A 55778-nucleotide genomic window follows, 5' to 3' on the forward strand; every position below is an offset into this window, starting at 1 on the left:
GTGGCGCGCGCCGTGCCGGGCACCGGCGGCGCCGCCACCGCCCGGGTCGCCGGAGGCGTCTGCTGCGCCGCCGGATCCACCGCCGTCGCCGACGCCACCACCGGCACCGCCGCCACCCCCGCGAGCCGCGCCGCCGCCTGCTCCGCGGTCAGCCGGCGCATCGGGTCCTTCGCCAGCAGCCCCAGCACCAGCGGGCCCAGCTCACCCGAACGCACCGGCGGCGCGGGCTCCTCGAAGAGCACCGCGGTCAGCACCCCGGCCGGGTTGCCGCGGCCGAACGGCGGGGTGCCCTCCAGCGCGCAGTAGAGGGTGGCGCCCAGCGAGAAGAGGTCCCCGGCGGGGCCGGCCGCCTCGCCGCGGGCGCGTTCGGGGGCGATGAACTCGACCGAGCCGATGAACGTCCCGGTGGCGGTCAGGGTGGTGTCCCGCTCCTGCACCGCGATGCCGAAGTCGGTCAGCACCACCCGCCCGGTGTCGGTGATCAGCACGTTGGCGGGCTTGACGTCGCGGTGGGTGATCCCGGCGGCGTGCGCCGCGCGCAGCGCGTCCAGCAGGGCGGCGGCCAGCTCGGCCACCCGGGGCACCGGCAGCGGTCCGTGCACCGCGATGATCTGGGCCAGGTCGCGGACCTTGAGCAGCTCCATCACGATCCACGGGGCATCGCCGTGGGTGACGATGTCGTGGATGGTGATGATGTTCGGGTGCTCGCGCAGCCGGGCCGCGTTGCGCGCCTCGCGCTGGGCCCGGACGATCCGCTCGGCCCGTTCGGCGGCCGGCAGCCGCGGCGGCAGCACCACCTCCTTGACGGCCACCTCGCAGTCCAGCGACTCGTCGTGGGCCCGCCAGACCCGGCCCATGCCGCCCTCGCCGAGCGCGGAGACCAGCCGGTACCGCCCGGCGATCACCTGCCCGACCTGCCCGCCACCGTCCACCCGCGGTGCCCCCGTCCCCTGCCGTCCCGGTAGATCGACTGCCGGTCAATCTACCGGGACGTCACCGCCGCGGGCTCAGTGCGCCGCCGCCTCCCAGTTCGCCCCGACGCCGACCGAGACGTCCAGCGGCGCCCGCAGGTCGTAGGCGCCGGCCATCTGCTCGCGCACGACCGCCTCCACCGGCTCCCGCTCGCCCGGGGCCAGCTCCAGCACGATTTCGTCGTGCACCTGGAGCAGCATCCTCGAGCGCAGCCCGGCCCGGGTCAGCGCGTCGTCCACCCGCAGCATGGCGATCTTGACGATGTCGGCGGCCGAGCCCTGCACCGGGGCGTTCAGCGCCATCCGCTCGGCCATCTCGCGGCGCTGGCGGTTGTCGCTGGTCAGGTCCGGCAGGTAACGGCGACGGCCGAGCAGGGTCTCGGTGTACCCGGTGGCGCGGGCCTCCTCGACCACCCGGTGCAGGTAGTCGCGCACCCCACCGAAGCGCTCGAAGTAGGTGTCCATCAGGCCCTGCGCCTCGGCCGGCTTGATGCCCAGCTGCTGGGAGAGCCCGTAGGCCGACAGGCCGTAGGCCAGGCCGTAGGACATCGCCTTGATCTTGCGCCGCATCTCCGCGTCCACCTGGTCCGGCGCCACGCCGAAGACCGAGGAGGCGACCGTGGTGTGCAGGTCCTCGCCGCTGGCGAAGGCCTCGATCAGCGCCTCGTCCGCGGACAGGTGGGCCATGATCCGCAGCTCGATCTGCGAGTAGTCGGCGGTCAGCAGCGACTCGTACCCCTCGCCGACCACGAAGGCGCGGCGGATCAGCCGGCCCTCCTCGGTGCGCACCGGGATGTTCTGCAGGTTCGGGTCCTGCGAGGAGAGCCGGCCGGTGGCGGCGACCATCTGGTTGAAGGTGGTGTGGATCCGGCCCTGCGGCGAGACCGTCTTGAGCAGGCCCTCCACGGTGGTGCGCAGCTTGGCCTGGTCCCGGTGGCGCAGCAGGACGACCGGCAGCTCGTTGTCCGTCTGGCCGGCCAGCCAGGTCAGCGCGTCGGCGTCGGTGGTGTAACCGGTCTTGATCTTCTTGGTCTTGGGCAGGCCCAGCTCGTTGAAGAGGATCTCCTGCAGCTGCTTGGGCGAGCCCAGGTTGAACTCGTGCCCGGCGGCCCGGTGCGCCTCCTCCACCACCCGCTGGATCTCGGTGGCGAACTGGTTCTCCAGCGACTGCAGCCAGGCCCGGTCGGCGGCGATCCCGGTGCGCTCCATCCGGGCCAGCAGCGCGGCGATCGGCAGCTCCATGTCGCGCAGCAGCTCGACCTGGCCGACCTCGGCCAGCCGGCCCTCGAACAGCTCGGCCAGGTCCAGCACCGTGCGGGCCTGCACCATCAGCGCCTGGGCGCCGGCGGTCGGGTCCTCCTCCGGGGCGTCGAAGGCGAGCTGGCCGCTCTCGGCCGCCTCCACAGGGGCCAGCGAACGGGCCAGGTACTCCTCGGCCAGCACCTCCAGGGTGAAGGTGCGCCGACCCGGCTTCTCCAGGTAGGCGGCCAGCGCGGTGTCGGCGGCCACCCCCGCCACCGTCCAGCCGTGCTCGGCGAAGGCACGGATCACCTGCTTGGCGATGTGCAGCGCCTTGGGACGGGCCGGATCGGCCAACCACCCGGCGAACGCCCGCTCGTCCGCCTCGGCCAGCTGGGCCGGGTCGAACCAGGCGGCCGCCTCGCCGGTGGCCAACGCCACCTCCTGCACCGAACCGCTGCCCAGCGCCCACTGGTAGGCGGCGGCCAGCGCCACCGGGGCTCCACCCGCGGCGGGCCCGTAGGCATGCTGAGCCAGCCAGCCGGCCAAGGCCCCCTGCTCGGTCAGCAGCTCGCCGGCCACCTCGACACCGGGCGCCACCTCGGCCGCCGGCTCCGCGCCGCCCGCGACGTCCAGCGCGTACACCCGCTCGCGGAAGTTGGGGTTGCGGAACTCCAGCGCCTCCATGATCCGCCCGACCGCCTCCCGGTCGAACGGCTCGCGGACCAGCTCCGGCACGCCCAGCGGCAGCTCCACGTCGCGCACCAGCTCGGTGAGCACCCGGTTGCGCTTGACCGAGTCCAGGTTCTCGCGCAGCTTCTCGCCGATCTTGCCCTTCACCTCGTCGGCCCGGGCGACCAGCTCGTCGAACGAACCGAACTGGTTGACCCACTTCGCGGCCGTCTTCTCGCCGACCCCGGGGATGCCGGGCAGGTTGTCCGACGGGTCACCGCGCAGCGCCGCCAGGTCGGGGTACTGGCGCGGGGTGACGCCGTACTTCTCGGCGACCTTCTCCGGGGTGTAGCGGGTCAGCTCGGAGACACCCTTGGTGGGGTAGAGCACCGTGGTGCGCTCGGTGACCAGCTGCAGCGAGTCCCGGTCACCGGTGACGATCAGCACCTCGAAGCCGGCCGCCTCGGCGGCGGTGGCCAGGGTCGCGATGATGTCGTCCGCCTCGAAGCCCTCCAGCGACAGCCGCGGCACCTTCATCGCGTCCAACAGCTCGCCGATCAGGCCGATCTGGCTGCGGAACTCGTCGGGGGTGGCGGACCGGTTGGCCTTGTAGTCGGGGAACTCGGCCGAACGGAAGGTCTTGCGCGAGACGTCGAAGGCCACCGCGAGGTGGGTGGGGGCCTCGTCCCGCACGGTGTTGGCGACCATCGAGGCGAAGCCGTAGACCGCGTTGGTCGGCTGCCCGGTGGAGGTGTTGAAGTTCTCCACCGGCAGGGCGTAGAACGCCCGGTACGCCAGCGAATGGCCGTCGAGCAGCATCAGTCGGGGGCGCGCCCCGGCCGCCTGGCCCGTACTGCCGCCGCTCTGCTCCGCACTCCGCTGCGCCACGTCAACGTCCGTTCCTCGCCGTTCCAGCAACTACCGCCCCCGATCCTAGGCGGCAGGGCCGACATCCCGGACCAGCCACGGCCGGGCCCGACAGCGCGGCCCGACACGCCGGTCGTACGATCACGAAAGGCGATCACGACCGGAGACCGCCGCCCTCACCAGGAGATGCAGACCGATGACCGAGCAAGCCCCCACCGACTCCGCAGGCCGCGCCCCGCTGGTGCTGGACGTGCCGCAGGACGTGCTGGACCACTTCGCCAAGCTCGGGGTCGAGCCCAGCACCTTCTCCGGGGGCACCCTCGGCGACAAGATGGACATCCGGATCGTGGAGGCCTCCGGCGACCGGGTGGTGGGCACCATGCCGGTGGAAGGCAACCAGCAGCCCTACGGCCTGCTGCACGGCGGCGCCTCGGCCGCGCTGGCCGAGACCCTCGGCTCGATCGCCGCGATGATCCACGCCGGCCCCGGCCGCTACGCGGTGGGCGTCGACCTCAACGTCACCCACCACCGCTCGGCTACCTCCGGCCTGGTCACCGGTGTGGCCACCGCCGTCTTCAAGGGCCGCACCGCCGCGACCTACGAGATCGCGATCACCGACGACACCGGCCGCCGGCTCACCAGCTGCCGCCTCACCTGCGCGCTGCGCGACCTCTGACCGACCCCACTCGCCGGGCGGCGCGGATCGCACCACCGATCCACGCTGCCCCGTCAGCCCCATGCGCCCCCTTTGTTTGGCCGCCGCCCCCACTGGGCAGGTCCCTGGCCGACGAGGGGGCGCAGTCGTTCACCGCCACGGCCTGCCGTGACGCTGCGTTACATTCACGTGAACCCCGGCCCGTCCATTCACCCCCGCCACACCCCCGGAACCACCCGGCAGCCACTCCGCATCCCCTCATGAGTCCGCATTCCGGACGCCCGCGCCCGAGCCCCGGCCCCTCGGACACCCTGCCCCGCAGAGCGGACATCAGGCCCACCACCACTCGGTTTTCAGCCAGTTGAGTGATCGACAAGAAAGATCGCCAGCTCAGGGCGACGCCGAACCATTTCCCTCGCTCGCATTCCGAGACACCGGCATGCGGTGCTCATAACAAGAGAATCACAGCACGCGCACACCCCTGCCACCCACGGTCATCGCGCTCTAGAGTCACGGCCAGTCACCGCACCACCGGAACGGGCCATCCAGTTCGGGCTGCCACGGCGCGCGAACCGGCCGCCGGCCGACCCCGGCCCGCTGCCTCTCGACCAAAGGGGACCCACGTGCGCCACCGTTCATTCCTCGTCCTGAGCATCGCCCTCGCCGGCGCCCTCACCGTCTCCGCCTGCGGCTCCCGCGGCAGCAGCAAGTCCAGCGACAACTCCGCCGGCGGCATCACCGTCACCATCGGCGTCGACGCCCCGCTCTCCGGCGAGAACTCGGCCACCGGCCTCGGCATCCAGTACGGCACCACCATCGCCGTGGCCGACGCCAACGCCAACCACTGGGTCCCCGGCGTCACCTTCAAGGTCGCCGCCAAGGACGACCAGGCGCAGCCCGCCACCGGCCAGCAGAACGCCACCGCACTGGTCGCCGACAACACCGTGCTCGGCGTCGTCGGCCCGCTCAACTCCGGTGTCGCACAGTCGATGCAGCAGGTCTTCGCGGCCGCCAACCTGGTCGAGATCTCCCCCTCCAACACCAACGTCGCACTCACCCAGGGCCCCAACTGGGCCGGCGGCCAGAAGAGCCGCCAGTTCAAGACCTACTTCCGCACCGCCACCACCGACGCCCTGCAGGGCGCCTTCGCCGCCCAGTACGCGACCAGCATCGGCAAGAAGAACGCCTTCGTGGTCGACGACAAGCAGGCCTACGGCTCCGGCCTGGCCGGCATCTTCAAGGACTCCTTCACCAAGGACGGCGGCGCCATCGCCGGCACCGACCACGTCACCACCGGGGACAAGGACTTCTCCACCCTGGTCACCAAGATCAAGGCCTCCGGCGCCGACCTGCTCTACTACGGCGGCCAGTACGACGAAGCCTCGCTGCTCTCCAAGCAGCTCAAGGCGGCCGGCGACAACATCCCGCTGTTCGGCGGCGACGGCATCTACTCCACCGCCTACATCTCCACCGCCGGCGCCGGCGCCGAGGGCGACCTCGCCACCTCGGTCGGCGTCCCGGTCGACTCGCTGGCCACCGCCAAGGACTTCATCGCCAAGTACAAGTCCGCCGGCTACCCCGGCGACTACGGCACCTACGGCGGCTACTCCTACGACGCCGCCACCGCCATCATCAAGGCCGTCGGCACCGTGGTCAGCGCCAACCAGGGCAAGCTGCCCGGCGACGCCCGCCAGCAGGTCGTCGCAGCCGTGCAGAACATCAACTTCGCCGGCATCACCGGTCAGATCTCCTTCGACCAGTACGGCGACACCAACAACAAGCAGCTGACCGTCTACCAGGTCAAGAACGGCGCCTGGGCCTCGGTCAAGACCGACACCTACAACGGCTGACGCACCGCCCGGCCCCGCCCGCGCAACCCGACTCCCCCGACCTGGAGGCTGCGGTGCACACCCTGCCGCAACAACTCGCCAACGGCCTGTTCCTAGGCTCCACCTACGGGCTGATCGCCATCGGATACACGATGGTCTACGGCATCGTGCAGCTCATCAACTTCGCCCACGGCGAGATCTTCATGACCGGGGGCTTCGGCGCCCTCACCGTCTGGCTCGCCCTGCCGCACGGCACCAGCCTCTGGCTCGCCCTGCCGCTGATGCTGCTCGGCGGCGCCCTCACCTCGGTCCTGATCGCCCTCGGCGCCGAACGCTTCGCCTACCGCCCGCTGCGCAGCGCCCCGCGACTGGCCCCGCTGATCGCCGCGATCGGCCTCTCGCTCACCCTCCAGCAGGCCGTGCACAACCTCTACCCCAAGGCCACCAGCCCCCGCGCCTTCCCCCAACTCGCCGCCGGCCCCTGGCACCTGGGCAGCATCCAGATCCAGTCCGGCGACCTGTTCACGGTGATCGCCGCACCGATCTGCATGGTCATCCTCGGCGTCTTCGTCCAACGCTCGCGCACCGGACGCGCCATGCAGGCCACCGCCCAGGACCCCGACACCGCCCAACTGATGGGCATCGACACCAACCGGATCATCGCCGCCGCGTTCGGCATCGGCGCGCTCTTCGCCGCCGTCGCCGCCGTCTGCTACGGCCTGCGCTACGGCGAAGTCGACTACAGCATGGGCTTCCAGGCCGGCCTCAAGGCCTTCACCGCCGCCGTCCTCGGCGGCATCGGCAACATCTACGGCGCCATGCTCGGCGGCCTGGTCCTCGGCCTCGCCGAAGCCCTCGCCACCGCCTACATCTCCAACATCCCCGGCATGCAACAACTCGGCGGCGGCAGCTGGGCCGACGTCTGGGCATTCGTCCTGCTCATCCTGGTCCTGCTGCTACGGCCCCAGGGCCTGCTCGGCGAACGCGTCGCGGACCGGGCCTGAGGCGAAGGAGCAGCAGAGATGACCACCAGCCCCACCGCCCTCGCCCTGCGCCGCGCCGCCGGCCGCACCCTGGCCCGCCTCGAAGGCACCCTGCCGGCCCCCGCCGCCCGCGCCCTGATCGCCACCGGCGCCGTACTCACCACCGCCTCCGCCTTCCTCTCCTGGACCTGGACCGACCGCTTCCCCGGCGACCTCACCGTCACCGGCTACCCCGGCGGCCTGCAGTGGCTCACCGTCACCAGCGGCCTCCTGCTGCTGCTCCAGACACTGGCCGCCACCGGCCTGCGCGGCCTCGGCGGCCTGGCCCCCACCGGCCACACCGCCGCCCTGCGCTTCCTCGCCCTCGGCGCCTTCGCCACCACCTGGTTCACCCTCGGCGCCATCACCATCGAACTCGGCGGCCTGGCCAACCTCACCACCGGCGGCGTGCTCGCCAGCCTCGCCGTACTGCCCGCGCTCTACGGCGCCCTCGCCCTACCCGGCGACCGCCGACCGGCCCCCGCCCCCGCACCCCGACCCGCCTGGCTGGAACACCTGCAGATCGTCGCGATCGCCGCCGCCGGCCTGCTCGTCTTCACCTACGGCATCGACACCGAGTACGGCGAACTCTTCGAAGGCTTCCTGATCACCCTCGGCTGCACCGCCGCCGCCCACCACACCAGCGGCCTGCTGGAACGCCTCACCTCCCTGCTCCAACGCCGCCGCGGCGCCGCCACCGCAGCCGCCTTCACCGCCGCCGCCCTCTTCCCGCTCACCCAGAACAACGACCACGACGCCAACGTCGGCGTCAACATCCTGATCTTCGCCACCGTCGCCCTCGGCCTCAACATCGTCGTCGGCCTCACCGGCCTGCTCGACCTCGGCTACGTCGCCTTCCTCGGCGTCGGCGCCTACACCGCCGCCCTGGTCTCCGGCTCCCCCTACTCCCCCTTCCACCACGCCCAGGTCCCGTTCTGGGCCGCCGCCCTGCTCGGCGCCGCCGTCTCCCTGGTCTTCGGCGTCCTGATCGGCGCCCCCACCCTGCGACTGCGCGGCGACTACCTGGCCATCGTCACCATCGGCTTCGGAGAGATCTTCCACATCGCCGTGCAGAACCTCGACGGCACCTCCGGACCGAAGATCACCAACGGCCCCAACGGCATCCCGCAGATCCCCGACATCAGCGTCTTCGGCCTCGACCTCGGCAACCCCCACCAACTCGGCTCGATCACCATCGGCCGGTTCGCCAACTACTTCTACCTGATGCTGATCGTCACCCTGATCGTCATCGCCGTCTTCAGCCGCGCCGGCAACTCCCGCATCGGCCGCGCCTGGATCGCCATCCGCGAGGACGAGACCGCCGCCGAAGCCATGGGCATCAACGGCTTCCGGACCAAACTCGTCGCCTTCGCCCTCGGCGCCTCACTCGCCGGCCTGGCCGGCACCGTCAGCGCCCACGTCACCTACAACGTGGTCCCCGACCCCTACGTCTTCGCCGGCTCCACCCCACCCAACTCCGCCTTCCTGCTCGCCGCCGTCGTCCTCGGCGGCATGGGCACCGTCAGCGGCCCCCTGCTCGGCGCCGCCCTGCTCTACCTCATCCCCGAGAAACTCTCCTTCCTGCAGAACTACCAACTCCTCGCCTTCGGCGTCGCCCTCATCCTGCTCATGCGCTTCCGCCCCGAGGGCATCATCGCCAACCGGCGCCGCAAGCTCGAGTTCCACGCCGCCGACCTGCCCGCCCAGGCCGGCAGCACCGAGGACGCCGACCTCAGCAAGGCAGGGGCCTGACCCACATGACCACCACCACCGACACCCCCGCCCCCGACACCACCCCCGACCCCACCCCGCTGCTCCACGCCAGCGGCGTCACCATGCGCTTCGGCGGCCTGACCGCCGTCAACGCCGTCGACCTCACCGTCCGCGAAGGCGAGATCATCGGCCTGATCGGCCCCAACGGCGCCGGCAAGACCACCTTCTTCAACTGCCTCACCGGCCTCTACGTCCCCACCGAGGGCAAGGTCAGCTACCGCGGCCGGATCCTCCCGCCCAAACCCCACCTGGTCACCCAGGCCGGCATCGCCCGCACCTTCCAGAACATCCGGCTCTTCGCCAACATGACCGTGCTGGAGAACGTCCTGGTCGGCCGACACAGCCGCACCAAGGAAGGCCTGCTCTCCGCCCTGGTCCGCGGCCCCGGCTACCGCCGCGCCGAAGCCGACAGCCGGGAGAAGGCCATGGCCCTGCTCGACTTCACCGGCCTCGCCGACAAAGCCGACGACCTGGCCCGCAACCTCCCCTACGGCGAACAACGCAAACTCGAGATCGCCCGCGCCCTGGCCAGCGAACCCGGCCTGCTGCTGCTCGACGAACCCACCGCCGGCATGAACCCCCAGGAGACCCGCGCCGCCGAGGAACTCGTCTTCGCCATCCGCGACCGCGGCGTGGCCATCCTCGTCATCGAGCACGACATGCGCTTCATCTTCAACCTCTGCGACCGCACCGCCGTCCTGGTCCAGGGCCAGAAGATCGTCGAAGGCGACCGCGAGACCGTGCAGAACGACGAACGGGTGATCACCGCCTACCTGGGCGAACCACTGCAGACCGAGCCCGCCACCCCCGAACCCGCCACGGCCGACAGCGAGAGCGACACCGAGCACGACACCGAGAGCGAGACGGACGCATGAGCACCCCCCTGCTGGACGTCCAGGACCTCCGGGTCGCCTACGGCAAGATCGAAGCCGTCAAAGGCATCAGCTTCACCGTCCACACCGGCGAAGTCACCACCCTCATCGGCACCAACGGCGCCGGCAAGACCACCACCCTGCGCACCCTCTCCGGCCTGCTGCGCCCCACCGCCGGCAGCATCACCTTCGACGGACAACGCCTGGAACAGGTCCCCGCCCACCGGATCGTCGCCCTGGGCCTGGCCCACTCCCCCGAGGGCCGGCACATCTTCCCCCGGATGACCATCGAGGAGAACCTGCTCCTCGGCGCCTTCCTGCGCAAGGACCAACCCGGCATCACCGAGGACGTCGAACACGCCTACGCACTCTTCCCGATCCTCGGCGAACGCCGCCGCCAGGCCGCCGGCACCCTCTCCGGCGGCGAACAGCAGATGCTCGCCATGGGCCGCGCCCTGATGTCCCGTCCCAAACTGCTGATGCTCGACGAACCCAGCATGGGCCTCTCGCCGATCATGATGCAGAAGATCATGGCCACCATCGTCGAACTCAAGCGCGGCGGCACCACCATCCTGCTCGTCGAACAGAACGCCCAGGCCGCCCTCTCCCTCAGCGACCGCGGCTACGTGATGCAGACCGGCCGGATCGTGCTCAGCGGCACCGGCGCCGAACTGCTCCGCGACGAGTCCGTCCGCAAGTCCTACCTCGGGGAGGACTGAACCCTCCCCGCCACGACCGGGCCCCGGCGGCGGCGCTCAGCTCGCCCCGCCGGCCTCGGCCTGCTTGCGGTCCTGGGCCTCGCCCTCCTCGATGACCGCCTCGGCCACCGCGGCCATCGTCATCCGCCGGTCCATCGAGGTCTTCTGGATCCACCGGAACGCCGCCGGCTCGTTCAGCCCGAACTTCGTCTGCAGCACGCTCTTCGCCCGGTCCACCAGCTTGCGGGTCTCGAGGCGCAGCGTGAGGTCGGCGATCTCCCCCTCCAGCGCCCGCATCTCGGTGTACCGGGACACCGCCATCTCGATCGCCGGCACCAGGTCGCTCTTGGAGAACGGCTTCACGATGTACGCCATCGCCCCGGCATCCCGCGCCCGGTCCACCAGCTCCCGCTGCGAGAACGCGGTCAGCATCAGCACCGGCGCCAGGTGCGCCTCGTGGATCTGCTCGGCGGCGGACAGCCCGTCCAGGACCGGCATCTTCACGTCGAGGATCGCCAGGTCCGGCTTCAACTCGGTCACCAGCCGGACCGCGGTCTCCCCGTCCCCCGCCTCGCCGACGACGGTGTACCCCTCCTCCTCCAACATCTCCTTCAGGTCGAGCCGGATCAGCGCCTCGTCCTCGGCAATGACAATCCGGGTGATCTGGGGCGAGTCGGTCTCAAGCGCCTGGGGCTGCTCGTCGGCGGTGCTCACTGGACTCCTCGTTGTGGCGGGGGTGCATGCACGAGGGTACTAAGACGCGGTATGTTTGAGTCACGCAGTCGGGGGCCGGACCTTCGATTGTTAGGCCCCGATAGCCCAATTGGCAGCAGGCGAAGGTCTCAAACACCTTACAGTGTGGGTTCGAGTCCCACTCGGGGCACTTTTCCTTCAATTCGAAGGACATAAAGAATAGATAATGGTCGGCGATCTTCACCCATTCGGCCGACGCCCGGTGGAGTGAACCGGGTCCATTCACCCAGCCTCCCGCTACGCAAGCGAACAAGCTCGGTCACATGTACGACATGGCCGCCCGAGCCCGCGCCGTGGCTCTCCACCGCTCCGGCCTGACCTTCAGCGAGGTCAGCCGCGCCACCGGCATCTCCCGCCACTCCATCCGAGAGTGGACCCTCGACATCACGCCGAGCCCCCGGATGACCGCCGAATGCCCCCTCGTCACAGGCCGGTTGGCCGCCGACCGGCCGCCAGAGGCCTACAGCTACCTACTCGGCCTCTACCTCGGCGACGGCTGCCTGAGCGAAGGGCGGAAGTCCGTGTACGCGCTGCGAATCGCGTGCGGCAACGCCTGGCCAGGACTCATAGACCGGTGCGAGGAGAGCGTCCGAGCGGTCATGCCCACGAACGGAGTTCTGCGCGTGCCCGCCCCTGGATGCACCTCGGTGGTCAGCACGAGCAAACACTGGCCCTGCCTCTTCCCCCAGCACGGCCCCGGGAAGAAGCACGACCGTCCCATCGTCCTCGCCCCCTGGCAGCGGGAGATCGTGGACGCCCATCCGTGGCCGTTCCTCCGCGGTCTGATCCACTCCGACGGCTGTCGGATCGTCAACTGGACGACCCGCGGGGCCAAGCGCTACGAGTACCCCCGCTACTTCTTCACCAACAAGTCCCCCGACATCATCGCCCTCCTCACCACCACCCTCGACGCCGTCGGCGTCCAATGGAAGGCCGCCCACCGCAGCAACGGCACCACCAACATCTCCATCGCCCGCCGGGACTGCGTCGCCCTGATGGACCGCCACATCGGCCCCAAGTACTGACTCGCCCACCGCCCCCTCAGCCCGCGTCCGCCCCGTCCTCCGGGTACCAGCGCAGCTCGACCGTGTTGCCGTCCGGGTCCTCCACGTACAGCGACTGCGCCTTGCCCCGGGCGCCGAAGCGTGGGCCGGGGCCGTCCAGCACCGTGAAGGTGCCCGCGTCGATCACCTCCTGCCACTCCAGCGGCTCGACCACCAGGCAGATGTGGTCGACGTTGCGGATCTTCCCCTCCCCCGCGGGGCGGGCGACCAGGTCGATGATGGTGGTCGGGCTGATCCGGACCGAGGGGAAGGACACCTGGCCGGCGCGCCACTCGTCGACCCGCACCGGGGCGAGGCCGAGCGGGCCGCAGTAGAAGGCGAGCGAGCGTTCCACGTCCTCGACGGTGAGGACGAGGTGGTCGAAGTCCTTGACGCGAACCTGCATGGGGTGGCTGCCTCCGCTCCGGTGATCACTGGTCAGCGAGCGTACTGGCTCCGGGATTCCGACGGGAGGGGCACTCCGTCACCTCGCCAGCAGCCGCCGCAGCCAGCGGGTGCGGGCCTCGCCGGCGTCCAGGCTGACGGCCGCCCCAGGGGCGAGGGTGTCGAAGCCGTGGCAGGCGCCGGGCCAGACGTGCAGTTCGGCCTCGCCGCCGGCCTGCCAGAGGGCGTTGGCATAGGCGACCACCTCGTCCCGGAAGGTTTCGGCGGAGCCGACGTCGAGGTAGGCCGGGGGCAGCGCGGACAGGTCGGTGGAGCGGGCGCGGGCGGGGGCGGCGTAGAGAGGCAGGTCGGCGGCGCCGTGGCGGTCGCCCAGGGCGGCCTGCCAGGCGGTCGCGTTGGAGGTGCGGTCCCAGGTGTCGTGGCCGTCCATCTGGTGGCTGGAGTAGGTGGTGCCGCGGTCGTCGAGCATCGGGCTGAGCAGCAGTTGGCCGAGCGGCTGCGGGCCGCCGCGGTCGCGGGTCAGCAGGGCGAGGGCGGCGGCGAGGCCGCCGCCGGCGCTCTTGCCGGCGAGGATGATGCGGTCGGCGTCGAGGCCGAGGTCGCCCGCGTGGTCGGCGGCCCAGCGCAGGCCGGTGTGGCAGGCCTCCAGCGGCTCGGGGTAACGGGCGCGGGGGGCCAGGGGGTACTCGACGGAGAGGACGGCGAGGTTCAGCGGGACTGCCAAGGTGCGCAGCACCCAGGGCACCACGGACCAGGCGTTGCCGCCGATCAGGCCGCCGCCGTGCAGGTAGTAGAGCAGTGGCAGCGGTCCGGTGGTCCCGGCGGGCCGGGCGCTGACGAGCGTGACGTCGCCCCCGCCGTCCAGTCCGCCCCGGGTGCCGGGCGCGCGCAGTTCGGTCACCTCGAAGCGGCCGTCGGCCTGGAGTTCGCGGACCGTGGGCCGGGGGCGGGTTGCGGCGTCGCGCTGCTGCCACTCCGCGAGGTCGGCGGGGGTGAGCTGCCGGCGGGCCGGGCCCCGGGGTGCGAGCGCGCGGGCCAGTTCCGGGTCGATGGGGGGCACCTGACGGGCCTTCGACGCCTCGGACGGAAGTTCACCGATACTCATGTCCGGACCCTACGCCCGCGGCCCGTGGCGGCCCATGGGGGCGCCCACCCACGACAGGCGCCCCCACCGACCGTCCCCGTCAGTTGTCCAACTGCCCCACGTGGTGCACCCGGACCAGGTTGGTGGAGCCCGACACCCCGGGCGGCGAGCCGGCGGTGATGATCACGACGTCACCCCGCTTGCAGCGGCCGAGGCTGAGCAGCTGCGCGTCCACCTGGGCGACCATCTCGTCGGTGGTCGGGACGAACGGGCCGAGGAAGGTCTCCACGCCCCAGGTCAGGGCCAGCTGGCTGCGCACGGCGGGCTCGTAGGTGAAGGCGAGGACCGGGATGGGCGAGCGGTAGCGGGTCAGGCGGCGGGCGGTGTCGCCGCTCTGGGTGAAGGCGATCAGGTACTTGGCGTGCAGGAAGTCGCCGATCTCGGCGGCCGCGCGGGCGACGGCGCCGCCCTGGGTGCGCGGCTTGTTGCGGGTGGTCAGCGGGGGCAGGCCGGCGGCCAGCACCTCCTCCTCGACGGCCTCGATGATCCGGCTCATGGTCTTGACCGTCTCGATCGGGTACTTGCCGACCGAGGTCTCGCCGGAGAGCATCACGGCGTCGCTGCCGTCGAGCACGGCGTTGGCGACGTCGGAGGCCTCGGCGCGGGTGGGCCGGGAGGCGTGGATCATCGAGTCCAGCATCTGGGTGGCGACGATGACCGGCTTGGCGTTGCGCCTGGCCAGCTTGATCGCCCGCTTCTGGACCAGCGGGACCTGCTCCAGCGGGAGTTCGACGCCCAGGTCGCCGCGGGCGACCATCAGGCCGTCGAAGGCGTCGACGATGGAGTCGATGCTCTCCACGGCCTGCGGCTTCTCGATCTTGGCGATGACGGGGAGGAAGCGTCCTTCCTCCCGCATCACGGTGTGCACGTCCTCGATGTCGCGGCCGCTGCGGACGAAGGAGAGCGCGACCAGGTCGGCGCCGATCCGCAGGCCCCAGCGCAGGTCGGCGACGTCCTTGTCGCTGAGCGCGGGGACGGAGACGGCCACGCCGGGCAGGTTGAGGCCCTTGTGGTCGGAGATCAGGCCGCCCTCGATGACGATGCAGCGGACCCGGGGGCCGTCCACGTGGGTGACTTCCAGGCAGACCCGGCCGTCGTCGATCAGGATCCGCTCCCCGCGCGCGACGTCGTTGGCGAGCCCGGGGTAGGTGGTGCCGCAGGTCTCCTTGTCGCCGGGGACGTCCTCCACCGTGATGGTGAACTCGTCGCCGCGTTCAAGGAGTACGGGGCCTTCGGCGAAGGTGCCGAGGCGGATCTTCGGGCCTTGAAGGTCGACCAGGATGCCGACACTGCGGCCGGTCTCGTCGGCGGCCTTGCGGACCCGACGGTACCGCTCCTCGTGTTCGGCGTGGGAGCCGTGGCTCAGGTTGAATCGGGCGATGTCCATCCCGGCCTCGACCAGCGCTTTGATCTGGTCGTACGAGTCGGTGGCGGGCCCGAGGGTGCAGACGATTTTTGCTCGGCGCATGACTCCGAGCGTATGCATTACCGGTGCGTAACAACGACGTTCTGCCGGGCCGTCATGTGTCGACTGCGGAAAGCTTCGTTGAACTTTCTGACGACTCGTGACATCCCTTGATCCACCGTCCAGTTGACCGGGGCCCGAGTGGCCTGATGCGGATCCGTGAAGGCCTGTTCACCTCCGGTTCAACCGTCGGAAAGCCGCCGCTCGGCGCCCGGCGGGACTCTCGGGGCGCAGCCTGCACGAGGGCAGACGAGGGAAGAGGATCCGGGGAGTGCCAGGGGCGGACGGGACGCGAGGCCGGCGGGCGCGGGGCGACGGGCTGCCGGGCGAGGTGGCGCGGCGCAGTCCGCTGCTGGGCGCCCTGGCGGCGCTGGTGATCATCGTCGGGGTGGGCCTGCTGGCGCTCCCGCACCACCACACCTCGGCCAGGCCGGCCACGGGTGCGACGGCGAGCCGGGCGTTGGTGCAGCTCACCGGTCTGGTCGGCTCGGAGAAGGCCGACTTCTTCGGTGACGGCCGGGTGCAGCAGGCCTTCGCGGCCGACCGGCTGTCGGTCGCGGTCCAGCATTCGGGTTCCTGGCAGATGGCCGGCGAGGTGAAGCAGAACGTGTACGACTTCGCGTTCCCGGCCAGTTCGGTGGCGGCCAAGGCGATCGACACGCCGATCGCCGCCACGCCGGTGCGGCCGTTCTACTCGCCGTTGGTGGTGATCGCGCACGCGGCGACCGCCGACTTCCTGAAGGCCAACGGCCTGGCGAAGCAGGATCCGGGCACCGGGGTCTGGACCTTCGAGATGGGCCAGTACCTGGCGGACGTGCAGCGCCGGCTGGCCTGGAGCGACCTGACCGGTGGGCACCGGCCGCCGGACGTGGCCGGGAAGATCTACGTCGCGACCACCGATCCGAGCAGTTCCTCCTCGGCCTCGCTCTACCTGGCGGTGATGTCGTACCTGGCCAACGGTGGCCAGGTGGTGTCCGACACGACCGGGATCGACCGGGTCGCTCCGCTTCTGCAGTATCTGATGGCGAACCAGGGCGCCTTGCTCGCCAGCAGCGACCAGCTGTTCCGGGACTTCGAGGCGGGCACCGGCAAGCCGCTGAGCTGGACCTATGAGTCCGAGGTGGCGGAGCAGGCGATGCAGGGCCGGACGCCGGTGGACACCGTGGTGCTCTATCCGGACACGGACGTCCAGAGTGACCACACCCTGGTGGAGTTGACGAAGCAGTCCGACCTGCTGGCCCAGGCGCTGACGAAGGACCCGAAGCTGGTCGCGCTGGAGGCCGATTTCGGGTTCCGGCCGGTGAACGAACCACAGGCCATGGTGGACGAGCTGACCGCCGGCCGGTCCCCCGACCCGGCCAGGCAGACCGTCTTCGCGCGCGACCTCGCCTCGCTCGGCACCTTCCAGCCGCCCGCTCCCACCACGGACGTCCTGCAGAAGCTGGTGGCCGCGGCCGTCCCGACCGGGAGCAGCTGATGAGCGGGAGGATCTCGCGGCGCGGCCTGGTCGGCGGGCTGGCCCTGGGGCTGGCCGCGCTGGCGGCGGGCTGCGACGGCCAGGGCGCGCCGGAGCCGGCGCCGACCGGTGCGGGTCCGGGCGGCCCGACCGGTGGTGGCGGTACCGTCGGGGCTTCCGCCGCTCTCTCCCCGCCGCCCAGCGGGCCGCCGTACACCTTGCGGATCCTGGCCGGCAGCGAGGTGCAGGACATGCAGCCGGTGTTGGCGGACGTGCAGCGGGACACCGGGGTGAGCGTGCAGTTCGGCTACACCGGCACGCTGGCGGGGGCCGCCGTGGTGGCCTCCGGGCAGGCGGACGCGCGTTATGACGCGCTCTGGTTCGGGTCCAACCGCTACCTGCGGCTGGATCCGGCCGCGGCTGCCCGGCTGCTCTCCGAGACGCCGGTGATGGTCTCTCCGGTGGCGATCGGGGTGCGGGCCTCGGTGCTGGCCTCGCTGGGCTGGGATCCGGCGCGGACCGGCTGGGCGCAGCTGGGCGAGGCGGTGGCGGCCGGGCGGTTGACCTTCGGCATGACCGATCCGGCGCAGTCCAACTCGGGGCTGTCCGCGTTGATCGCGTTGGCCTCGGTGTTCTCGGGGGCGCAGGCGGCGCTGACCGAGGACGACGTGGTGAAGGCGGCGCCGGCGTTGCGCAGTCTGTTCGCCGGGCAGCGGCTGACCTCGGGCTCTTCGGGCTGGCTGGCCGAGGCCTATCAGCGCGCGGTGCTGACCGGGGCGGGCGGGCCGGTGGGGGCGCTGATCAACTACGAGTCGGTGCTGCTGTCGCTGAACCGGACGTTGTCCAGCGACGCCCAGTTGACGGTGATCCGCCCGGTCGACGGTGTGGTGTCGGCCGACTATCCGCTGACCCTGCTGGCTTCGGCGACGGCGCCGGCCCGGGCGGCGTTCGACCGGTTGGCGGCAGCGTTGCTGCGGCCGGAGGTGCAGCGGGAGATCTCGGACACCACCGAGCGGCGGCCGGTGGGCGCGGAGGTGGCGCTGGGGCCGGGGCTGGGTGCCGACCGGCGGCCGGAGCTCTCCTTCCCGGGGAGCCGGGCGGTGGCCGACGCCTTGGTGGCGGCCTACCAGAACGAGCTGCGCCGGCCCTCCCGCACGGTGTACGTGCTGGACACCTCGGGGTCGATGAAGGGTGCGCGGCTGGACGGGTTGAAGCAGGCGCTGGGCGGGCTGACGGGGGCGACCGGGTCGCCGGCCGGGGCTGGGTTCCGGGAGCGCGAGGAGGTGACGTTGATGTCCTTCGCCGACGCGGTGAAGTGGTCGCGCACCCATCAGGTGCCGGCGAGCGCTCCGCAGGCCGAGCTGGCGGCGATCGAGGCCGACGTGCAGAGCCTGGCGGCCGGGGGCGGCACCGCGATCTACGACGCGTTGGAGCAGGCGTACCGGTTGGTCGCGCGGCAGCAGGCGGCGGCGCAGGACGACCGGTTCACCTCGATCGTGTTGATGACCGACGGCGAGAGCAACGAGGGGGCGAGCGCCGCCGATTTCACGGCCTTCTACCAGGCGTTGCCGGCGGCCGGGCGGGCGGTGCCGGTGTTCCCGATCCTGTTCGGTGAGGGGGCTCGGGCGCAGTTGCAGGCGATCGCCGACACCACGGGCGGCAGGCTGTTCGACGCGAGTACGGGGGACGGGTCGCTGGCGGCGGTGTTCGAGGAGATCCGTGGCTACCAGTGAGCGGTGGCTGCCGGGTTGGTTGGGCAGTCGGGCGCACTTCGTGGGGGCCGGTGGGGCGGCGCTGGGGCTGGTGGTGTCGCTGGTGGAGGGGTTGGGCGTCACCAGTGTGGGGGTGGTCGGCGGGCTGTACGCGGCGGGTGCGCTGCTGGGGGTGACGTTCGGGCCCAAGGACCCCAAGGATCCCGCAGGCCCCAAGGACCCCACCGATCCCGCGGAAGGCCCGGACGGCCCGGACGGCCCCGCGGGGCCTCAGGGCCCGGACGGGCCGCCGGCCGCTGAGGCGCCGGGCGAGCTGCTGGCCGGGCAGCGGGCCCGGGTGGCGCAGGCGCACTGGCCGCAGCCGGGCAGCACGCTCGCCGACCGGTTGCTGGAGCGGCTTGCGCAGTGGCTGGCCGAGGCCGCGCCCGCGGATCCGCGCCCGCAGCTCGAGCAAGCCGTCGCGGCGTTGGAGCACTACGAGCGTGACCTGTGCTGGCAGCGCCTGGAGCCGGGTGGCCGCCCGCCGGAGGAGGCCTTCGCCGAGCGGGTGGCGCAGCTACTGGCCGGTCTGCACCCCTGAGGGGGCGCGCCCCGGCCCCGACCGCCGCAGGGCAGCCGGGGCCGGGGTGCGTCCGGATCGCCCGCTGTCGCGGCTAGTGCGCGGAGTGCTTCTCCGCGCCGCGGTGCCGGTGGCCCTTGAGTTCGGCGTGTGCGGGCAGCGCGCCGGCGTGGGCGCGTTCCTCGGGCGCCCGCCGGCCGCCGTGGCTGAACGGTGCCTCGCCGGCCAGTGCGGCGTAGGTGCCGTAGCCGGCCGGGGCGGGGCCGCCGGCGCCGGTTCCGGTGTGCAGGAGCGGGCCGAAGGGGCGCGGTTTGCCGCTGACGCGGCTGGCCATGCCGCGGCGCTCCAGCAGGTCCTGGGTGCCGCGGCGGAGCTTGCTGCCGGCCTTGGCCGTGGGTCGCTTGGTCATCCCTGGCCTCCCATCGACGTTCCTATCTAGCGATGGTATGTCCAGCTCTGTCCGGCTTCACCTGGTCGGCGACGGCGGCCCGCCCCGCCACCGCCGGCGGCCGCCCCGGCAGCCACCCGCCCCGGCACCCGGGGTCGCGCTCAGAACGGGAAGCGGCTGCGCCCGTGCTGGATCGAGATCCACTTGACCGTGGTGAAGGCCTCCACCGTGGCCTCGCCGTTCAGCCGGCCCACGCCCGAGTTCTTCTCGCCGCCGAACGGCACGATCGGCTCGTCGTGGATGGTGCCGTCGTTGACGTGGATCATGCCGGTCTCGATCCGCTTGGCCACCCGCACGCCGCGCTCCACGTCGGCGGTGTGCACGGCGCCGCTGAGCCCGAACGGGGTGTTGTTGGCGAGCGTGACCGCCTCGTCCTCGCCCTCGAAGGGGACCAGCAGGACCACCGGCCCGAACAGCTCGCGCTGCAGGATCGGGGCGCCGGGGGCCACGTCGGTGAGCACCACGGGGGCCATCAGGGTACCGACCGTGGTGCCGCGCAGCAGCGCGGTGGCGCCGTCGGCGAGCGCCTGGTCGACCTGGGCGCCCAGTGCGTCGGCCTGGGTGGTGTTGATCAGCGGGCCGATCTGGGTGGCCGGGTCGGCCGGGTCGCCGACGGTCAGCGAGCCGACCTTGGCGACGAACTTCTCGGTGAACTCGGCCAGCACGCTGCGGTCCACCAGCACCCGGTTGGCGGCCATGCAGACCTGGCCCTGGTGGGCGAAGCGGCTGAACACGGCGGCGTCCACCGCGTAGTCCAGGTCGGCGTCGTCCAGCACGATCAGTGCGCTGTTGCCGCCGAGCTCCAGCACCGAGCGCTTGAAGTGCGAGGCGGCCACGGTGGCCACATGGCGCCCGACCCGGTCCGAGCCGGTGAAGGCGATCACCTTGGGGACCGGGTGCTCCAGCAGCGCGTCGCCGATCTCGGCGATGTCGGTGACCACCACGTTGAGCAGCCCGGCCGGCAGCCCGGCCTCCTCGAAGATCTTGGCGATCAGGGTGCCGCCGACGATCGGGGCGTCCTGGTGCGGCTTGAGGACCACGCCGTTGCCGAGCGCGAGCGCGGGGGCGACCGGCTTCATGGAGAGGAAGAGCGGGAAGTTGAACGGGCTGATCACGCCGACCACGCCGACCGGCAGCCGGTAGAGGCGGTTCTCCTTGCCGTCCACCGGGGAGGGCAGGATCCGGCCCTCGGGGCGGATCGCCAGCTGCATCGCCTCGCGGAGCATGTCCTTGGTCAGCGAGAGCTCGAAGGCGGCCTTGAGGCGGGTGCCGCCGAGCTCGGCGATGATGGTCTCGGTGATCTCCTGCTCGCGGTCCTCGATGATCCGCAGGGCCCGCTCGAAGACCTGCCGGCGGGTGTAGGGGTTGGTCTCGGCCCAGATCTGCTGGGCCCGCTCGGCCGCCCGGTAGGCCTGATCGACCTCGGCGACGGTGGCCACGGTGATCGAGGCCAGCTTCTCGCCGTTGTAGGGGTTGATGTCGACGATCTCCCAGGAGCCGCTGCCCTGGCGCCATTCACCGTCGATGTACTGCAGGGCGAGTTCCGAAAAGTGCGACACCTGGCTCCCCTTCACACAAGCTGACTGGGGATCATCCTACTGATATGTCAGGCGCCTTGAAGCAGACTCCGCAGAAGCACCGCGCTGCGTTCCGGCCCCAGGCTCTCGGCCCGCAGCCGCTCCAGCGAGTCGACGTACTCGGCGACTTCGCGCGGCCGGTCCACGTAGAGCGCGGTGGTGAACTGCTCGAGGTAGACCACCGGCGGCAGGTCGGGCTCGCGGAAGGCCAGCAGCGAGAACGCGCCGGTCTCGGCGCCCAGGCCGGCGAAGCCGAGCGGCAGCACCTGCAGGCGGATCCGCGGCTGCTCGGCCAGCGCGAGCAGGTGGGTCAGCTGCCCGCGCATCACCTCGCGGCCGCCGCACGGGCGGCGCAGCGCGGCCTCGTCGATCACGGTGAACAGGGTCGGGCCGTTGGCCGCGGTCAGCAGTTGCTGGCGGCGCAGTCGCACCTCGACCCGGCGCTCGATCTCCTCGGCGGGGGCGCCCTGCGCGCCGAGCCGGACCACGGCGCGGGCGTACTCCTCGGTCTGCAGCAGGCCGGGGACGAACTGCACCTCGTAGCTGGAGATGGTGCCGGCCGCCTCCTCGAAGCCGAGGTAGCTCTGGAACCAGCCGGGCACCACGTCGGCGTAGCCGTGCCACCAGGGGGTGGCGTTGGCGGCGCGGACCATGGAGAGCAGTTCGGTGCGCTGGGCGGGGTCGCTCACGCCGTAGAGGGTGAGCAGGTCGGCGACGTCGCGCTCCTTGAAACTGACCCTGCCCAGCTCCATCCGCCCGATCTTCGACTCGGAGGCGCGGATCTCGTAGCCGGCGTCCTCCCGGGTGACGCCCTGGGCCTCGCGCAGTCGGCGCAGCTGGGAGCCCAGCAGCAGCCGCCGGACCGTCACGCCGTTGCCGGTCTGACCGGTACCGCCGCTCATCCTCGCTCGCTCCTGTTCGGGGACCCTTCCGGGGCGCAGTCTGCCACGCCGGGGTGACACAATCACGGCCTGGAAGCTGTGAGTTCACCCAGCTGTGGGGCTGCCGCACCATCCCGAACGCTGCACCATGCCGAACGCCGCACCATGCCAAACGGCGCCTGCCCCCACTTGGTCGGGGAGGGGCAGGCGCCGTTCTGACGCTCCGTTGGGGACCGGCGGCGCTGACGGTTCAACGATTTCGAGCGGCCCGCGGAAACCACGGGCGGTGTGCGGGAGGGTTTTTCCCTGGGTGGCGTGGGTGGCTGCTCAGACGGCGAGCGGCCGGTCGGTCGGACGGATCGGGGCGGGCAGCGGGGACTTGCCACCGAGGTGCGCGTCGACCGCGGCGGCGGCCGAGCGGCCCTCCGCGATCGCCCAGACGATCAGCGACTGTCCGCGTCCGGCATCGCCGCAGACGAAGACCCCGTCCACGGTGGTGGCGAACCTGCCGTCCCGGGCGACGTTGCCGCGGGCGTCCAGCTCGACGCCGAGCTGCTCGACCAGGCCGTTCTTCACGTCCGTTCCCGTGAAGCCCATGGCCAGGGTGACCAGCTGCGCCGGGATCGAGCGCTCGGTCCCGGCGATCGGCTCGAACCGACCGTCCCTGAACTCTACCTCGACCAGGTGCAGCTCCTGAACCTGGCCGACTGCTTCTCCCTCTTCGGGGGCGGAGCCGGTGAAGTGGGTGGTGTTGACGGCGTAGATCCGCTCGCCGCCCTCCTCGTGGGCGGAGGTGACCTTGTAGGTGAGCGGCATGGTCGGCCAGGGCTGGTGGGCCGGGCGGTCCTCGCCGGGCCGCGGCATGATCTCCAGCTGGGTGACCGAGAGCGCTCCCTGGCGGTGCGCCGTGCCGACGCAGTCCGCGCCGGTGTCGCCGCCGCCGATCACCACCACGTGCTTGCCCTTGGCGCTGATCGGCGACTCGACGTAGTCGCCCTCCTGCACCTTGTTGGCCAGCGGCAGGTACTCCATCGCCTGGTGGATGCCCTTGAGCTCGCGCCCGGGCACCGGCAGGTCGCGGGCGGTGGTGGCGCCGGCGGCGACCACCACGGCGTCGAAGCGCTCGCGCAGCTGCTGGCCGGTGATGTCCTCGCCGACGTGCACGCCGGTGCGGAACCGGGTGCCCTCCGCGCGCATCTGCTCGATGCGGCGGTTGATGTGGCGCTTCTCCATCTTGAACTCGGGGATGCCGTAGCGCAGCAGGCCACCGATCCGGTCGGCCCGCTCGTAGACCACCACGGTGTGCCCGGCCCGGGTGAGCTGCTGGGCCACGGCCAGGCCGGCCGGGCCGGAGCCGACCACGGCGACCGTCTTGCCGGACAGCCGCTCGGGCACCTGCGGGGTGACCCCGCCGTTGTCCCAGGCCTTGTCGATGATGGTGACCTCAACGTTCTTGATGGTCACCGCGTCCTGGTTGATGCCGAGCACGCAGGCCGACTCGCACGGCGCCGGGCACAGCCGCCCGGTGAACTCCGGGAAGTTGTTGGTGGCGTGCAGGCGCTCGATGGCGCCCTTCCAGTCGTCCCGCCAGGCCAGGTCGTTCCACTCGGGGATCAGGTTCCCGAGCGGGCAGCCGTTGTGGCAGAACGGGATGCCGCAGTCCATGCAGCGGCCGGCCTGCTTGGTGATGATCGGCAGCAGGCTGCGCTCGACGTAGACCTCGTTCCAGTCCCGGAGGCGGACGTCCACCGGGCGGCGCTCGGCCAGCTGCTTGGGCGTGGTCAGGAAGCCCTTGGGGTCAGCCATTAGCCGCCTCCATCATCTTGCGAGTGGTCTCGGACTCGGAGAGTCCATCGCGCTCAGCGGCGTCCTTGGCGGCGAGCACAGCCTTGTAGTCGGTCGGCATGATCTTGGAGAAGCGGGAGACCCCGCTGCCCCAGTCGGCCAGCAGCTCGGCGGCAACCGTCGAGCCGGTCTCCTCGTAGTGCTGCTGCACGGTCTCGCGCAGCCAGTCGCGGTCGGCGGCGTCGGGGGCCTCGATGCCCACCATGCCGCCGTTGACGTTGGCCGGGCGCAGGTCCAGCACGTAGGCGATGCCGCCGGACATGCCCGCCGCCAGGTTGCGGCCGGTCTCGCCGAGGATCACCACCCGTCCGCCGGTCATGTACTCCAGGCCGTGGTCGCCGACGCCCTCGACCACCAGGGTGGCACCCGAGTTGCGGACCGCGAACCGCTCGCCGGCCTTGCCGCGCAGGTGGATCCGGCCGCCGGTGGCGCCGTAGCCGATGGTGTTGCCGGCGATCACGTGGTGCTGGGCGTCGTTGCCGAGGGCGGCCGCGTCGCGGGCCGGGCGGACCACGATCACGCCGCCGGACAGGCCCTTGCCGACGTAGTCGTTGGCGTCGCCCTCCAGCCGCAGCGTGACGCCGTGCGGCACGAAGGCGCCGAAGGACTGGCCGGCGGAGCCGGTGAAGGTCACGTCGATGGTGCCCTCGGGCAGGCCGGCGCCGCGGTACCGCTTGGTCACCTGGTGGCCGAGCATGGTGCCGACCGTGCGGTTGACGTTGCGGATCGGCAGCTGGATCCGGACCGCCTCGCCGCGCTCCAGGGCGTCCTCGGCCAGCTCGATCAGCTGGTTGTCGAGCGCCTTGTCGAGGGCGTGGTCCTGGCTGGTGGTGCAGTGCCGGGCGGCACCGGCGGGCAGCTCGGGGACGTGGAAGAGCGGGGCCAGGTCGAGCCCGGCGGCCTTCCAGTGGTCGATCGCGGCGCCGGTGTCGATCAGCTCGGCGTGGCCGACGGCCTCCTCGATCGAGCGGAAGCCCAGCTCGGCCAGCAGCTCGCGGACCTCCTCGGCGATGAACTCGAAGAAGTTGACGACGAACTCGGGCTTGCCGGAGAAGCGCTCGCGCAGCACCGGGTTCTGGGTGGCCACGCCGACCGGGCAGGTGTCCAGGTGGCAGACCCGCATCATGATGCAGCCGGAGACGACCAGCGGGGCGGTGGCGAAGCCGAACTCCTCGGCGCCGAGCAGGGCGGCGATCACCACGTCGCGGCCGGTCTTCAGCTGGCCGTCGGTCTGCACCACGATCCGGTCGCGCAGCCCGTTGAGCAGCAGGGTCTGCTGGGTCTCGGCCAGGCCGAGCTCCCAGGGGCCGCCCGCGTGCTTGAGCGAGGTGAGCGGGGAGGCGCCGGTGCCGCCGTCGTGGCCGGAGACCAGCACCACGTCCGCGTGCGCCTTGGAGACGCCCGCCGCGACCGTGCCGACGCCGACCTCGGAGACCAGCTTGACGTGGATCCGGGCCTCGGGGTTGGCGTTCTTGAGGTCGTGGATCAGCTGCGCCAGGTCCTCGATCGAGTAGATGTCGTGGTGCGGCGGCGGCGAGATCAGGCCGACGCCCGGGGTGGAGTGCCGGGTGCGGGCGACCCACGGGTAGACCTTGTGGCCGGGCAGCTGGCCGCCCTCGCCGGGCTTGGCGCCCTGGGCCATCTTGATCTGGATGTCGTCGGCGTTGACCAGGTACTCGCTGGTGACGCCGAACCGGCCGGAGGCGACCTGCTTGATCGCCGAGCGGCGCTGCGGGTCGTACAGGCGCTCCGGGTCCTCGCCGCCCTCGCCGGTGTTGGACTTGCCGCCGAGGCGGTTCATCGCGATGGCCAGGGTCTCGTGCGCCTCCATCGAGATGGAGCCGTAGGACATGGCGCCGGTGGAGAAGCGCTTGACGATCGCGGAGACCGGCTCGACCTCCTCGACCGGGATCGGGGTGCGGGCCGTGCCGTCGAGCTTGAACAGGCCGCGCAGCGTCATCAGCCGCTCGGACTGCTCGTTCACCCGGTCGGTGTACTGCTTGAAGATGTCGTAGCGGCGGCTGCGGGTGGCGTGCTGGAGCCGGAAGACGGTGTCCGGGTCGAACAGGTGCGGCTCGCCCTCGCGGCGCCACTGGTACTCGCCGCCGATCTCCAGCGCGCGGTGCGCGGCGGGGATGCCGGAGGCGGGGTAGGCCTTGGCGTGGCGGGCCGCGGTCTCCTTGGCGATCTCCTCCAGGCCGATGCCGCCCAGCTTGCTGGTGGTGCCGGCGAAGTAGGCGTCGACGGTCTCCTGGGAGAGGCCGATGACCTCGAAGACCTGCGCGCCGCGGTAGGAGGCGACGGTGGAGATGCCCATCTTGGACATCACCTTGAGCACGCCCTTGCCGAGCGCCTTGATCAGGTTGCGGATCGCCTTCTCGGGCTCGATGCCGGTCAGGAAGGTGCCGTGGTTGACCAGGTCCTCGACCGACTCCATGGCCAGGTAGGGGTTGATCGCGCTGGCGCCGTAGCCGATCAGCAGCGCCACGTGGTGCACCTCGCGCACGTCACCGGCCTCGACCAGCAGCGAGACCTTGGTGCGCTGCTTGGTGCGGATCAGGTGGTGGTGCACCGCGGAGGTGAGCAGCAGCGAGGGGATCGGGGCGTGCTCGGCGTCCGAGTGGCGGTCGGAGAGCACGAGGATCCGGGCGCCGTCGGCGAGCGCCGCGTCCGCCTCGGCGGCGATCTCGGCGAGCCGGGCGGCCAGCGCCGCGCCGCCGCCGGAGACCTTGTAGAGGCCGGAGAGGGTGACCGCCTTCAGGCCGGGCTGGTCGCCGTCGGCGTTGATGTGGATCAGCTTGGCCAGCTCGTCGTTGTCGATCACCGGGAAGGTGATGCCGACCGAGCGGCAGTGCGCGGCGTCGGCGGCCAGCAGGTTGCTCTCGGGGCCGATGTTGCTGAGCAGCGAGGTGACCAGTTCCTCGCGGATCGCGTCCAGCGGCGGGTTGGTGACCTGGGCGAAGAGCTGCACGAAGTAGTCGAAGAGCAGCCGGGGCTTCTCGGAGAGCGCGGCGATCGGCGAGTCGGTGCCCATCGAGCCGAGCGCCTCGCCGCTGGTGCGGGCCATCGGCGCGAGGATGACGCGCAGCTCCTCCTCGGTGTAGCCGAAGGTCTGCTGGCGGCGGGTGACCGAGGCGTGGGTGTGCGCGATGTGCTCGCGCTCGGGCAGCTCGGCCAGCTCGATCTGACCGGCGGCCACCCACTCCTCGTAGGGGTGCTGGTCGGCGAGCTTGGCCTTGATCTCCTCGTCCTCGACGATCCGGTGCTCGGCGACGTCGACGAGGAACATCCGGCCGGGCTGCAGCCGGCCCTTCTTGACCACGCTCTCCTGCGGCAGGTCGAGCACGCCGACCTCGGAGGAGAGGACCACCAGGCCGTCCTCGGTGATCCAGTACCGGGCCGGGCGCAGGCCGTTGCGGTCCAGCACGGCGCCGATCTGGGTGCCGTCGGTGAAGGTGACGCAGGCCGGGCCGTCCCAGGGCTCCATCAGGTTGGAGTGGTACTGGTAGAAGGCGCGCCGGGCCGGGGCCATGGTGGCGTGGTTCTCCCAGGCCTCCGGGATCATCATCAGCACCGAGTGCGGCAGCGAGCGGCCGCCCAGGTGGAGCAGCTCCAGCACCTCGTCGAAGGACGCCGAGTCGGAGTGGTCCGGGGTGCAGATCGGGAAGATCCGGCTGATGTCGCCCGGGATCAGGTCGGTGGCCAGCTGCGACTCGCGCGCGGTCATCCAGTTCCGGTTGCCCTTGACGGTGTTGATCTCGCCGTTGTGGGCGACGAACCGGTAGGGGTGGGCGAGCGGCCAGCTCGGGAAGGTGTTGGTGGAGAAGCGCGAGTGCACCAGGCCGAGCGCGGAGGCGTAGCGCCGGTCCGACAGGTCGGGGAAGAAGGGCTCCAGCTGGCCGGTGGTCAGCATGCCCTTGTAGACGATGGTGCGGGCGGAGAGCGAGGGGAAGTAGACCCCGGCCTCGCGCTCGGCGCGCTTGCGCAGCACGAAGGCGAGGCGGTCCAGCACCACGCCGTCCGCGCCCGCGGGCGAGCTCACGAAGAGCTGGCGGAAGCGCGGCATCACCGAGCGGGCGGTGGCGCCCAGCAGGTCGGGGGCGGTGGGGACCGCGCGCCAGCCGAGGACGGTCAGGCCCTCCTCGGCGGCGATCGCCTCGATGGCGGCGACCGCGGTGGCGTCGGCGGCGTCCTCGTCGGGGAGGAAGGCGATGCCGACCGCGTAGGCGCCGGCGGCGGGCAGCTCGAAGCCGGCCACGGCGCGCAGGAAGGCGTCCGGGATCTGGGTCAGGATGCCGGCGCCGTCGCCGGAGTCGGGCTCGGCCCCGGTGGCACCGCGGTGCTCCAGGTTGCGCAGGACGGTGAGCGCCTGCTCGACGATGGTGTGGTCGGCGATGCCGGTCAGCGTGGCGACGAAGCCGACGCCGCAGGCGTCGTGCTCGTTTCGCGGGTCGTACAGGCCCTGAGCAGCAGGTCGCGCATCCGGAACGAGCGCGTACGGGGAGCGGCTGCTGCCCTGCGGCTCGTGTGCGGAGTGCATGGATGCAGACAGCATCGGCTCTCCCGTCGTCGTCTTTGGCAAAAGGTGCAAGTTGCAACAGGGACGACGTTGGCCCTCTGCGAGTTCGTGCAAGTTACATGATGCCGCAAATCCCGAACAGTGGAATTTCTGGTCCACATGGCGGACAGGGCCCCAGGGGTCAGGGGTCCCTGCCGATCGGTGGTCGCGGCTCTGGGGGGACATTCGCCCAGCCGCACGCCCCACCAGTCTGCCCCGCGGCTCCACGGACGAAACAGTGGGGAAACCCGGACGACTCGAACGCCGGAGCAGGTCACCTGGGATTCCAGCCCCGCAGGATGCCGCGAGGCGCTGGACCGATGGTCGACAGCGCCTCGCAGCAAGGTTCTGCATGACTATGCAGAGGTGTGGGTGATGTTACACACACTGCTGACAGGCCGTCAGCGCAGGTCAGCCGACGTGGCCGCCGATCAGCCAGCCCAGCAGGAAGGTCACCCCGGCCGCGCCGCCGCCCAGCACCAGCTGCCGCAGCCCGCTGAACAGCCAGCTGCGCGCGGTCACCCGGGCCACCACCGCACCGCAGCCGAACAGCCCGAGCACCGCCAGCACCAGCGCGGGCAGCAGCGTGGTCGCCCCCAGCAGGTAGGGCAGCAGCGGCAGCAGCGCCCCCAGCGCGAAGCAGGCGAACGAGGAGACGGCGGCCACCAGCGGGCTCGGCAGGTCGTGCGGGTCCACCCCCAGCTCCTCGCGGGCGTGCACCTCCAGCGCCTGCTCGGGGTCCCGGGTCAGCTGGCGCGCCACCTCGCGGGCCAACTCCGGCTCCACCCCGCGGGCTATGTAGACCTGAGCCAGCTCGGCCAGCTCGCCCTCCGGGTTGCGGCGCAGCTCGATCCGCTCGGCCTCGATCTCCGCCTGGACCAGCTCGCGCTGCGAGGCCACCGAGGTGTACTCCCCCGCCGCCATCGAGCAGGCGCCGGCGGCCAGCCCCGCCAGCCCGGTGAGGATCACGGTGCTGTGGCCGGCGGAGCCGCCGACCACGCCGGTCATCAGGGCGAAGTTGGAGACCAGGCCGTCCATCGCGCCGAAGATCGCCGGCCGCAGCCAGCCGCCGTTGACGTCCCGGTGGTGCCCCTCGGCCGGCACCCGCGGCTGCGCCGGTTCGCCGACGATCGGTCCGGTCACGGTCACACTCATGGCTGCACGCCCTTCAGTCGCTGGTGTCCCCCACTTCGGACGCTTCCGGGCACGGCGAGCAGCCGTGAGCGCGGTGCCGCCGCCAGGGCTTACTCACGCTCCGAAAGTAATCGGATGGGATGACACTTTCCAGCAAGCAAGCCCTGGCTTACCTCGCTGACCTGCGACTTCGTCAGAACGGCCGGGAAAGTGAGCTCGTTGCGTCACCTTCGGTCGCCGCATCACCCGCAGGCGACGCCTCGGCAGCGGCCGCCGGGTCGACCGTCCCCGGTTCCTCCCGGCCCGGCCGGCGGCGCCCGACCACCACCAGGTAGGCCACCGCCGCCAGGAAGACCACCAGCGAGGTCCAGTCGTTCAGCCGCAGCCCGAGGACGTGGTGCGCCTCGTCGATCCGCAGGTACTCGATCCAGGCCCGCCCGACCGTGTAGGCGGCGACGTAGAGCGCGAAGGCCCGGCCGTGCCCCAGGGTGAAGCGGTGGTCGGCCCACAGCACCAGCAGCGCGACGCCCACGCACCAGAGCGACTCGTAGAGGAAGGTCGGCTGGAAGATCCCGTCGGTGACCGTGCCGTCCGGGTTCACCTTGTGGATGTGCAGGCCCCAGGGCAGCGTGGTCGCCCGCCCGTACAGCTCCTGGTTGAACCAGTTGCCCCAGCGGCCGCAGGCCTGGGCCAGCGCGATGCCGGGGGCGATGGCGTCGGCGTAGGCGGGCAGCGGGACGCCCCGGCGGCGGCAGCCGATCCAGGCGCCGACCGCGCCCAGCGCGATCGCCCCCCAGATGCCGAGCCCGCCCTGCCAGATCCGCAGCGCGTTCCACGGGTCCCGGCCCGGGTCGAAGTACAGCTGGTGGTCGGTGATCACGTGGTACAGCCGGCCGCCGAGCAGGCCGAACGGCACCGCCCAGACCGCGATGTCGCCCACCGTGTGCCCGGCCCCGCCGCGTGCCACCCAGCGTCTGCTGCCGAGCCGGACCGCGACGGCGACCCCGATGATGATGCAGAAGGCGTAGCCGCGCAGCGGGACCGGTCCGAGGTGGACCACGCCCTGCGACGGGCTCGGCAGGTAGGCGACGTTCATGGCACCTCAGACGCTACCGCGTCGGCCCCGCCGGACGGTGGTCCGGCGGGGCCGCGGGTGGTGCCGGCGGACGGTGCCGCCGACCGGCGCTGACGGGTGGTCAGCTCGCCGGGGACTGGTTGGGGTCGACCTCGACCGCGGTGCTGGTGGGCGCCGGGCTGGCCGAGGCGCTGCCGGTGGTGCCCAGCGGCTTGCCCGCGGCGGCCTCGTTGACCCACTTCACCAGGTTGTCGGGGCTGATCTCCTCGTCACCGTTCTTCGGGTAGATCGGCTTGCCGTTGAGCAGGATGGTGGGCGTGGAGGTGTAGCCGGACTTGTCGAAGTCCTGCTCGACGGCCGACACCCAGCTGCCGAACTTGTTGGTGTTGACGCAGGCCTCGAAGGTCGGCGAGTCCAGGCCCGGGACCTGCTTGGCCAGGGCGATCAGCTGGGACTTGTCCTTCCAGGGGTCGACCGTCTCGTCCGGCTGGTTCTTGTAGAGCACGTCGTGGTAGGCGCGGAAGTAGCCCGCGTCCTGGGCGCAGCCCAGCGCGTTGGCGCCGTTCTTGGAGCCCTTGCCGCCGTCGTGCCGGTCGATGAACGAGACGATGTGGTAGTTGCCGTAGAGCTTGCCCTGGTCCTGCAACTGGTCGACGGTGGAGCCGAACTGGTGCTCGAAGGCGCCGCAGGCCGGGCACCGCGCGTCCTCGTAGACGGTGAGCGTGGCGGGGGCGTTGGCCGGGCCGTCGGGGATCACCAGGTTCTTGTTGCCGATCGTGCCGGCCGGCGCGGCCTTCGGGGTGTCCGAGCTGGAGCGGCTGTTCTGCACGGCGAAGCCGACCCCGGCGGCGATCGCCAGCACCGCCAGCACGGAGCCGATCACCGCCAGCTTCTTGCGGCGGGCGACCTTGGACTCGTGGGCGGCGCGCTCATCCCGCATCCGCTCGCGGGCCGTGCGCTTGCCGTCTCGGTTCTTCTCGCTCATGTCTTCTGTGTCTCTTCGTCTCTTCCGGAATGCGAAGCGGGGGCGGGCTGCGGGGCGGGGGCAAGCTGCGACGCGGGGCGGGCGCTCGAGCCGGGGCGGGCTGCGGGGCGGGGGTTACAGCGCGAGCCAGCCGTCCACCGAGGCCTTGGAACGCGGCCGGACCACCAGCCACAGCGCCATCAGCAGGAAGCCGATGTCGCGCAGGATCTCCTGCAGGTACTCGGTCTGCGAGGCGGCCACCGCACCACCGCCGCCGAAGCAGCCGCAGTCGATCGCGATGCCGCGCGCCCAGGTGGAGGCGATGCCGGCGATGAAGGTGAGCAGCAGCAGCGCGGAGATCACCGCGACCGCCCGCACCCCCAGGCCCACCAGCAGCAGCAGCGCGAGCGCCAGTTCCAGGAACGGCAGGCCGTAGCCGACCGGCTTGACCAGTGACTCGGGCAGGATCCGGTAGGCGCGCACCGCCTGGGCGGCCACCGCCGGGTCGGAGACCTTCGCCAGCCCCGCCCAGGCCCAGACCACCGCGAGCCCGAGCCGGACCGCGGTGCTCAGCCACTCGAAGGCCGAGCCCGTCGCCCGGCGCCGCGCGACCGGTTCGCTCTCGGCCACCACGTGCCACCCCTCTCCGTCATCCGTCCGGCAGTCGTCCGCCCGGGGCGCGCTGCCCGCCGGAGCCACCTGATGAACCGTAGGGGATTGTGGCTGTTTACTCCAATTGCTGCACAACTGACCGATTCACCCGAATGAGGGACGATGAGTCATCTGTCCCTTTTGACGGACCGCCCCGGATCGTGCGAGGCCTGCTCCATCTCGTGGTGCCGGGCCGTCAGTTCGGCCCCCCGCTTGGCCAGCGCGTGGCCCACCGCATGCTCGCCCCCGAACGCCGCGGCCAGCACCAGCGCGGCGGCAGCGGCCCTGAGCAGGACCCCACGGTGCAGGCCGACCACGGCGGCGCTCCCTCCGGTCGATCACGATCCGGTCGAGTGAGTACACGAACGGCAACGGCCCGAACCATTCCCGCAGCCGCATCCGGTGCAACGGTCCGGGCCCGGTGATGACACGTCAGGCCGTGCGGATTCACCCGTTCGGGCCGACACGCCGGTGGCGAAAATGCCGAACGGCCCGCCACCGCATAGCGGATGACGGGCCGTCGGGTGGAGCGCTGAAGCAGGTCGCGCGCCGGTCAGCCGCGCCGCACGCCGGCGGCCAGCTCGCCGGCCAGCTCGCGGACCGCCGCCAGCGCGGCCGGCTCGTCGCCGTCCGCGTCCAGGATCCGCTGCACGAAGGCCGAGCCGACGATCACCCCGTCGGCGAAGCCGGCCACCTGGGCGGCCTGGTCCGCGTTGGAGACCCCGAGGCCGACGCAGACCGGCAGCTCGGTGACGGCCCGGGTGCGGGCGACCAGGTCCTCGGCCAGCTCGCCGACCTGGGCCCGGGTTCCGGTCACGCCCATCACGGCGGCCGCGTAGACGAAGCCGCTGCCGGCCGCGGTGACCTCGGCCAGCCGCTTGTCCTGGCTGCTCGGGGCGACCACGAAGACGGTGTCCAGCCCGTGCTCGGCCGCCGCCGCCCGCCACCCGGCGGACTCCTCCACCGGCAGGTCGGGCAGGATCACGCCCGCTCCCCCGGCCGCGGCCAGATCGGCGGCGAACCGGGCCACGCCGTAGCGGTCGACCGGGTTCCAGTAGGTCATCACCAGCACCGCGGCCGCCGGGTGGGCGCCGGCCACCTCCTGCACGGTGCGCAGCACGTCCTTGATCCGCACCCCGCCGCGCAGCGCGATGTCGTCGGCGGTCTGGATGGTGGCACCGTCCAGCACCGGGTCGGAGTGCGGCAGGCCGACCTCGACCACGTCGCAGCCGCCCTCGAGCAGCGCGTCGATCGCCCGGATGCCGCCGTCCACGGTCGGGAAGCCGGCCGGCAGGTAGCCGATCAGGGCGGCGCGGCCCGCTGCTCTGGTCGCGGCCAGGATGCCGCTGAGCTTGGTGGTGCCGGGCTCCGCGGTCATCGCTGCTCCCCCTGGGCGTCGTCGTAGAGGCCGAAGTACTGGGCGGCGGTGTGCATGTCCTTGTCGCCGCGGCCGGACAGGCTGACCAGGATGGTGGCGTCCGGGCCCAGCTCGCGGCCCAGGTCGAGGGCGCCGGCCAGCGCGTGGGCGCTCTCGATGGCCGGGATGATGCCCTCGGTGCGGGAGAGCAGGCGCAGCGCCTGCATCGCGGCGTCGTCGGTGACCGGGCGGTACTCGGCCCGCCCGGTGTCCTTGAGCCAGGCGTGCTCGGGGCCCACGCCGGGGTAGTCCAGGCCGGCCGAGATCGAGTGGCTCTCGATGGTCTGGCCGTCCTCGTCCTGCAGCACGTAGGTGCGGGCGCCGTGCAGCACGCCCGGGTCGCCCTTGGTCAGGGTGGCCGCGTGCCGCGGGGTCTCGGCGCCCTCGCCGGCGGCCTCGCAGCCGATCAGCCGCACGCCGGCGTCCGGGATGAACTCGTGGAAGATGCCCATCGCGTTGGAGCCGCCGCCGACGCAGGCGACCACGGCGTCCGGCAGCTCGCCGGTGCGCTCCAGCACCTGGCGGCGGGCCTCGACGCCGATCACCCGGTGGAAGTCGCGCACCATCGCCGGGAAGGGGTGCGGGCCGGCCACCGTGCCGAACAGGTAGTGGGTGTTGTCGACGTTGGCCACCCAGTCGCGGAAGGCCTCGTTGATCGCGTCCTTCAGGGTGCGGCTACCGGACTTGACGGCCACCACCTCGGCGCCGAGCATCCGCATCCGGGCGACGTTGAGCGCCTGGCGCTCGGTGTCCACCTCGCCCATGTAGATGGTGCAGTCGAAGCCGAAGAGCGCGCAGGCGGTGGCGGTGGCCACGCCGTGCTGGCCGGCGCCGGTCTCGGCGATGATCCGGGTCTTGCCCATCCGGCGGGTGAGCAGGGCCTGGCCGAGCACGTTGTTGATCTTGTGCGAGCCGGTGTGGTTGAGGTCCTCGCGCTTGAGCAGCACCCGGGCGCCGCCGGCCTCGGCGGAGAACCGGTGGACGTCGGTGAGCGGGCTCGGACGGCCGGTGTAGTCCTTGAGCAGCAGGTCGAGCTCGGCGGCGAAGGCCGGGTCGTGCTTGGCCTTCTCGTACTCCTCGGCGACCTGCTCGACGGCGGCGATCAGCGCCTCCGGGATGAAGCGACCGCCGTAGGCACCGAAGTAGCCGCGGGCATCCGGGACCTGCGGCCCGGTCGGATTTCCTGACAATTCAGACATGCCAAATCCTGGGTGTGATGGTGAACGGACGAACGGGACTCAGTCGAGGTCCGTCCGGCGCCATCGCCGCCCGGGCACCTGGCCCGGCTCGCAGCCGATCACGTACCGCACCCGCCGGCCCAGCACCCGACGCGCGGGCGCGCGGCAACCGCGCGGGCGGCAACCGCGCCCCAGCGCGCCACCGAGGCGCGGGGGCGTGGCCGTGCCCGAGCGGGCGGCGGGGCGGTGGGAGGCGAGGGGCATCGGGCGGCGCTCAGTCCTTCGGGTGCCGCAGGGCCGGGTGGGCGCCGGCGGCCACCAGGTCGGCGACGGCCGACTTGGGATCCTTGCCGGTCACCAGCGACTCGCCCACCAGCACCGCGTCGGCGCCCTGGTTGGCGTAGGCGATCAGGTCGTGCGGGCCGCGGACGCCGGACTCCGCCACCTTGACGATGTGGTCCGGGATCGCGTGCACCACGTTGCCGAAGGTGTCCCGGTCGACCTCCAGGGTCTTCAGGTTCCGGGCGTTCACCCCGATGATCCGCGCGCCGGCGTCCACCGCACGGCGGATCTCCTCCTCGTCGTGCACCTCGACCAGCGGGGTCAGGCCGATCGACTCGGCCCGCTCGATCAGCGAGACCAGGGCCGACTGCTCCAGCGCGGCCACGATCAGCAGCGCCAGGTCGGCGCCGTGCGCCCGGGCCTCCCAGAGCTGGTAGGCGGTGACGATGAAGTCCTTGCGCAGCAGCGGCGTGTCCACCGCGGCCCGGACCGCGTCCAGGTCGGCCAGCGAACCGCCGAACCGGCGCTGCTCGGTGAGCACGCTGATCGCGGCTGCGCCGCCGGCCGCGTAGTCCACGGCGAGGGCGGCCGGATCGGCGATCGCGGCCAGCGCACCCTTCGACGGGCTGGACCGCTTGACCTCGCAGATCACCCGGACCCCGTCGCCGCGCAACGCGGCGACGCCGTCCTTGGCGTCCGGCGCCTTGGCGGCGAGCTCCTTCAGCTCGTCCAGCGAGACCCGGGCCTGCCGCTCCGCGAGGTCCTCGCGGACCCCGGCGATGATCTGGTCGAGCACGCTCATGCGCGGGTGGCCCCCATCGAGTCTGTCAGCCGGTCGGTGCCGCCGTCGGCGCGGATCCGGTCGGATCCGCCGCTGGCGGCGTTGTCGATGGTATCGGCACCGGGGCGCGGGGGGCGCATCCGCACGGCGCGCGTCTCGCGGAGCGGAACGGCCGCCGGGTCGCCGCGCCGCCCGCGGCTCAGACCGCCGGCGGGGCGAAACCGGCGCCGCCCGGCAGGTTGCGGACCACGGTGAAGACCAGCAGGACCAGCACCAACACGATCACCCGTCCGCGGCCGAGGGCCGGGCGCGGCGGCTGCCCACCGGTCACGGCGGCGGCCAGCCAGCGCAGCCAGTACACCCCGAGCACCGCGAAGAGCAGCACGGCCAGCAGGTTGTCGTGGCAGGCCGCGGTCAGGTCGCCGCGGGTGAGCGCGTGCACGCAGCGCAGCCCGCCGCAGCCGGGGCACCACCAGCCGGTGGCCTGGAGGAAGGGGCAGGTGGGGTAGTGGCCCGGGCGGTTCGGGTCGACCGCCGAGACGTACAGGGTGGGCAGCGAGACGGCGGCGAGGGCGGCCAGCGGGCGGGCCAGCCGGCGCAGGACCGGCGGGGTCGGGCCGGCGGGGGTGCTGGGGGCGGTCACGGGGGTGATTCTGCCCCCGTTCGGGTGGTGGCCGGATCCGCCGCGCGGGTGGCGGCACCGCCGAGTTGGTGCGAACGCAGCGGGACCGGGGTGCTGCGGGAGTGCGCCGTCAGTGGGCGGCGACGGCGGCGGCCTCCGCGGCCTGCGCCGGGACCTCGCCCTTGGCGGCCTTGGCACGGAGCTCGGCCAGCACGGCCTCGACCTCGTGGTTCGGGCCCTTGCCCATGCCGGCCATCGACATCGCCTTGCCGACCACGCCGCCGATCACGATGACCGCGACGCCGACCCAGAAGAGCGGGACCGAAGCCATGATCATTGCGGCACCGCTGACGCAGAAGCCGAGGAAGATGATGGCCGACCCGGTCCAGGCGGCGGGAGTGTGTCCGTGGGCTTGCGACGACATCTAGGTACTCCTTGGTTCTGCGGTCCTACCGGGGGTCGATGCCGGCCTCGGAGGATTGTCACCCTCCATTGTTGCGGACGCTGCTGCGCGCCCCAAAGCCGGGTCCGGGTGAGGACGGTCACGGTTGACGCTGCCCGCCGCCGGGCAGGGCCGTGCGGGTCCGCGGCGCCGCCGGAAGCGCGCTCGCGGGGCACTCGCCGGGCGGTCGCGGGGTCCTCGGGCGGCGGGCCGGTTCAGACCGCGGTGGGGTCCTCGCCGCGGTCCAGCGCCTTCCACAGGTCGGCCGGGCTGCTCGCGGGCGCGGCACCGGCGGTGCGCGGCGCCGGCTTGCCGGCCGGGGCCTCGTAGCGGGCGCCCATGCTCGGCCAGGCCCGCCCGCGCACCACGGTGAGCAGGCCGGCCGCCGCCAGCAGCAGACCGCCCAGCAGCGCCACCCAGGGCCAGGCGGTGTGGCTGACGTGCTCCGCGGTGGCGCCCAGCAGCCCGAGCTTGCGCGCCGCCTCGCTGTCCACCGCCCCGCTGCCGCTCGCCCCCAGCCCCGCCGAGAGCGCCGCGCCGAGGCCGGCCAGCAGCACCAGCGCACCGACCACCGTGCGCCCGATCCCGCGCACCGCGAAGATCGCCACCGCCGAGGCCAGCCCGACCAGCGCCAGCGCCTGCGGCAGCCCCGACACCTGGCTCCCGGAGGCGCTCACCGCCAGCCCCTTGATCTGCCCGGACATCCAGGTCCGGCCCACGGCCAGCAGCACCAGCCCCGCCCCGGCGCCGGTGAGCAGCAGCATCCCCAGCAGGCTGCGCCGGTCGGCGGCGGATCGGGCGGGGGCGGGCGGCGGTGTGGCAGTCATCCGTCCACTATCCCCCGGCCGCCCGCACGATCACACACCGGGTGGTGCTCAGTCGCGGGGGAAGCCGTCGGTGTTGATCGTGATGGTCCGCCCGTCAAGCGGCAGAACCAAGTCCTCCCCGAACGGAACCTGCTCGATCGAGTCGTAGGCACCGGTGGACTGCGGCGCGCTGTGCACCGTGCAGAGCGCGGTGGCCGGGTCGATCACCACGTAGAGCGGGATGGCGCACTCGGCGTAGACCTTGACCTTCTTGACGAAGTCGTTGTCCCCGCTGGAGGGGGAGACGACCTCCAGGACGGCGTCCAGGTCGTGCCATTCGTAACGACCACGGCTGTTGTGCTCCGCGCCAGGCGTGACGATCGCGAGATCTGGCGCATAGCCGTAGAGACTCGATGGGAAGTCCACCGGGACGTCAGAGAGGAACTCCCCGTGGCCGGCCAGTTGGTCCTCAATCTGGCGCGCCGCCCTGAAGATGACCTTCCACTGCTTCTCCCCCTGCGGAGTCATGATGATCTTCCCGTCCGTAATCTCGACCCGAAAACCCCGTGGGAAGTCGATGCCCCTGTAAAGATCCCAGGCGCTCTCCGTGCTCATCGCGGTCATGCCCGCCGCCTCCTCCAGTGAGCTGCAGTGCCACCGCTGCTCACGATACCGGCGCCCGCAGGGTGTTCGCGGTGGCGACGGCGCGCAGCACGGCGGCGGCCTTGTTGCGGCACTCGGTGTCCTCGGCGACCGGGTCGGAGTCGGCGACCACGCCGGCGCCGGCCTGCACGTAGGCGGTGCCGTCGCGCAGCACCGCGGTGCGGATGGCGATCGCGGTGTCGGCGTCGCCGGCGAAGTCCAGGTAGCCGACGCAGCCGCCGTAGAGGCCGCGGCGGGTGGGTTCGAGCTCCTCGATGATCCGCATCGCGCGCGGCTTGGGGGCGCCCGACAGGGTGCCGGCCGGGAAGCAGGCGGTGAGCACGTCGAAGGCGGTGCGCCCCTCGCCGACCTGCCCGGTCACCGTGGAGACGATGTGCATCACGTGGCTGTAGCGCTCGATCGACATGAAGTCGACCACCTCGACGCTGCCCGGGGTGCAGACCCGGCCCAGGTCGTTGCGGCCGAGGTCGACCAGCATCAGGTGCTCGGCCCGCTCCTTGGGGTCGGCGAGCAGTTCGGCCGCCAGGTCGGCGTCCTCCTGCGGGGTGGCGCCGCGGTGCCGGGTGCCGGCGATCGGGTGCACCATCGCCTGCCCCTCCGTCACCTTGACCAGCGCCTCCGGGCTGGAGCCGACCACGTCGAAGCCGCCCTCGGCGCCGCCGTCCGGGCCGGGGAAGCGGAACAGGTACATGTACGGGCTGGGGTTGCTGGTCCGCAGCACCCGGTAGACGTCCAGCGCGGAGGCCGGGCAGGGCGCCTCGAACCGCTGCGAGGGGACCACCTGGAACGCCTCGCCGGCCCGGATCCGCTCCTTCACCTGCTCCACCGCGGCCTGGTAGGGCGCACCGCCGAACGGGGAGCTCGCGGTGGCGCCGGTGGGGGTGAAGGCGGCCAGCCCCGGGTCGACCGGCTTGGCGAGCTCCGCCTCCATCGCGTCCAGGCGGGCCACCGCGTCCGCGTAGGCCGCCTCGACGCCACTGGCCAGGTCGTTGTGGTTGACCGCGTTGGCGATCAGCAGCACCGTGCCGTCGACGTGGTCGAGCACCGCGAGGTCGGTGGCGAGCAGCATGGTGAGCTCGGGCAGCTTGAGGTCGTCCGGGTTGAGGTCGGGCAGCTTCTCCAGCCGGCGCACGATGTCGTAGCCGAGGTAGCCGACCATGCCGCCGGTGAGCGGCGGCAGGCCGTCGTCGGTGTGCCGCGGGGTGTGCAGCCCGGTCAGCGTGGCGCGCAGCACCTCCAGCGGGTCGCCGCTGCGCGGGATGCCGACCGGCGGGGTGCCGAGCCAGCGGGCGGCACCGTCCGGGTTGACCGTCAGGGTGGCCGCGCTGCGCACTCCGACGAACGAGTAGCGCGACCAACTGCGGCCCTGCTCCGCCGATTCCAGCAGGAAGGTGCCGGGCCGCTCGCCCGCCAGGCTGCGGTAGAGGCCGACCGGCGTGAGGCCGTCCGCCAGGAGCCGGCGGGTGACCGGGATGACCCGGGTGTCGGCGGCGAGCTTGCGGAACGCTTCGAGGTCCATCGGGCGGGCACCGATCTGTCGGGGCGGGCGGAGGCGGCGGGCGGAGACGGCGAGCTGGGGCGGGGCGGCGGTCGGACTCGGCAGCCGGGGCCGGGGCGGCGGCCGGGCTCAGCCGGCCAGCAGCACGTCTTCGTCGAAGCAGGTCCTGGCCCCCGTGTGGCAGGCCGCGCCGACCTGGTCGACCCGGACCAGCAGGGTGTCCCCGTCGCAGTCCAGCGCCACCGACTTGACGTGCTGGTAGTGCCCCGAGGTGTCCCCCTTGACCCAGTACTCGCGCCGGCTGCGGCTCCAGTAGGTGCAGCGCCCGGTGGTCAGGGTGCGGTGCAGCGCCTCGTCGTCCATCCAGCCGAGCATCAACACCTCGCCGGTGTCGTACTGCTGGGCGACGGCGGGCAGCAGGCCGTCCTCGGTGCGCTTGAGACGGGCCGCGACGGCCGGGTCGAGGGCGGTGCTGCCGGGAGCGGCGGGCTCCCCGGGAACGGACGGTGACACGGAAGACATGCCGACATTGTGGCAGGCCCGGGGCCCGGCCGAGGCACCACGCCGATCCGTGGACGGGCGGTCGTCGATCCGTGGACGGGCGGTCGTCGATCCGTGGACGGGCAGTTGTGGCAACTGCCCCACGCCCGTGCCCGGGCTGCGGGATTCTGGTGCGCATGACCCAGCCTGCCCGCCGCTCCGGCCCGCTGCTCGCGCTCGCCGTGGTGCTGCTGCTCACCGCCGGCGCGGTGACCGCGGCACTGCTGTGGCCCGCCACCAGGCGCCCGGCCGCCGCCCCGCCGCCCAGCCCCTCGCCCGCCGCCAGCCACTCCCCCACCCCGTCGCCGAGCCCGAGCAAGCAGTTGCCCTACCCCTGGTACCCGGTGGGCAGTTGCCTGGACGACCCGCAGTTGAGCCCGGTGATCACCGTGCCGCAGGGCCAGGACTGCGCCACCCCGCACGACGCCGAGGCGATCGGCAACCCCACCCTGCCGGACGGGCTGACCAAGGAGAGCCAGCTGGGCATGGCGCTGGTGAAGGCCTGCACGCCGGTGGCCCTCGCCTGGGAGGCCAAGCAGGGCGGCGGGACCTGGTACCCGCTGCAGTTGGAGCCCTCGCTGGCCTACTACCAGCAGGGCTACCGGGACGCGACCTGCCTGCTGGCCGCCTCGCACGCGGTGGGCGGCCCGAAGCTGACCGCCCCGCTCAAGCAGTGACGCACCGCCGAAGGCGTCAGCGGACCGGGTGCCCGGCCTCGCGCAGCGCGTCCTTCACGTCGCCGATCCGCAGGTCGCCGAAGTGGAAGACGGAGGCCGCCAGCACCGCGTCCGCGCCGGCGGCCACCGCCGGGGCGAAGTCGGCGAGCTTGCCCGCACCGCCGGAGGCGATCACCGGCACGGCCACCCGCTCGCGCACCGCGCGGATCATCGCCAGGTCGTAGCCGTCCTTGGTGCCGTCCGCGTCCATCGAGTTGAGCAGGATCTCGCCGGCCCCCAACTCGGCGGCGCGCTCGGCCCATTCGACCGCGTCCAGGCCGGTGCCGCGGCGCCCGCCGTGGGTGGTCACCTCGAAGCCCGAAGGGGTCTTCGTGCCGTCCTGCACCCGGCGGGCGTCCACCGAGAGGACCAGCACCTGGCGGCCGAACCGCTCGGCGATCTCCCGGACCAGCTCCGGCCGGGCGATCGCCGCGGTGTTGACGCCCACCTTGTCGGCGCCGGCCCGCAGCAGCTTGTCCACGTCCTCGACCGAGCGGATGCCGCCGCCCACGGTGAGCGGGATGAAGACCTGCTCGGCGGTGCGGCGCACCACGTCGTAGGTGGTCTCCCGGTCGCCGGACGAGGCGGTGATGTCGAGGAAGGTCAACTCGTCGGCGCCCTGGGCGTCGTAGGCCCGGGCCAGCTCCACCGGGTCACCGGCGTCGCGCAGGTTCTGGAAGTTGACGCCCTTGACCACCCGGCCCGCGTCGACGTCCAGGCAGGGGATCACACGTACCGCGAGCGTCACCGGCTCGTTCCTTCCAGGGTCTGCGCCAGTCCGGCGCGGTAGGCGTCGAGTTCCACCTCGACCATCATCCGCGAGTCGATCAGCCCCTCGACCACCACCATGGTGGCCACCGGCCGGACCACGTCGAAGAGTTGCTTGTGCGCCCGGCCGACCTCCTCGGCGTCGCGCACGTGGGTGATGTACATCCGGGTGCGGACCACGTGGTCCACCGTCAGACCGTACGCGGCCAGGGCCGCGAGGCCGATGCCGAAGGAGGTCAGGGTCTGCGTGAAGGGGTCGCCCTCGCGCTCGATCCGGCCCTCGACCCAGGCGGTGCAGCCGGCCACGTGCACGTGGTCGCCGGCCGCGACCGCCCGCGCGTAGCCGAACTCCTCCTCCCAGGGGGAGAAACCGGACACCCTGCCGCGCACGATCCGACGGTCCGTCACGATGACACAGCCTCCAGCGCCTCTTCGAGGGTGAACTTCTGCTCGTAGAGGGCCTTGCCCACAATCGAGCCCTCGACACCCTCGGGCACCAGGGTGGCGATCGCCCGCAGGTCGTCCAGCGAGGAGACGCCGCCGGAGGCGACCACCGGGCGGTCGGTGCGGGCGCAGACGTCGCGCAGCAGCTGCAGGTTGGGGCCGGTCAGGGTGCCGTCCCGGTTGACGTCGGTGACCACGTAGCGGGCGCAGCCCTCGGCGTCGAGGCGGGCCAGCACCTCGTAGAGGTCGCCGCCGTCCTTGGTCCAGCCGCGGCCGCGCAGCGTGGTGCCGACCACGTCCAGGCCGACCGCGATCCTGTCGCCGTGCTCGGCGATCACCTTGGCGACCCAGTCCGGGGTCTCCAGGGCGGCGGTGCCCAGGTTCACCCGGGTGCAGCCGGTGGCGAGCGCGGCGGCCAGCGACTCGTCGTCGCGGATGCCGCCGGAGAGCTCGACCTTGATGTCGAGGCGGCCGGTCACCTCGCGCAGCAGCTCGCGGTTGGTGCCGGTGCCGAAGGCCGCGTCCAGGTCGACCAGGTGCAGCCACTCGGCGCCGGCGCTCTGCCAGGCCAGGGCGGCGGCCAGCGGCTCGCCGAAGGTGGTCTCGGTGCCGGAGGCGCCCTTGACCAGGCGGACGGCCTGGCCGTCGCGGACGTCGACGGCGGGGAGCAGTTCGAGGCGGCTCATTCTGTTCAACCTTAGGAAGTGAGGTCGGCGGGGTACTAGAGGGTGTCGACCCAGTTGGTCAGCAGCGCGGCGCCGGCATCGCCGGACTTCTCGGGATGGAACTGGGTGGCCCAGAGCGGACCGTTCTCCACCGCGGCGACGAAGGGCTGCCCGTGCGTGGTCCAGCTGACCAGCGGGGCGTTGATCTTCTCGTTGGTGATCTCCAGCTCCCAGCGCCGCACCCCGTAGGAGTGCACGAAGTAGAACCGGGTCTGCGGGTCGAGGCCCGCGAAGAGGCGGCTGCGCTCGGGCCAGCTGACCGTGTTCCACCCCATGTGCGGGATGATCGGCGCCTCCAGCGGCTCGACCGTGCCGGGCCACTCGTCGCAGCCGGCGGTCTCCACGCCGTGCTCCACTCCGCGCTCGAAGAGGATCTGCATGCCCACGCAGATGCCGAGCACCGGGCGGCCACCGGCCAGCCGGCGGCCGATGATCTGCTCGCCGCGCACCGCCTTGAGCCCGCGCATGCAGGCCTCGTAGGCGCCCACGCCCGGCACCAGCAGGCCGTCGGCGTCCAGCGCCTGCTGGAAGTCGGAGGTGACGGTCACGCTGGCGCCGGTGCGCTCCACCGCCCGCTGGGCGGAGCGGAGGTTGCCGGATCCGTAGTCGAAGACCACGACGTTCTTGCCCATCGGGCTTCTCCTGGTGTCAGAGCTGGGGTGAACGGGGCTGGGCCGCGGCGGGGGCCGGGCCGGTCACAGGCGCATGGCGCCGGCGGTCAGGCACATGACCGAGCCGATCGCCAGCAGCACGATGACGCCCTTGGGCAGCTTCTGCTTCCAGAACGAGTACACCCCGCCGCCCAGGAAGAGGCCGGCCACGATCAGCAGTGTCGCGCTGTTCACAGTGCACCCTTGGTCGACGGGAGGATGCCGGCCGCGGCGGCCCGCGGGTCGAACTCGGCGGCGTAGCGCAGCGCCCGGGCCAGCGCCTTGAACTGGCACTCGACGATGTGGTGCGCGTTGCGCCCGTACGGGACGTGCACGTGCAGGGCTATCTGGGCCTGGGCCACGAAGGACTCCAGGATGTGCCGGGTCATCGTGACGTCGTAGCTGCCGATCATCGGCGCCATGTTCTCCGGCTCGGTGTGCACCAGGTACGGCCGGCCGGACAGGTCGACGGTCACCTGGGCCAGCGACTCGTCCAGCGGGACGGTGCAGTTGCCGAACCGGTAGATGCCGGTCTTGTCGCCCAGCGCCTGCTTGAAGGCGGCACCCAGCGCGAGGGCGGTGTCCTCGATCGTGTGGTGGGTGTCGATGTGCAGGTCGCCCTCGGTCTTCACGGTCAGGTCGAACAGACCGTGCCGGCCGAGCTGGTCGAGCATGTGGTCGTAGAACCCGACGCCCGTGGAGATGTCGGTCTGCCCGGTGCCGTCGAGGTTGATCTCGACCAGGACCGTGGTCTCCTTCGTGGTGCGCTCGACGCGCCCGATGCGGGTCATGCGGGTGACAGCTCCTTGGTGACGGTGCGGACGGCGTCCAGGAAGGCGTCGTTCTCCGCGGGGGTGCCTGCGGTGACCCGGAGGTGGCCGGGGACGCCGTTGTCGCGGACCAGCACGCCGCGGTCCAGCAGGGCCTGCCAGACGGCGTGCGGGTCGGCGAAGACACCGAACTGGATGAAGTTGGCGTCCGAGTCGGTCACGGTCAGGCCGAGGTCGCGCAGCGCCCCGACCAGCCGGTCCCGCTCGGTCTTGAGCCGCTCGACGTAGCCCAGCAGCGTGTCGGTGTGCTCCAGGCAGGCCAGCGCGGTCGCCTGGGTGACGGCCGACAGGTGGTAGGGCAGCCGGACCAGCTGCACCGCGTCCACCACGGCCGGGTCGGCGGCCAGGTAGCCGAGCCGCAGCCCGGCCGCGCCGAACGCCTTGGACATGGTGCGGGTGACCACCAGGTGCGGCCGCCCGGCCAGCAGCGGGACCAGCGAGGGGCGGTGCGAGAACTCGACGTACGCCTCGTCCACCAGCACCATGGTCGGCTTGACCGCCTGCGCGGCCTCGTAGAGGGCGAGCACCGTCTCGCGGTCGACCGCGGTGCCGGTCGGGTTGTTCGGCGAGCAGATGAAGAGCACGTCCGGGCGGTGCTCGGCGAGCGCGGCCTTGGCGTTCTCCAGGTCGATGGTGAAGTCGGCCCGGCGCGGGCCGGGGATCCACCGGGTGCCGGTGCCGCGGGAGATCAGCTCGTGCATCTGGTACGACGGCGCGAAGCCCAGGGCGCTGCGGCCGGGCCCGCCGAAGGTCTGCAGCAACTGCTGGATGATCTCGTTGGACCCGTTGGCCGCCCAGACCTGGCCGGTGGTGAGCTGGTGGCCGGTGGTCCGGGTCAGGTACCGGGCCAGCTCGGTGCGCAGCTCGACGGCGTCGCGGTCGGGGTAGCGGTTGAGGTCGCGGGCGGCCTCGGCCACCCGCTCGGCGATCCGGGCCACCAGCGGCTCGGGCAGCTGGTAGGGGTTCTCGTTGGTGTTCAGCTGGACCGGGACGTCCAGCTGGGGGGCGCCGTAGGGCGACTGTCCGCGCAGCTCGTCGCGGATCGGCAGGTCGTCGATCTTCAAGAGTTGGGTACCGTCCAGTCGAAGCGGGCGCGAATGGCATCGCCGTGCCCGGGCAGATCCTCGGCGTTGGCCAGGTTGACCACGTGCGCGGCGACCTCTGCCAGCGCCTCGCGGTTGTAGTCGATCACGTGGATGCCGCGCAGGAAGGACTGCACCGACAGGCCCGAGGAGTGGCAGGCGCAGCCGCCGGTGGGCAGCACGTGGTTGGAGCCGGCCGCGTAGTCGCCCAGCGAGACCGGGGCGAACCGGCCGACGAAGATCGCGCCGGCGTTGCGCACCCGGGCGGCCACCGCGGCGGCGTCCCGGGTCTGGATCTCCAGGTGCTCGGCCGCGTAGGCGTTGACCACGGCCAGGCCCTGCGCCAGGTCGTCGACCAGCACGGTGCCGGACTGCCGGCCGGTCAGCGCCGTCTCCACCCGCTCGCGGTGCTTGGTCTCGGCCACCTGCTTCACCAGCTCGGCGTCGACCGCGTCGGCCAGCGCCAGGGAGTCGGTGACCAGCACCGAGGCGGCCATCGGGTCGTGCTCGGCCTGGCTGATCAGGTCGGCGGCCACCTCGGCGGGCACCGCGCTGTCGTCCGCGAGGACGGCGATCTCGGTCGGCCCGGCCTCGGCGTCGATCCCGATCCGGCCCTTGAGCAGGCGCTTGGCGGCGGCCACGTAGATGTTGCCGGGGCCGGTGACCAGGTTGACCGGGGCGCACTCCTCGGTGCCGTAGGCGAACATCGCGATCGCCTGGGCGCCGCCGACCGAGTAGACCTCGGTGACCCCGAGCAGCGCGCAGGCCGCCAGGATGGTCGGGTGCACCCGGCCGCCGTGCTCCTTCTGCGGCGGCGAGGTGACCGCGATGCCCGGCACCCCGGCCTCCTGGGCGGGCACCACGTTCATCACAACGGAGGACGGGTAGACCGCCAGGCCGCCCGGCACGTAGAGGCCGACCCGGTCCACCGGCACCCAGCGCTCGCTGACCGTGCCGCCGGGCACCACCTGGGTGGTGTGGTCGGTGCGGCGCTGCTCGTGGTGGACCAGGCGGGCGCGGCGGATCGACTCCTCCAGGGCCGCGCGCACCTTCGGGTCCAGGGTCGTGAGGGCGGCGGTGATCTCCGCCTCGGGGACCCGGGTGCTGGTCAGGCGCACCCCGTCGAAGCGCTCGGTGACCTCGACCAGCGCCGCCACGCCACGATGGCGCACGTCCTCGCAGATCGGCCGCACCTTCTCCAGGGCGGCTTCCACGTCGAACTCGGCACGGGGCAGCAGGTCGCGCGGGTCCGAGATGGAGCCGCGCAGGTCGATTCGAGAGATCACAGGTGCAAGTGTAAGGAGTGTCCGGAATAGGTGGCTTCGCATTTCAGTCCGTGATACGAACGCTGAGATGTTCGGGCACGGGTGTTCGGGGTTCGGGGGGCAGGCCTGATGGGACGGTTGGCGGAACGGGCGCCGGAGCAGTGGAGCGCGGTGGAGCAGCGGCTCTGGGCGGCGTTCCGGCGCGGCGCGGTGTGCGACCTGTCGACCGGGGACCCGGCGGCGGACGACCCGTTCACTCCGCTGGCCTGGGGCCCGGACCGCACCGTGCGGGCCGAGGTGCTCGCGCTGTTACTGCTCGACGGACCGCCCGCGATCCCCGGCACGGTGCGCGGTCTCAAGCTGACCGGTGCGCGGGTCACCGGCCGGCTCGACCTGGCCGGCGGCCGGATCACCGACTTCGTCGAGCTGCGCGCCTGCCAGTTCGAGAGCGGGGTGCTGCTCTCCGAGGCGCAGGCCGGCACCGTGCGGTTCGACGGGTGCTGGCTGCCCCGGCTGGACGCCTCCCGGCTGACCACCTCCGGCGACCTGGTGCTGGCCCGCTGCTCGATCCCGTTCGGGGTCCGGCTGACCGACGCCCAGATCGGCACCGACCTGATCGTGAACTACCTGGTGGCCGGCTGCGACCAGTACAAGCACGCGTTCTCCGCCGACGGCCTCACCGTCCACCAGGACTTCGAGGCCGACCGGCTGACCACCTACGGCGACCTCAGCCTGCGCACCGCCAAGGTCGGCGGCCGGCTGGCGCTGCGCGGCGCCGAGCTGCGCGCCCGGCCCGGGCAGCAGAACTGCCTCAACGCGGCCCGGGTGAACGTCGGCAGCACCTTCTACCTGACCGGCTGGGCCGCCGCGCCGGTGCCCGCGCCGCGCCGGGCCGTCTCCCCGCCCTCGCTGGAGGGCGTGGTCTACAGCCTGCCGCACGGCGACCCGGGCCCGTTCGCCCGCCCGGCCGCGGGGCCGGCCTCCGCACCGCTGCCGGACGGGTACCCCGACCTCGACCAGAGCGCCACCTCCCCCGTCCCGTTCGGCGAGGCCCCCGCCACCCTGCGGACCGACCCGGGCAGCCGCTACGGCCGGGGCTTCAACGAGGCCGCCCCGGCCGGCGGCGTCGTGCTGCCGTTCCGCGCCTTCGGCGGGGTCCGGCTGGAGGACGCCCGGTTCGAGGCCGCCTGCCTGATCGCCTCCGCCGAGTTCCACCTCGGCACCGGCCAGGAGCTCTCGCTGCGCCGGATCCACACCCCCGAGCTGCGCTTCACCTGCCCGACCCCGCCGACCGGCACCGTCGCGCTCTCCCGGGCCCGGGTCGGCAACCTGGTCGACGTGCCGCAGGCCTGGCCGACCAACCACCGGGTGCGGCTGACCGGCTTCGCCTACGACTACCTGCGCCCGCCCGAGGGCAGCCGCTTCACCGTCGAGCAGCGGATCGCCTGGCTCTCCCGCGGTCTGGACAGCTACCACCCCGAGCCGTACGAGCAGCTGGCCGCCGCGCTGCGCCGGGACGGCCTCGACGAGGACGCCCGCGAGGTCCAGTACGCCAAGCAGCAGCGCCGCAGCGCCACCCTCCCGCTGCCCGGCCGCCTCTGGTGCGCCTTCCAGGACGTCACCGTCGGCTACGGCTACCGGCCGCGCCGCGCCGCCCTGTGGCTGTTGGCCGCCTGGGCGGTCGGCGCCCTCTGGTTCGCCGGCCACCAGCCGGCGCCGGTCAAGCCCGACGAGCACCCGCACTGGAACCCGGCCCTCTACTCGCTGAGCCTGGTCCTGCCGATCGTCAACCTCGGCCAGGACGGCTGGGCCCCGGCCGGTTTCAGCCAATCCCTGAGCGCCGCCCTGGTGCTCACCGGCTGGGCCCTGGCCACCACCGCGGTGACCGGGGCCACCCGGATCCTGCAGCGGGGCTGAGCCGGTCACCGGCCCGGGCGGGTCCCGGGCCCGCACCGCGCTCAGATCGGCAGCTGTCAGATCGGCAGCTGTCAGACCGGCAGCTGTCAGACCGGCAGCGCCGCCGCCTGGCTGGCCGTCTCCTGCAGGAAGACCGCGGCCGGCAGGGCGTGCGCGAGCCAGGCGGAGGTGGTGATGCCCCGGCAACTGCCGGTGAGCTTGATGGTGCGCCAGGTCTCGCCCTCCCAGGTCAGCAGGCGACTGCGGTCCACGCTCGCCACGGCGTCGAAGGGGCCCGCCAGCGGCCGGCGGTCCGGGGGCTGGGCGGTGACCGTGACCCGGGGGATGCGCAGGCGGCCGCCGTCCACACCGGTGGCGCCGTCCATCTGGTAGAGCAGGGCCTGGCCCAGCTGCGCCTGGACGGCCAGGCAGTCGAGCAGCGAGAAGGCGGGGGCGTAGGCGCTGCCGAGGTCGAGGTGGGGCGGCTCGGGGTGCCGGTCGGGGGTGATCTCGACCCGGCTCTCGATCCGGCGTTCCGCCAGGTGGACCAGCACCTCGGTCAGGCGCCGGCGGCGGTGCCGGTAGCCGTGGGCGTGGAACCGCTCGGCGGCCGGGCCGAGCGCCTGGTCGGCGGTGGCGAACGCGGCGGCGGGGGTGCCGACTCCGGTGCCCGGCGGGTGTTGCACCACGCACCGGGTCCGGGCCGGGCCGAGCTGCTGCTCGAAGGTGGAGCAGAGCTCGCCGGGACGGTCCGGTGCGGGCCTGGTCTCCACCAGGGTCGCCTGGACCGGGAACTCGTCGTGCGGGGCCGCGTGGTGCGGGGCGGCCCAGAACTCGTAGCGCCGCAGCCAGCTGCGGCGGCGCTGGTCGGGCCCGAGGCCCTGGGCGTGCAGCAGGTGGACCTCGCACAGCTGGACGGAGAGGGCGAGGGCGTCGATGCAGTCGACGTACGGGGCGAACGGCATGCCCGAGGTCCGGTGGCTCCAGTCGCCGGGGTGCCGCAGGGTGGCGGACGCGTCGACCCCCCGTCGCCCGCCGTCCCGGTCGACCACCGAGACGGCGCTGAGGGCGTGCCGGACCTCGTTGAGGCCGTTGCCGAAGAACCGCCGCTCGGGTGTGCCGAGGAAGTCGTCGATGGAGGAGAACCGCACCTCGGAATGGTTCATGTTCCAGCTCACCACCTGGGGATTGGGGGCGGGGGAAACCCGGACGCGGGGCGCCAGCAGCGGAAGCGCGCACCCGCGTCCGGAGGGAGGGGCCGGGTTACGCGGACGTGGCGCCCGCGTTCCCGGCGGCCGCGCCCGTCACCGGGAGCAGACCCCGCTCGCCGAGGACCTTCTTGGCGATCCGCATGCTGTTGTAGGTCCGCGGGAAGCCGACGAACGCCAGGCAGTGCAGGATGGTCTCGACGATCTCCTCGGCCGTCGCTCCCACGTTGAGCGCCAGGTTCATGTGGAAGGTGAGCTGGGGTTCGCAGTCGCCCAGTGCGTTCAGCGAGGCGATCGTGAGCAGTTGGCGCTGCTTCAGGTCGAGTCCGGGCCGCGAGTACAGGTCGCCGAAGGCGAACTCCGCCACGTAGCGGCTCAGGTCGGGCGCGACCTCGGCCAGCGAACTGAAGATCGCCTCGCCGCTGTCGCCGAGGGCGGCGAGGTTGGCCACCCCGCGGGCGAACCGCTCGCTCGGGTGCTCGGTCATCACGGGGCCTTTCGGATCGGTGCGGGCTGCGGACGGGCGGTCGGTCGGTCAGGCTGCGCCGTGCAGCTCGGTGAAGGCCTGGATCCGGCGCCAGGCATCGGAGCAGGCCTCCTGCCACTCGCCGAAGCCGCGGTCGAAGAAGGAGTGCGGGGCCCCCTCGTAGACCTGCATCTCGAAGGTCCTGCCGGCGTCGGTCAGCTGACCGGCGAAGGCGGCGAAGTCCTCCTGCGGGGTGGCGACGTCCGCACCCGCGATCAGCAGCAGGAGTGGCGCGGACATGTCACCAATAACATCCTGGACCAGCCCGGGCGCACCGTAGAAGCCGATCACGCCGGCCAGCCCCAGGTCCGCGGCGGACAGCCGCCAGGACTGGCTGCCGCCGAAGCAGAAGCCGACGGTGAAGACCGGGCCGGGCGCGACCTCGGCCAGGTGGGCGGCGGCCGCCTGCACGTCCTGGGCCACCTGGGCGGCGTCGATCTTCGGGAAGTGGTCGGCCCACGGGAAGTCGTCGCCCCGGTCGCCGAGCCCGGCGGTGCGCCCGTAGTAGTCGACGGCGACCGCCGCGTAGCCGGCCTCGGCGAACCGCTGGGCCAGGTCCTGGTAGTACGGGTGGACGCCGCGGACGTCCGGCAGGATCACCACGCTGCGGCCGTTCGGCTGGGCCGGCAGCGCCCGGTAGGCGTTGAACACCGTGCCGTCCGCCGAGGTGAGCTCGATGGGGCCGTGCTGCTCGACCTCACCGGGGTTCTCGACGCCCGGCGGCCTGCTGTCGGTGGGGTGGCACATCGTCGGTACCTCTCTCAAGTACTCGGCTGTTCTTGGGACTTGTCTGACGGAAGAACGGGCCCGGGACGGCGGGCGGGCGGTCGGCCGATCGCGCAGGTGAGCCGGGCCGTGCAGGTGCGACGGCCGGCGGCGTCGCTGATCACGATCTCGTAGCTGGCGTTGCCGCCGCCTTCGTGCAGCGGCCGGCAGACCCCGGTCACCGTGCCGGCCGCCACCCAACGGTGGTGCGTGCACGAGAGGTCCAGCCCCACCACGGTCCGACCCGGACCCGCGTGGAGCATGGCCGCCAGCGAGCCGAGGGTCTCGGCCAGCACGGCGTTGGCGCCGCCGTGCAGGATGCCCGCCGGCTGGCGGTTGCCGCCCACCGGCATGGTGCCGACCACCAACCCCGGCTCGCAGCGCACGATCTCGATCCCCAGCTTCGCCACCAGCTGCTCGTGCTCGTAGGCCGGAGTCACCGGGACCGGACCGAGCCGGCCGACCACACTCATCGCCGCTCCGCGGAACGCATCGAAAGGACTCGGGAAAGGGGATCGGAACGACGTCCGGCCGTTCCCCGCATCCCTTCGGACGCCATGACACTACCCGGCTGCGAGGCGTTCTCAAGGGCTCGGACGTGGTGCCGCTGAGGCTGGTACTGGCAGTAACAGCATCGACAGACGCAGGCAGCGGGCGAATCGCTCGTGCTACGTTCGGAACGAGCCGGAGAGCGAGTCGCGGACCACTTGAGAAACAGTCAAGGGCCGCCACCAGAAACGCCCGGACCGATTCTCACCTGCGGGCGCCCTGCCGAAACACCGGAGGGCCCGCCGTCGCACCGCGACGAACAGGGTTGGGGGACCCATGAATTCGACGCACACCAGCAGACTGTCCTCCGTCGACGACTACCTCGGGGACGCCGCCGGACGCTTCTTCGGCGCCGGCTACCGGCGGGTCCGGTACGACTACCAGAAGGTCGCGGTGGAGCCCACCGCCGACGGTTCCACCACACTGCACACCCGGCTGGACGTGGTCTACCCCACGGACTGGTCGCGCAAGAAGGCCGGCATCGACCTGCGGCCGCACCTGAGCACGGTCGACGCCCTGATCGTCGCGGTGCAGGCCGCCGAGCTGCTGCTCACCCACACCCTCGACCTGACGCCGCACCAGCGCCGGGCGATGCGGGTGCGCCAGGTGCGGATCAAGGCCGCCGGCGCACCGCTGGAGGACCTGGCGGACCTGCCGATCCGGGCCTCGGTGCTGGGCACCGAGGACGACGGGCGGCGCTCCCGGGTCGAGACCACCATCGGCGCCATGCGGGTGCGTTGCGAGATCGAGCACCCGGCGGCGCCCGCCCGCCCCGCCGCCGGCGCGGTCCACTTCGCCGGCCCGGACGAGCTGCTCGGCCCGGCCGCCACCCGCTACTACGGGACCGGCTTCGTGCACCGGCAGCAGACCGTGCGGGACATCGAGGTCGACCCGGTGGGCAGCCGGGCCGAGGGCACCGTGCACTGCGCCGACCCGGCCGGCACCCCGGTCGCGGACCACGGGATCGAGGGCGACCACCAGCCGTTCCTCGGACTGACCGAGGCCTTCGTGACCACCCTCCAGCTCGGGCAGATCCTGCTCTACGAACTGGACGGCCTGCGCCGCGGGCAGAGCAACACCCTGTGGATGCGCAGCACCGTGCTGACCGCCCCCGGCGCGGCCGAGCCGCTCCCCGCCGACCTGCCGATCGGCGTCCGGCTGGAGGAGCGCACGCTGCTGGAGCGCGCGGACGGGGTCTGGCGCACCGCCGACATCGTCGGCGAGGTCGGCGGCACGACGGTGCGCTGCAGCGTCACCCACCGACTGCCCTGACCCGTTCGGAACCATCCTTCCCACTTTCACTTCGCCCGGCCGACCGGGCACCTTCCGCCCGGCTTTCCGGGCATCGCCTGCCCGGAATTCCCGGGCACCGCTCTGGAGGCGTTCATGCGACTCGCCATTTCCGGCACCTATTCATCGGGAAAGACCATCACCACGTACGCCCTCGCGCAGTACGCGGGAATTCCGCGGACCCGGGCCAAGACCATGCGGGAACTGCTGCCCGAGGCGATTCCCGGCAAGACCCTGGAGCAGTGCAACGCGGCCGAACTGGTCCAGCTGATCGTGAGAAGGCACGTCGACCGGGTGCTGCACGAGAGCCGGGCCGGCCAGACCTTCGTCTCCGACGGCACCTCGCTGCAGGAGTGGATCTACGGTTCGGTGCGGGTCGTCGTCGGGATCAACCCCAACGACTCGGTCCACCTCGGCGACCTGGAGAGCGTCGAGCGCACCGCCGAGATCCGGGTCTTCGAGCAGGTGATGGAGCAGCTCGGGGTGGCCTACAAGCAGCACGTGCGCAGCACCTACGACGCCTTCGTGCACCTGCCGAACGAGCTGGCGCTGGCCGCCGACGGCCACCGCCCGGTCAACGAGCGCTTCCGCTCGATGGCGGACGAGCGCCTGGTCGAGGTGGCCGAGGAGCTCGGCATCCCGGTGCACGTGGTCGGCGGGACGGTGCCGGCCCGCCTCGAGCGGATCGTGGAGCTCTTCGGCCTGACGCCGGTCACCACCGTCGAGAAGGCGATCGCGCTGGCCCAGCAGGAGTACGACGCCATCGACATGACCATCGAGAGCGACCGCGCCTCGGTGATCGTCCGCTGACCCGGCCCGCGGCCGGTCACCGTCAGAACGGGGAATGTCATGACACGTGTCGCAGTCCTGGCCGGGACCGGCTCCGCGGTACCGGCCCGGGTCGTCACCAACGAGCAGCTCGCCGGGCGGATGGACACCTCGGACGACTGGATCCGTAGCCGGACCGGGATCGCCGAGCGCCGGATGGTGGAGCCGGGCACGGCCACCAGCGACCTGGCGGTGGCCGCCGGCCGCCGGGCGCTGCGCTCCGCCGGTCTGCACCGGGTCGGCGCGGTGGTGGTCGCCACCGCGACCCCGGACTACCAGTGCCCGGCCACCGGGCCGATCGTGGCCGCCGGCCTCGGCCTCGGCGAGATCCCCGCGTTCGACGTGGGCGCGGTCTGCTCGGGCTTCCTCTACGCCCTGGCGACCGGCTCCGGCCTGATCGCGAGCGGGGTCGCCGAGCAGGTGCTGGTGGTCGGGGCCGAGGCCTTCACCACGATCATCGATCCGACCGACCGCAACACCGCGCCGCTCTTCGGCGACGGCGCCGGGGCCGTGGTGCTGCGCGCCGGCGACCCAGAGGAGCCGGGGGCGCTACTGGGCCTGAACCTGGGCAGCGACGGCCTGCTCGCCGATCTGATCATGGTTCCGGCGGGCGGATCACGGCAGCGCTCGCACGGGAACGTCGCGGCGCCGGAGGACCACTACTTCACCATGCGGGGCCGCGAGGTGTTCAAGCACGCGGTGCGGCGGATGGAGGAGTCCTCGCGCACGGTGCTGGAGCAGGTCGGCTGGCAGCTCGCGGAGGTCGACTGGCTGGTCGCCCACCAGGCCAACATCCGCATCCTGCACGCCGTCGCCGACCAGTTGCGGCTGCCCAGGGAGCGCGCGGTGGCCAACCTCGACCGCTACGGGAACACCTCCGCCGCCTCCATCCCGCTCGCGCTGGACGAGGCCGCGGGCCGCGGGCTCTTCACGCCCGGCGACCGGATCCTGCTGACCGCCTTCGGCGCCGGCGCCACCTGGGGCGCAGCGGCCCTGACCTGGCCGGATCTGAGCAACGGGCCGGATCTGGGCAACGGGCCGGCCCTGAGCAACGGGCCCGGCCTGAGCAGTGCGTGGGAGCTGGCGGCGGCCGCGATGGTCGGTCCGGCACAGCTCTGACCCGGCCCCCCGAACCAAGGAAGACGAAAGGCGGAACCACCCATGTCCCTGACCACCTACCCCGGGCTGCTGGAGTTCATCGCGGACAAGGCGGAGATCACCTCCGCCGAACTGCAGCTCGACCAGACCCTCGAGACCATCAACCTGGACTCGCTCACCCTGATCGAGATCTCGCTGTACATCGAGCGGGAGTACGGCCTCAACGTCCCCGAGGGGGACCTCCGCCTCGACCAGGAACTCGGCGAGTGGGTCCGCTACCTGGACGAGCGGATCGGCTGACCGTGGCCCGGCCCGCAGCCTTCCTCGACGTCGACGGCACGCTGCTGCGCGGTGTCAGCCTGTTCCGCTTCCTCGCCCACGACCTGCGGCGGCGCGGGCTCGGTCCGGCGGCCTTCGAGGCCGCGATGGCGGAGAACCGCCGGCTGAAGGCGCTCGGCACGCCCCGCGAGGAGGTCAACCGGGCCTTCTACCGCCAGTTCGCCGGCCGCGAGGTCGGCGAACTGGCGCGGCACGGCGAGCAGTGGTGGGCCGAGGAGGAACGCGGCGGCGGGCTGCTGGACCCCCTGGTGCTGGCGGCCGTCCGCCGGCACCAGGCGGCGGGCGAGCCGGTGGTGCTGGTC

Annotated in this window: 55 protein-coding genes and 1 tRNA gene (1 of these 56 running past the window's edge); 18 read left to right on the plus strand and 38 right to left on the minus strand. The window is 72.3% G+C overall.

Going from position 1 to position 55778, the window contains the following annotated elements; translation table 11 throughout:
* Positions 1-932: serine/threonine-protein kinase (locus ACQRUO_RS06725; RefSeq protein WP_428314809.1), on the minus strand; the 932-nt coding region annotated here is incomplete at its 3' end.
* Between the two features lie 75 nt (positions 933-1007).
* Positions 1008-3701, minus strand: coding sequence for a DNA polymerase I (gene polA, locus ACQRUO_RS06730; RefSeq protein ID WP_428314882.1), 2694 nt, complete (start codon positions 3699-3701; stop codon positions 1008-1010).
* 244 nt (positions 3702-3945) lie between these two features.
* On the opposite strand from polA, the gene ACQRUO_RS06735 reads away from it, so the two are divergent.
* The 6 genes from ACQRUO_RS06735 (at position 3946) to ACQRUO_RS06760 (ending at position 10619) form a co-directional block, all read left to right on the plus strand.
* Positions 3946-4425, plus strand: coding sequence for a PaaI family thioesterase (locus ACQRUO_RS06735; protein ID WP_428314810.1), 480 nt, complete (start codon positions 3946-3948; stop codon positions 4423-4425).
* A gap of 602 nt (positions 4426-5027) precedes the next feature.
* A complete protein-coding gene (locus ACQRUO_RS06740; protein WP_428314811.1) occupies positions 5028-6254 on the plus strand; it encodes an ABC transporter substrate-binding protein in 1227 nt (408 codons plus the stop codon).
* A 53-nt stretch (positions 6255-6307) separates the two neighbouring features.
* Positions 6308-7237 carry a branched-chain amino acid ABC transporter permease gene (locus tag ACQRUO_RS06745; RefSeq protein ID WP_428314812.1) on the plus strand — a complete coding sequence of 310 codons (930 nt, stop codon included), beginning with the start codon at positions 6308-6310 and terminating at the stop codon, positions 7235-7237.
* Positions 7238-7255: 18 nt separating this feature from the next.
* Positions 7256-9007 carry a branched-chain amino acid ABC transporter permease gene (locus ACQRUO_RS06750; protein ID WP_428314813.1) on the plus strand — a complete coding sequence of 584 codons (1752 nt, stop codon included), beginning with the start codon at positions 7256-7258 and terminating at the stop codon, positions 9005-9007.
* Positions 9008-9012: 5 nt separating this feature from the next.
* The gene (locus tag ACQRUO_RS06755) at positions 9013-9903 is read left to right on the plus strand and encodes an ABC transporter ATP-binding protein (RefSeq protein WP_428314814.1); all 891 of its coding nucleotides are present in this window, start codon (positions 9013-9015) and stop codon (positions 9901-9903) included.
* The gene (locus ACQRUO_RS06760; protein WP_428314815.1) at positions 9900-10619 is read left to right on the plus strand and encodes an ABC transporter ATP-binding protein; all 720 of its coding nucleotides are present in this window, start codon (positions 9900-9902) and stop codon (positions 10617-10619) included. Before ACQRUO_RS06755 ends, ACQRUO_RS06760 begins: the two co-directional genes overlap by 4 nt.
* Before the next feature lie 36 nt (positions 10620-10655).
* On the opposite strand, the gene ACQRUO_RS06765 is transcribed toward ACQRUO_RS06760, so the two are convergent.
* The gene (locus ACQRUO_RS06765; RefSeq protein WP_428314816.1) at positions 10656-11312 is read right to left on the minus strand and encodes an ANTAR domain-containing response regulator; all 657 of its coding nucleotides are present in this window, start codon (positions 11310-11312) and stop codon (positions 10656-10658) included.
* Positions 11313-11406: 94 nt separating this feature from the next.
* Here ACQRUO_RS06765 and ACQRUO_RS06770 point away from each other — a divergent pair.
* Positions 11407-11481: transfer RNA gene (locus ACQRUO_RS06770), tRNA-Leu, on the plus strand.
* Between the two features lie 493 nt (positions 11482-11974).
* A complete protein-coding gene (locus ACQRUO_RS06775) occupies positions 11975-12376 on the plus strand; it encodes a hypothetical protein (protein WP_428314817.1) in 402 nt (133 codons plus the stop codon).
* Between the two features lie 16 nt (positions 12377-12392).
* On the opposite strand, the gene ACQRUO_RS06780 is transcribed toward ACQRUO_RS06775, so the two are convergent.
* From ACQRUO_RS06780 to pyk, 3 genes are all read right to left on the minus strand, one after another.
* Complete coding sequence (locus ACQRUO_RS06780) at positions 12393-12800, minus strand: VOC family protein (protein WP_428314818.1); 408 nt, start codon at positions 12798-12800, stop codon at positions 12393-12395.
* Positions 12801-12878: 78 nt separating this feature from the next.
* Positions 12879-13904 carry an alpha/beta hydrolase gene (locus tag ACQRUO_RS06785; protein ID WP_428314819.1) on the minus strand — a complete coding sequence of 342 codons (1026 nt, stop codon included), beginning with the start codon at positions 13902-13904 and terminating at the stop codon, positions 12879-12881.
* A gap of 79 nt (positions 13905-13983) precedes the next feature.
* Entirely contained in the window at positions 13984-15429 is a 1446-nt protein-coding gene (gene pyk / locus ACQRUO_RS06790) for a pyruvate kinase (protein ID WP_428314820.1), read from the minus strand.
* A gap of 250 nt (positions 15430-15679) precedes the next feature.
* Here pyk and ACQRUO_RS06795 point away from each other — a divergent pair, with 250 nt between their 5' ends.
* Genes ACQRUO_RS06795 through ACQRUO_RS06805 form a run of 3 tightly spaced genes read left to right on the plus strand, consistent with a single transcriptional unit; the run spans position 15680 to position 19156 of the window.
* A complete protein-coding gene (locus ACQRUO_RS06795) occupies positions 15680-16885 on the plus strand; it encodes a hypothetical protein (RefSeq protein WP_428314821.1) in 1206 nt (401 codons plus the stop codon).
* Positions 16885-18597 carry a VWA domain-containing protein gene (locus ACQRUO_RS06800; RefSeq protein WP_428314822.1) on the plus strand — a complete coding sequence of 571 codons (1713 nt, stop codon included), beginning with the start codon at positions 16885-16887 and terminating at the stop codon, positions 18595-18597. The genes ACQRUO_RS06795 and ACQRUO_RS06800 overlap by 1 nt, the downstream gene beginning before the upstream one ends.
* On the plus strand, positions 18584-19156 hold the full coding sequence (locus ACQRUO_RS06805; protein ID WP_428314823.1) for a hypothetical protein: 573 nt from the start codon (positions 18584-18586) through the stop codon (positions 19154-19156). Before ACQRUO_RS06800 ends, ACQRUO_RS06805 begins: the two co-directional genes overlap by 14 nt.
* Before the next feature lie 73 nt (positions 19157-19229).
* Here the strand turns inward: ACQRUO_RS06805 and ACQRUO_RS06810 are convergent, their stop codons facing one another.
* The 20 genes from ACQRUO_RS06810 to hisI form a co-directional block, all read right to left on the minus strand.
* Positions 19230-19544: a hypothetical protein gene (locus ACQRUO_RS06810; protein WP_428314824.1), complete on the minus strand. Its 315-nt coding sequence runs from the start codon at positions 19542-19544 to the stop codon at positions 19230-19232.
* Between the two features lie 140 nt (positions 19545-19684).
* Positions 19685-21142 (minus strand): aldehyde dehydrogenase family protein, encoded by a 1458-nt coding sequence (locus tag ACQRUO_RS06815; RefSeq protein WP_428314825.1) that lies wholly within the window; start codon positions 21140-21142, stop codon positions 19685-19687.
* A gap of 47 nt (positions 21143-21189) precedes the next feature.
* The gene (locus ACQRUO_RS06820; protein ID WP_428314826.1) at positions 21190-22062 is read right to left on the minus strand and encodes a helix-turn-helix domain-containing protein; all 873 of its coding nucleotides are present in this window, start codon (positions 22060-22062) and stop codon (positions 21190-21192) included.
* 306 nt (positions 22063-22368) lie between these two features.
* Complete coding sequence (locus ACQRUO_RS06825; RefSeq protein WP_428314827.1) at positions 22369-23847, minus strand: glutamate synthase subunit beta; 1479 nt, start codon at positions 23845-23847, stop codon at positions 22369-22371.
* Positions 23840-28426 carry a glutamate synthase large subunit gene (gene gltB / locus ACQRUO_RS06830; RefSeq protein WP_428314828.1) on the minus strand — a complete coding sequence of 1529 codons (4587 nt, stop codon included), beginning with the start codon at positions 28424-28426 and terminating at the stop codon, positions 23840-23842. Before gltB ends, ACQRUO_RS06825 begins: the two co-directional genes overlap by 8 nt.
* A 429-nt stretch (positions 28427-28855) precedes the next feature.
* The gene (locus ACQRUO_RS06835) at positions 28856-29599 is read right to left on the minus strand and encodes a VIT1/CCC1 transporter family protein (RefSeq protein ID WP_428314829.1); all 744 of its coding nucleotides are present in this window, start codon (positions 29597-29599) and stop codon (positions 28856-28858) included.
* A gap of 172 nt (positions 29600-29771) precedes the next feature.
* Positions 29772-30674, minus strand: coding sequence for a prolipoprotein diacylglyceryl transferase (gene lgt / locus ACQRUO_RS06840; protein WP_428314830.1), 903 nt, complete (start codon positions 30672-30674; stop codon positions 29772-29774).
* Positions 30675-30774: 100 nt separating this feature from the next.
* Positions 30775-31638, minus strand: a complete 864-nt coding sequence (locus ACQRUO_RS06845; RefSeq protein ID WP_428314831.1) for a DsbA family protein — start codon at positions 31636-31638, stop codon at positions 30775-30777.
* A gap of 114 nt (positions 31639-31752) precedes the next feature.
* Entirely contained in the window at positions 31753-32247 is a 495-nt protein-coding gene (locus ACQRUO_RS06850) for a MauE/DoxX family redox-associated membrane protein (RefSeq protein WP_428314832.1), read from the minus strand.
* Between the two features lie 149 nt (positions 32248-32396).
* Positions 32397-32585, minus strand: coding sequence for a hypothetical protein (locus ACQRUO_RS06855; RefSeq protein ID WP_428314833.1), 189 nt, complete (start codon positions 32583-32585; stop codon positions 32397-32399).
* A gap of 236 nt (positions 32586-32821) precedes the next feature.
* A complete protein-coding gene (gene trpA / locus ACQRUO_RS06860) occupies positions 32822-33646 on the minus strand; it encodes a tryptophan synthase subunit alpha (RefSeq protein ID WP_428314834.1) in 825 nt (274 codons plus the stop codon).
* A complete protein-coding gene (gene trpB / locus ACQRUO_RS06865) occupies positions 33643-34884 on the minus strand; it encodes a tryptophan synthase subunit beta (protein WP_428314835.1) in 1242 nt (413 codons plus the stop codon). Before trpB ends, trpA begins: the two co-directional genes overlap by 4 nt.
* A 39-nt stretch (positions 34885-34923) precedes the next feature.
* A complete protein-coding gene (gene trpM, locus ACQRUO_RS06870; protein ID WP_428314836.1) occupies positions 34924-35127 on the minus strand; it encodes a tryptophan biosynthesis modulator TrpM in 204 nt (67 codons plus the stop codon).
* A 10-nt stretch (positions 35128-35137) separates the two neighbouring features.
* Positions 35138-35947: an indole-3-glycerol phosphate synthase TrpC gene (gene trpC, locus ACQRUO_RS06875; RefSeq protein ID WP_428314837.1), complete on the minus strand. Its 810-nt coding sequence runs from the start codon at positions 35945-35947 to the stop codon at positions 35138-35140.
* Between the two features lie 178 nt (positions 35948-36125).
* Positions 36126-36569, minus strand: coding sequence for a DUF2752 domain-containing protein (locus ACQRUO_RS06880; RefSeq protein WP_428314838.1), 444 nt, complete (start codon positions 36567-36569; stop codon positions 36126-36128).
* A gap of 109 nt (positions 36570-36678) precedes the next feature.
* Positions 36679-36972 (minus strand): HGxxPAAW family protein, encoded by a 294-nt coding sequence (locus tag ACQRUO_RS06885; RefSeq protein WP_428314839.1) that lies wholly within the window; start codon positions 36970-36972, stop codon positions 36679-36681.
* Between the two features lie 233 nt (positions 36973-37205).
* The gene (locus tag ACQRUO_RS06890) at positions 37206-37817 is read right to left on the minus strand and encodes a TIGR02234 family membrane protein (RefSeq protein WP_428314840.1); all 612 of its coding nucleotides are present in this window, start codon (positions 37815-37817) and stop codon (positions 37206-37208) included.
* A 48-nt stretch (positions 37818-37865) separates the two neighbouring features.
* A complete protein-coding gene (locus ACQRUO_RS06895; protein WP_428314841.1) occupies positions 37866-38420 on the minus strand; it encodes a Uma2 family endonuclease in 555 nt (184 codons plus the stop codon).
* Between the two features lie 40 nt (positions 38421-38460).
* Complete coding sequence (locus tag ACQRUO_RS06900) at positions 38461-39978, minus strand: anthranilate synthase component I (RefSeq protein WP_428314842.1); 1518 nt, start codon at positions 39976-39978, stop codon at positions 38461-38463.
* A gap of 108 nt (positions 39979-40086) precedes the next feature.
* The gene (gene hisI, locus ACQRUO_RS06905) at positions 40087-40479 is read right to left on the minus strand and encodes a phosphoribosyl-AMP cyclohydrolase (RefSeq protein ID WP_428314843.1); all 393 of its coding nucleotides are present in this window, start codon (positions 40477-40479) and stop codon (positions 40087-40089) included.
* A gap of 155 nt (positions 40480-40634) precedes the next feature.
* On the opposite strand from hisI, the gene ACQRUO_RS06910 reads away from it, so the two are divergent.
* Positions 40635-41174, plus strand: a complete 540-nt coding sequence (locus ACQRUO_RS06910) for a hypothetical protein (RefSeq protein ID WP_428314844.1) — start codon at positions 40635-40637, stop codon at positions 41172-41174.
* A 16-nt stretch (positions 41175-41190) separates the two neighbouring features.
* On the opposite strand, the gene hisF is transcribed toward ACQRUO_RS06910, so the two are convergent.
* The 8 genes from hisF to hisD all read right to left on the minus strand — a co-directional run bounded on the left by hisF (position 41191) and on the right by hisD (position 46998).
* A complete protein-coding gene (gene hisF, locus ACQRUO_RS06915) occupies positions 41191-41961 on the minus strand; it encodes an imidazole glycerol phosphate synthase subunit HisF (RefSeq protein WP_428314845.1) in 771 nt (256 codons plus the stop codon).
* Complete coding sequence (locus tag ACQRUO_RS06920; RefSeq protein ID WP_428314846.1) at positions 41958-42371, minus strand: Rid family hydrolase; 414 nt, start codon at positions 42369-42371, stop codon at positions 41958-41960. Before ACQRUO_RS06920 ends, hisF begins: the two co-directional genes overlap by 4 nt.
* 14 nt (positions 42372-42385) lie before the next feature.
* Positions 42386-43111, minus strand: a complete 726-nt coding sequence (priA, locus tag ACQRUO_RS06925) for a bifunctional 1-(5-phosphoribosyl)-5-((5-phosphoribosylamino)methylideneamino)imidazole-4-carboxamide isomerase/phosphoribosylanthranilate isomerase PriA (protein WP_428314847.1) — start codon at positions 43109-43111, stop codon at positions 42386-42388.
* Positions 43112-43146: 35 nt separating this feature from the next.
* Positions 43147-43782: an imidazole glycerol phosphate synthase subunit HisH gene (hisH, locus tag ACQRUO_RS06930; protein ID WP_428314848.1), complete on the minus strand. Its 636-nt coding sequence runs from the start codon at positions 43780-43782 to the stop codon at positions 43147-43149.
* A 63-nt stretch (positions 43783-43845) separates the two neighbouring features.
* Positions 43846-43995: a hypothetical protein gene (locus ACQRUO_RS06935; RefSeq protein ID WP_428314849.1), complete on the minus strand. Its 150-nt coding sequence runs from the start codon at positions 43993-43995 to the stop codon at positions 43846-43848.
* On the minus strand, positions 43992-44591 hold the full coding sequence (gene hisB / locus ACQRUO_RS06940; protein ID WP_428314850.1) for an imidazoleglycerol-phosphate dehydratase HisB: 600 nt from the start codon (positions 44589-44591) through the stop codon (positions 43992-43994). Before hisB ends, ACQRUO_RS06935 begins: the two co-directional genes overlap by 4 nt.
* Positions 44588-45694, minus strand: a complete 1107-nt coding sequence (locus tag ACQRUO_RS06945; RefSeq protein WP_428314851.1) for a histidinol-phosphate transaminase — start codon at positions 45692-45694, stop codon at positions 44588-44590. Before ACQRUO_RS06945 ends, hisB begins: the two co-directional genes overlap by 4 nt.
* Positions 45691-46998, minus strand: coding sequence for a histidinol dehydrogenase (gene hisD, locus ACQRUO_RS06950; protein WP_428314852.1), 1308 nt, complete (start codon positions 46996-46998; stop codon positions 45691-45693). The genes ACQRUO_RS06945 and hisD overlap by 4 nt, the downstream gene beginning before the upstream one ends.
* A gap of 108 nt (positions 46999-47106) precedes the next feature.
* Here hisD and ACQRUO_RS06955 point away from each other — a divergent pair, with 108 nt between their 5' ends.
* Complete coding sequence (locus tag ACQRUO_RS06955) at positions 47107-48894, plus strand: oxidoreductase (protein WP_428314853.1); 1788 nt, start codon at positions 47107-47109, stop codon at positions 48892-48894.
* An 86-nt stretch (positions 48895-48980) separates the two neighbouring features.
* On the opposite strand, the gene ACQRUO_RS06960 is transcribed toward ACQRUO_RS06955, so the two are convergent.
* The 4 genes from ACQRUO_RS06960 to ACQRUO_RS06975 all read right to left on the minus strand — a co-directional run bounded on the left by ACQRUO_RS06960 (position 48981) and on the right by ACQRUO_RS06975 (position 51845).
* Positions 48981-50039: an AvrD family protein gene (locus tag ACQRUO_RS06960; protein ID WP_428314854.1), complete on the minus strand. Its 1059-nt coding sequence runs from the start codon at positions 50037-50039 to the stop codon at positions 48981-48983.
* Positions 50040-50136: 97 nt separating this feature from the next.
* Positions 50137-50568, minus strand: coding sequence for a carboxymuconolactone decarboxylase family protein (locus ACQRUO_RS06965; protein WP_428314855.1), 432 nt, complete (start codon positions 50566-50568; stop codon positions 50137-50139).
* Positions 50569-50616: 48 nt separating this feature from the next.
* A complete protein-coding gene (locus ACQRUO_RS06970) occupies positions 50617-51354 on the minus strand; it encodes a dienelactone hydrolase family protein (protein ID WP_428314856.1) in 738 nt (245 codons plus the stop codon).
* 14 nt (positions 51355-51368) lie between these two features.
* Complete coding sequence (locus ACQRUO_RS06975) at positions 51369-51845, minus strand: hotdog fold thioesterase (protein WP_428314857.1); 477 nt, start codon at positions 51843-51845, stop codon at positions 51369-51371.
* Positions 51846-52197: 352 nt separating this feature from the next.
* Here ACQRUO_RS06975 and ACQRUO_RS06980 point away from each other — a divergent pair, with 352 nt between their 5' ends.
* The 5 genes from ACQRUO_RS06980 to ACQRUO_RS07000 form a co-directional block, all read left to right on the plus strand.
* Positions 52198-53193 carry an AvrD family protein gene (locus ACQRUO_RS06980; protein WP_428314858.1) on the plus strand — a complete coding sequence of 332 codons (996 nt, stop codon included), beginning with the start codon at positions 52198-52200 and terminating at the stop codon, positions 53191-53193.
* Between the two features lie 114 nt (positions 53194-53307).
* Positions 53308-54021, plus strand: coding sequence for an AAA family ATPase (locus tag ACQRUO_RS06985; protein WP_428314859.1), 714 nt, complete (start codon positions 53308-53310; stop codon positions 54019-54021).
* Between the two features lie 39 nt (positions 54022-54060).
* A complete protein-coding gene (locus ACQRUO_RS06990) occupies positions 54061-55158 on the plus strand; it encodes a beta-ketoacyl-ACP synthase III (RefSeq protein WP_428314860.1) in 1098 nt (365 codons plus the stop codon).
* Between the two features lie 42 nt (positions 55159-55200).
* Positions 55201-55437 carry an acyl carrier protein gene (locus ACQRUO_RS06995; protein WP_428314861.1) on the plus strand — a complete coding sequence of 79 codons (237 nt, stop codon included), beginning with the start codon at positions 55201-55203 and terminating at the stop codon, positions 55435-55437.
* 2 nt (positions 55438-55439) lie between these two features.
* Positions 55440-55778: the 5' end (the start) of an HAD family hydrolase gene (locus ACQRUO_RS07000; RefSeq protein ID WP_428314862.1), read on the plus strand. Its footprint extends 357 nt past the window's final position; the window shows 339 of its 696 coding nt (coding positions 1-339); it begins with the start codon at positions 55440-55442; its stop codon lies beyond the right edge, outside the window.

Origin of the sequence: Kitasatospora sp. LaBMicrA B282 (genome assembly GCF_050325825.1) — a bacterium.
Taxonomy (GTDB): Bacteria; Actinomycetota; Actinomycetes; order Streptomycetales; family Streptomycetaceae; genus Kitasatospora.

Excerpts from the sequence above, each read along its gene's own strand:
- ACQRUO_RS06995 (WP_428314861.1), top strand. The coding sequence starts at position 55,201 with ATGTCCCTGACCACCTACCCCGGGCTGCTGGAGTTCATCGCGGACAAG.
- gltB (WP_428314828.1), bottom strand. The coding sequence starts at position 28,426 with ATGCACTCCGCACACGAGCCGCAGGGCAGCAGCCGCTCCCCGTACGCG.
- ACQRUO_RS06845 (WP_428314831.1), bottom strand. The coding sequence starts at position 31,638 with ATGAGCGAGAAGAACCGAGACGGCAAGCGCACGGCCCGCGAGCGGATG.
- ACQRUO_RS06825 (WP_428314827.1), bottom strand. The coding sequence starts at position 23,847 with ATGGCTGACCCCAAGGGCTTCCTGACCACGCCCAAGCAGCTGGCCGAG.
- ACQRUO_RS06780 (WP_428314818.1), bottom strand. The coding sequence starts at position 12,800 with ATGCAGGTTCGCGTCAAGGACTTCGACCACCTCGTCCTCACCGTCGAG.
- ACQRUO_RS06810 (WP_428314824.1), bottom strand. The coding sequence starts at position 19,544 with ATGACCAAGCGACCCACGGCCAAGGCCGGCAGCAAGCTCCGCCGCGGC.
- trpB (WP_428314835.1), bottom strand. The coding sequence starts at position 34,884 with ATGTCTGAATTGTCAGGAAATCCGACCGGGCCGCAGGTCCCGGATGCC.
- ACQRUO_RS06960 (WP_428314854.1), bottom strand. The coding sequence starts at position 50,039 with ATGAACCATTCCGAGGTGCGGTTCTCCTCCATCGACGACTTCCTCGGC.
- polA (WP_428314882.1), bottom strand. The coding sequence starts at position 3,701 with ATGCTGCTCGACGGCCATTCGCTGGCGTACCGGGCGTTCTACGCCCTG.
- ACQRUO_RS06965 (WP_428314855.1), bottom strand. The coding sequence starts at position 50,568 with ATGACCGAGCACCCGAGCGAGCGGTTCGCCCGCGGGGTGGCCAACCTC.
- trpC (WP_428314837.1), bottom strand. The coding sequence starts at position 35,947 with ATGAGCGTGCTCGACCAGATCATCGCCGGGGTCCGCGAGGACCTCGCG.
- ACQRUO_RS06890 (WP_428314840.1), bottom strand. The coding sequence starts at position 37,817 with ATGACTGCCACACCGCCGCCCGCCCCCGCCCGATCCGCCGCCGACCGG.
- pyk (WP_428314820.1), bottom strand. The coding sequence starts at position 15,429 with ATGCATACGCTCGGAGTCATGCGCCGAGCAAAAATCGTCTGCACCCTC.
- ACQRUO_RS06735 (WP_428314810.1), top strand. The coding sequence starts at position 3,946 with ATGACCGAGCAAGCCCCCACCGACTCCGCAGGCCGCGCCCCGCTGGTG.
- lgt (WP_428314830.1), bottom strand. The coding sequence starts at position 30,674 with ATGAACGTCGCCTACCTGCCGAGCCCGTCGCAGGGCGTGGTCCACCTC.
- hisI (WP_428314843.1), bottom strand. The coding sequence starts at position 40,479 with ATGTCTTCCGTGTCACCGTCCGTTCCCGGGGAGCCCGCCGCTCCCGGC.
- hisB (WP_428314850.1), bottom strand. The coding sequence starts at position 44,591 with ATGACCCGCATCGGGCGCGTCGAGCGCACCACGAAGGAGACCACGGTC.
- ACQRUO_RS06970 (WP_428314856.1), bottom strand. The coding sequence starts at position 51,354 with ATGTGCCACCCCACCGACAGCAGGCCGCCGGGCGTCGAGAACCCCGGT.
- trpA (WP_428314834.1), bottom strand. The coding sequence starts at position 33,646 with ATGACCGCGGAGCCCGGCACCACCAAGCTCAGCGGCATCCTGGCCGCG.
- ACQRUO_RS06755 (WP_428314814.1), top strand. The coding sequence starts at position 9,013 with ATGACCACCACCACCGACACCCCCGCCCCCGACACCACCCCCGACCCC.
- ACQRUO_RS06820 (WP_428314826.1), bottom strand. The coding sequence starts at position 22,062 with ATGAGCGGCGGTACCGGTCAGACCGGCAACGGCGTGACGGTCCGGCGG.
- ACQRUO_RS06975 (WP_428314857.1), bottom strand. The coding sequence starts at position 51,845 with ATGAGTGTGGTCGGCCGGCTCGGTCCGGTCCCGGTGACTCCGGCCTAC.
- priA (WP_428314847.1), bottom strand. The coding sequence starts at position 43,111 with ATGAGCCGCCTCGAACTGCTCCCCGCCGTCGACGTCCGCGACGGCCAG.
- ACQRUO_RS06900 (WP_428314842.1), bottom strand. The coding sequence starts at position 39,978 with ATGGACCTCGAAGCGTTCCGCAAGCTCGCCGCCGACACCCGGGTCATC.
- ACQRUO_RS06895 (WP_428314841.1), bottom strand. The coding sequence starts at position 38,420 with ATGACCGCGATGAGCACGGAGAGCGCCTGGGATCTTTACAGGGGCATC.
- hisH (WP_428314848.1), bottom strand. The coding sequence starts at position 43,782 with ATGGGCAAGAACGTCGTGGTCTTCGACTACGGATCCGGCAACCTCCGC.
- ACQRUO_RS06990 (WP_428314860.1), top strand. The coding sequence starts at position 54,061 with ATGACACGTGTCGCAGTCCTGGCCGGGACCGGCTCCGCGGTACCGGCC.
- ACQRUO_RS06980 (WP_428314858.1), top strand. The coding sequence starts at position 52,198 with ATGAATTCGACGCACACCAGCAGACTGTCCTCCGTCGACGACTACCTC.
- ACQRUO_RS06785 (WP_428314819.1), bottom strand. The coding sequence starts at position 13,904 with ATGAGTATCGGTGAACTTCCGTCCGAGGCGTCGAAGGCCCGTCAGGTG.
- ACQRUO_RS06955 (WP_428314853.1), top strand. The coding sequence starts at position 47,107 with ATGGGACGGTTGGCGGAACGGGCGCCGGAGCAGTGGAGCGCGGTGGAG.
- ACQRUO_RS06885 (WP_428314839.1), bottom strand. The coding sequence starts at position 36,972 with ATGTCGTCGCAAGCCCACGGACACACTCCCGCCGCCTGGACCGGGTCG.
- ACQRUO_RS06835 (WP_428314829.1), bottom strand. The coding sequence starts at position 29,599 with ATGAGTGTGACCGTGACCGGACCGATCGTCGGCGAACCGGCGCAGCCG.
- ACQRUO_RS06800 (WP_428314822.1), top strand. The coding sequence starts at position 16,885 with ATGAGCGGGAGGATCTCGCGGCGCGGCCTGGTCGGCGGGCTGGCCCTG.
- trpM (WP_428314836.1), bottom strand. The coding sequence starts at position 35,127 with ATGCCCCTCGCCTCCCACCGCCCCGCCGCCCGCTCGGGCACGGCCACG.
- ACQRUO_RS06760 (WP_428314815.1), top strand. The coding sequence starts at position 9,900 with ATGAGCACCCCCCTGCTGGACGTCCAGGACCTCCGGGTCGCCTACGGC.
- ACQRUO_RS06985 (WP_428314859.1), top strand. The coding sequence starts at position 53,308 with ATGCGACTCGCCATTTCCGGCACCTATTCATCGGGAAAGACCATCACC.
- ACQRUO_RS06910 (WP_428314844.1), top strand. The coding sequence starts at position 40,635 with ATGACCCAGCCTGCCCGCCGCTCCGGCCCGCTGCTCGCGCTCGCCGTG.
- ACQRUO_RS06750 (WP_428314813.1), top strand. The coding sequence starts at position 7,256 with ATGACCACCAGCCCCACCGCCCTCGCCCTGCGCCGCGCCGCCGGCCGC.